Annotated in this window: 54 protein-coding genes; 34 read left to right on the top strand and 20 right to left on the bottom strand. The window is 64.9% G+C overall.

Features of this window, described 5'->3' with window-relative positions:
- Positions 1-12 precede the first annotated feature (12 nt).
- The 12 genes from FHP89_RS12015 to FHP89_RS12070 form a co-directional block, all read right to left on the bottom strand.
- On the bottom strand, positions 13-522 hold the full coding sequence (locus FHP89_RS12015) for a DUF3158 family protein (protein WP_144178815.1): 510 nt from the start codon (positions 520-522) through the stop codon (positions 13-15).
- Positions 519-1,289, bottom strand: a complete 771-nt coding sequence (locus tag FHP89_RS12020) for a PFL_4669 family integrating conjugative element protein (RefSeq protein WP_144178814.1) — start codon at positions 1,287-1,289, stop codon at positions 519-521. The genes FHP89_RS12015 and FHP89_RS12020 overlap by 4 nt, the downstream gene beginning before the upstream one ends.
- 149 nt (positions 1,290-1,438) lie before the next feature.
- Positions 1,439-1,759, bottom strand: a complete 321-nt coding sequence (locus FHP89_RS12025; RefSeq protein ID WP_144178813.1) for a type II toxin-antitoxin system RelE/ParE family toxin — start codon at positions 1,757-1,759, stop codon at positions 1,439-1,441.
- 4 nt (positions 1,760-1,763) lie between these two features.
- The gene (locus FHP89_RS12030) at positions 1,764-2,021 is read right to left on the bottom strand and encodes a ribbon-helix-helix domain-containing protein (RefSeq protein WP_144178812.1); all 258 of its coding nucleotides are present in this window, start codon (positions 2,019-2,021) and stop codon (positions 1,764-1,766) included.
- A 198-nt stretch (positions 2,022-2,219) separates the two neighbouring features.
- The gene (locus FHP89_RS12035) at positions 2,220-3,419 is read right to left on the bottom strand and encodes an STY4528 family pathogenicity island replication protein (protein ID WP_144178811.1); all 1,200 of its coding nucleotides are present in this window, start codon (positions 3,417-3,419) and stop codon (positions 2,220-2,222) included.
- 3 nt (positions 3,420-3,422) lie between these two features.
- Complete coding sequence (locus tag FHP89_RS12040) at positions 3,423-3,983, bottom strand: DUF2857 domain-containing protein (protein ID WP_144178810.1); 561 nt, start codon at positions 3,981-3,983, stop codon at positions 3,423-3,425.
- 15 nt (positions 3,984-3,998) lie between these two features.
- Positions 3,999-5,693 (bottom strand): ParB family protein, encoded by a 1,695-nt coding sequence (locus FHP89_RS12045; RefSeq protein WP_144178809.1) that lies wholly within the window; start codon positions 5,691-5,693, stop codon positions 3,999-4,001.
- The gene (locus FHP89_RS12050) at positions 5,686-5,949 is read right to left on the bottom strand and encodes a hypothetical protein (protein ID WP_144178808.1); all 264 of its coding nucleotides are present in this window, start codon (positions 5,947-5,949) and stop codon (positions 5,686-5,688) included. The genes FHP89_RS12045 and FHP89_RS12050 overlap by 8 nt, the downstream gene beginning before the upstream one ends.
- Positions 5,933-6,811: a ParA family protein gene (locus FHP89_RS12055; protein ID WP_144178807.1), complete on the bottom strand. Its 879-nt coding sequence runs from the start codon at positions 6,809-6,811 to the stop codon at positions 5,933-5,935. Before FHP89_RS12055 ends, FHP89_RS12050 begins: the two co-directional genes overlap by 17 nt.
- 39 nt (positions 6,812-6,850) lie before the next feature.
- Positions 6,851-7,066 carry an AlpA family transcriptional regulator gene (locus FHP89_RS12060; protein ID WP_144178806.1) on the bottom strand — a complete coding sequence of 72 codons (216 nt, stop codon included), beginning with the start codon at positions 7,064-7,066 and terminating at the stop codon, positions 6,851-6,853.
- Positions 7,067-7,190: 124 nt separating this feature from the next.
- Positions 7,191-7,949 carry an ATP-binding protein gene (locus FHP89_RS12065; protein ID WP_144178805.1) on the bottom strand — a complete coding sequence of 253 codons (759 nt, stop codon included), beginning with the start codon at positions 7,947-7,949 and terminating at the stop codon, positions 7,191-7,193.
- 546 nt (positions 7,950-8,495) lie between these two features.
- Positions 8,496-9,407 carry a LysR family transcriptional regulator gene (locus tag FHP89_RS12070; protein WP_144178804.1) on the bottom strand — a complete coding sequence of 304 codons (912 nt, stop codon included), beginning with the start codon at positions 9,405-9,407 and terminating at the stop codon, positions 8,496-8,498.
- 534 nt (positions 9,408-9,941) lie between these two features.
- Between FHP89_RS12070 and FHP89_RS12075 the strand changes: the two genes are divergently transcribed.
- The 8 genes from FHP89_RS12075 to FHP89_RS12110 all read left to right on the top strand — a co-directional run bounded on the left by FHP89_RS12075 (position 9,942) and on the right by FHP89_RS12110 (position 19,948).
- On the top strand, positions 9,942-10,838 hold the full coding sequence (locus FHP89_RS12075; protein WP_144178803.1) for a LysR family transcriptional regulator: 897 nt from the start codon (positions 9,942-9,944) through the stop codon (positions 10,836-10,838).
- Between the two features lie 591 nt (positions 10,839-11,429).
- Positions 11,430-11,999, top strand: coding sequence for an anthranilate synthase component II (locus tag FHP89_RS12080; protein ID WP_144178802.1), 570 nt, complete (start codon positions 11,430-11,432; stop codon positions 11,997-11,999).
- 278 nt (positions 12,000-12,277) lie between these two features.
- Positions 12,278-13,309 (top strand): anthranilate phosphoribosyltransferase, encoded by a 1,032-nt coding sequence (gene trpD / locus FHP89_RS12085; protein ID WP_144178801.1) that lies wholly within the window; start codon positions 12,278-12,280, stop codon positions 13,307-13,309.
- Between the two features lie 7 nt (positions 13,310-13,316).
- Positions 13,317-14,105, top strand: a complete 789-nt coding sequence (gene trpC / locus FHP89_RS12090; protein ID WP_144178800.1) for an indole-3-glycerol phosphate synthase TrpC — start codon at positions 13,317-13,319, stop codon at positions 14,103-14,105.
- Positions 14,106-14,114: 9 nt separating this feature from the next.
- Positions 14,115-18,050: a translocation/assembly module TamB domain-containing protein gene (locus FHP89_RS12095; protein ID WP_144178799.1), complete on the top strand. Its 3,936-nt coding sequence runs from the start codon at positions 14,115-14,117 to the stop codon at positions 18,048-18,050.
- Between the two features lie 173 nt (positions 18,051-18,223).
- Positions 18,224-18,985: a DUF2189 domain-containing protein gene (locus FHP89_RS12100; protein WP_186300343.1), complete on the top strand. Its 762-nt coding sequence runs from the start codon at positions 18,224-18,226 to the stop codon at positions 18,983-18,985.
- 38 nt (positions 18,986-19,023) lie between these two features.
- Positions 19,024-19,563: a peptide-methionine (S)-S-oxide reductase MsrA gene (msrA, locus tag FHP89_RS12105; protein WP_144178797.1), complete on the top strand. Its 540-nt coding sequence runs from the start codon at positions 19,024-19,026 to the stop codon at positions 19,561-19,563.
- A gap of 37 nt (positions 19,564-19,600) precedes the next feature.
- Positions 19,601-19,948 (top strand): FKBP-type peptidyl-prolyl cis-trans isomerase, encoded by a 348-nt coding sequence (locus tag FHP89_RS12110; protein WP_144178796.1) that lies wholly within the window; start codon positions 19,601-19,603, stop codon positions 19,946-19,948.
- Positions 19,949-19,995: 47 nt separating this feature from the next.
- On the opposite strand, the gene FHP89_RS12115 is transcribed toward FHP89_RS12110, so the two are convergent.
- The gene (locus FHP89_RS12115; protein ID WP_144178795.1) at positions 19,996-20,844 is read right to left on the bottom strand and encodes a spherulation-specific family 4 protein; all 849 of its coding nucleotides are present in this window, start codon (positions 20,842-20,844) and stop codon (positions 19,996-19,998) included.
- Between the two features lie 119 nt (positions 20,845-20,963).
- Complete coding sequence (gene recQ, locus FHP89_RS12120) at positions 20,964-22,757, bottom strand: DNA helicase RecQ (protein ID WP_144178794.1); 1,794 nt, start codon at positions 22,755-22,757, stop codon at positions 20,964-20,966.
- 191 nt (positions 22,758-22,948) lie between these two features.
- Between recQ and FHP89_RS12125 the strand changes: the two genes are divergently transcribed.
- On the top strand, positions 22,949-23,707 hold the full coding sequence (locus FHP89_RS12125) for a DUF1194 domain-containing protein (RefSeq protein WP_144178869.1): 759 nt from the start codon (positions 22,949-22,951) through the stop codon (positions 23,705-23,707).
- A 65-nt stretch (positions 23,708-23,772) separates the two neighbouring features.
- Here FHP89_RS12125 and cysK read toward each other — a convergent pair whose 3' ends face one another.
- From cysK to FHP89_RS12145, 4 genes are all read right to left on the bottom strand, one after another.
- A complete protein-coding gene (gene cysK / locus FHP89_RS12130) occupies positions 23,773-24,705 on the bottom strand; it encodes a cysteine synthase A (protein WP_144178793.1) in 933 nt (310 codons plus the stop codon).
- Between the two features lie 98 nt (positions 24,706-24,803).
- Complete coding sequence (locus FHP89_RS12135) at positions 24,804-27,137, bottom strand: putative bifunctional diguanylate cyclase/phosphodiesterase (RefSeq protein WP_186300341.1); 2,334 nt, start codon at positions 27,135-27,137, stop codon at positions 24,804-24,806.
- 114 nt (positions 27,138-27,251) lie between these two features.
- A complete protein-coding gene (locus FHP89_RS12140) occupies positions 27,252-27,764 on the bottom strand; it encodes an adenylyltransferase/cytidyltransferase family protein (RefSeq protein WP_144178791.1) in 513 nt (170 codons plus the stop codon).
- Between the two features lie 46 nt (positions 27,765-27,810).
- On the bottom strand, positions 27,811-28,701 hold the full coding sequence (locus FHP89_RS12145) for a MerR family transcriptional regulator (RefSeq protein WP_144178790.1): 891 nt from the start codon (positions 28,699-28,701) through the stop codon (positions 27,811-27,813).
- 83 nt (positions 28,702-28,784) lie between these two features.
- Here FHP89_RS12145 and FHP89_RS12150 point away from each other — a divergent pair, with 83 nt between their 5' ends.
- The 15 genes from FHP89_RS12150 (at position 28,785) to FHP89_RS12220 (ending at position 41,257) form a co-directional block, all read left to right on the top strand.
- Positions 28,785-28,988, top strand: coding sequence for a hypothetical protein (locus tag FHP89_RS12150; RefSeq protein ID WP_144178789.1), 204 nt, complete (start codon positions 28,785-28,787; stop codon positions 28,986-28,988).
- Between the two features lie 2 nt (positions 28,989-28,990).
- Complete coding sequence (locus FHP89_RS12155; protein WP_144178788.1) at positions 28,991-29,572, top strand: glutathione peroxidase; 582 nt, start codon at positions 28,991-28,993, stop codon at positions 29,570-29,572.
- A gap of 27 nt (positions 29,573-29,599) precedes the next feature.
- Positions 29,600-30,937 (top strand): NAD(P)/FAD-dependent oxidoreductase, encoded by a 1,338-nt coding sequence (locus FHP89_RS12160; RefSeq protein ID WP_144178787.1) that lies wholly within the window; start codon positions 29,600-29,602, stop codon positions 30,935-30,937.
- On the top strand, positions 30,937-31,710 hold the full coding sequence (locus FHP89_RS12165; RefSeq protein WP_186300340.1) for a DUF1365 domain-containing protein: 774 nt from the start codon (positions 30,937-30,939) through the stop codon (positions 31,708-31,710). Before FHP89_RS12160 ends, FHP89_RS12165 begins: the two co-directional genes overlap by 1 nt.
- Positions 31,707-32,945 (top strand): SAM-dependent methyltransferase, encoded by a 1,239-nt coding sequence (locus tag FHP89_RS12170; protein ID WP_144178786.1) that lies wholly within the window; start codon positions 31,707-31,709, stop codon positions 32,943-32,945. The genes FHP89_RS12165 and FHP89_RS12170 overlap by 4 nt, the downstream gene beginning before the upstream one ends.
- Positions 32,942-33,439: a chalcone isomerase family protein gene (locus FHP89_RS12175; RefSeq protein WP_144178785.1), complete on the top strand. Its 498-nt coding sequence runs from the start codon at positions 32,942-32,944 to the stop codon at positions 33,437-33,439. The genes FHP89_RS12170 and FHP89_RS12175 overlap by 4 nt, the downstream gene beginning before the upstream one ends.
- On the top strand, positions 33,436-34,686 hold the full coding sequence (locus FHP89_RS12180) for an MFS transporter (RefSeq protein WP_144178784.1): 1,251 nt from the start codon (positions 33,436-33,438) through the stop codon (positions 34,684-34,686). Before FHP89_RS12175 ends, FHP89_RS12180 begins: the two co-directional genes overlap by 4 nt.
- Positions 34,683-35,219 (top strand): DUF3833 domain-containing protein, encoded by a 537-nt coding sequence (locus FHP89_RS12185; protein ID WP_144178783.1) that lies wholly within the window; start codon positions 34,683-34,685, stop codon positions 35,217-35,219. Before FHP89_RS12180 ends, FHP89_RS12185 begins: the two co-directional genes overlap by 4 nt.
- Entirely contained in the window at positions 35,216-35,998 is a 783-nt protein-coding gene (locus FHP89_RS12190) for an SDR family NAD(P)-dependent oxidoreductase (protein WP_144178782.1), read from the top strand. The genes FHP89_RS12185 and FHP89_RS12190 overlap by 4 nt, the downstream gene beginning before the upstream one ends.
- Positions 35,998-36,429: a nuclear transport factor 2 family protein gene (locus FHP89_RS12195; protein ID WP_144178781.1), complete on the top strand. Its 432-nt coding sequence runs from the start codon at positions 35,998-36,000 to the stop codon at positions 36,427-36,429. Before FHP89_RS12190 ends, FHP89_RS12195 begins: the two co-directional genes overlap by 1 nt.
- 323 nt (positions 36,430-36,752) lie before the next feature.
- Entirely contained in the window at positions 36,753-37,880 is a 1,128-nt protein-coding gene (gene coxB / locus FHP89_RS12200; RefSeq protein WP_144178780.1) for a cytochrome c oxidase subunit II, read from the top strand.
- Positions 37,881-37,900: 20 nt separating this feature from the next.
- Positions 37,901-39,487 (top strand): cytochrome c oxidase subunit I, encoded by a 1,587-nt coding sequence (ctaD, locus tag FHP89_RS12205; protein ID WP_144178779.1) that lies wholly within the window; start codon positions 37,901-37,903, stop codon positions 39,485-39,487.
- 109 nt (positions 39,488-39,596) lie between these two features.
- A complete protein-coding gene (locus FHP89_RS12210) occupies positions 39,597-40,151 on the top strand; it encodes a cytochrome c oxidase assembly protein (protein WP_144178778.1) in 555 nt (184 codons plus the stop codon).
- Complete coding sequence (locus tag FHP89_RS12215; protein ID WP_144178777.1) at positions 40,151-40,351, top strand: DUF2970 domain-containing protein; 201 nt, start codon at positions 40,151-40,153, stop codon at positions 40,349-40,351. The genes FHP89_RS12210 and FHP89_RS12215 overlap by 1 nt, the downstream gene beginning before the upstream one ends.
- Before the next feature lie 54 nt (positions 40,352-40,405).
- Positions 40,406-41,257 carry a cytochrome c oxidase subunit 3 gene (locus tag FHP89_RS12220; RefSeq protein ID WP_144178776.1) on the top strand — a complete coding sequence of 284 codons (852 nt, stop codon included), beginning with the start codon at positions 40,406-40,408 and terminating at the stop codon, positions 41,255-41,257.
- A 15-nt stretch (positions 41,258-41,272) separates the two neighbouring features.
- Here FHP89_RS12220 and FHP89_RS12225 read toward each other — a convergent pair whose 3' ends face one another.
- Positions 41,273-41,467 (bottom strand): twin transmembrane helix small protein, encoded by a 195-nt coding sequence (locus tag FHP89_RS12225; protein WP_144178775.1) that lies wholly within the window; start codon positions 41,465-41,467, stop codon positions 41,273-41,275.
- A 60-nt stretch (positions 41,468-41,527) separates the two neighbouring features.
- Here FHP89_RS12225 and FHP89_RS12230 point away from each other — a divergent pair, with 60 nt between their 5' ends.
- The 6 genes from FHP89_RS12230 to ipdC all read left to right on the top strand — a co-directional run bounded on the left by FHP89_RS12230 (position 41,528) and on the right by ipdC (position 46,988).
- Positions 41,528-42,229 carry an SURF1 family protein gene (locus FHP89_RS12230; protein WP_144178774.1) on the top strand — a complete coding sequence of 234 codons (702 nt, stop codon included), beginning with the start codon at positions 41,528-41,530 and terminating at the stop codon, positions 42,227-42,229.
- Positions 42,219-42,773 (top strand): hypothetical protein, encoded by a 555-nt coding sequence (locus FHP89_RS12235; protein WP_144178867.1) that lies wholly within the window; start codon positions 42,219-42,221, stop codon positions 42,771-42,773. The genes FHP89_RS12230 and FHP89_RS12235 overlap by 11 nt, the downstream gene beginning before the upstream one ends.
- Positions 42,774-42,775: 2 nt before the next feature.
- Entirely contained in the window at positions 42,776-43,789 is a 1,014-nt protein-coding gene (locus FHP89_RS12240; RefSeq protein ID WP_222105378.1) for a COX15/CtaA family protein, read from the top strand.
- Complete coding sequence (gene cyoE / locus FHP89_RS12245) at positions 43,770-44,669, top strand: heme o synthase (protein ID WP_144178773.1); 900 nt, start codon at positions 43,770-43,772, stop codon at positions 44,667-44,669. Before FHP89_RS12240 ends, cyoE begins: the two co-directional genes overlap by 20 nt.
- A gap of 10 nt (positions 44,670-44,679) precedes the next feature.
- Positions 44,680-45,264 carry an SCO family protein gene (locus FHP89_RS12250; protein ID WP_144178772.1) on the top strand — a complete coding sequence of 195 codons (585 nt, stop codon included), beginning with the start codon at positions 44,680-44,682 and terminating at the stop codon, positions 45,262-45,264.
- A 95-nt stretch (positions 45,265-45,359) separates the two neighbouring features.
- Positions 45,360-46,988, top strand: a complete 1,629-nt coding sequence (gene ipdC, locus FHP89_RS12255) for an indolepyruvate/phenylpyruvate decarboxylase (protein ID WP_144178771.1) — start codon at positions 45,360-45,362, stop codon at positions 46,986-46,988.
- 59 nt (positions 46,989-47,047) lie between these two features.
- Here ipdC and rpoH read toward each other — a convergent pair whose 3' ends face one another.
- Entirely contained in the window at positions 47,048-47,908 is an 861-nt protein-coding gene (gene rpoH / locus FHP89_RS12260) for an RNA polymerase sigma factor RpoH (RefSeq protein WP_144178770.1), read from the bottom strand.
- 249 nt (positions 47,909-48,157) lie between these two features.
- Here rpoH and FHP89_RS12265 point away from each other — a divergent pair, with 249 nt between their 5' ends.
- The 4 genes from FHP89_RS12265 to FHP89_RS12280 form a co-directional block, all read left to right on the top strand.
- Positions 48,158-50,362 carry a type I secretion system permease/ATPase gene (locus tag FHP89_RS12265; RefSeq protein ID WP_144178769.1) on the top strand — a complete coding sequence of 735 codons (2,205 nt, stop codon included), beginning with the start codon at positions 48,158-48,160 and terminating at the stop codon, positions 50,360-50,362.
- Positions 50,359-51,774 (top strand): HlyD family type I secretion periplasmic adaptor subunit, encoded by a 1,416-nt coding sequence (locus FHP89_RS12270; RefSeq protein WP_144178768.1) that lies wholly within the window; start codon positions 50,359-50,361, stop codon positions 51,772-51,774. Before FHP89_RS12265 ends, FHP89_RS12270 begins: the two co-directional genes overlap by 4 nt.
- The gene (locus FHP89_RS12275; protein ID WP_144178767.1) at positions 51,771-52,388 is read left to right on the top strand and encodes a response regulator transcription factor; all 618 of its coding nucleotides are present in this window, start codon (positions 51,771-51,773) and stop codon (positions 52,386-52,388) included. The genes FHP89_RS12270 and FHP89_RS12275 overlap by 4 nt, the downstream gene beginning before the upstream one ends.
- A gap of 133 nt (positions 52,389-52,521) precedes the next feature.
- The coding region (locus FHP89_RS12280) for a retention module-containing protein (RefSeq protein ID WP_144224971.1) at positions 52,522-53,381 on the top strand (860 nt) is incomplete at its 3' end.

The following is a 53,381-nucleotide window of genomic DNA, read 5'->3' on the forward strand; positions in this document are numbered from 1 at the left end:
ACGGACCGCGGCTTACCCGCGGACACGCCGCAGGTAAGCCGCTTCGGCCTGGGCGGCCTTGCTGGCGCATTCCAGGGCTTGGTGGGCGATGCTGTGGGTCAGGCTGACCTGCATGTTCAGCACGATGCGCTGCAGTTCGATCGCGTACAGCTCGTCGATTAGCGAGGCCGGCGTCGCGGGGCTGGCAAGCAAGGCCTCCCACAACGCTACGCCCATTGCTGAGCGGTCGAGGTTGCGCCAGCGCAGGAAGGCCGTCCCTGCGCCAGTCGTCTGCTGGGCCAGTTGCACATCGAGCAGGCTGAACGGATAGGCCCGCGCCTGGGGCAACACCTGGCGCTGTGCCAGAGCGATCAACCCGTCGCGCAGTGCACTGCACTGGTTGGTCCAGATCTCCAGACTCCCCTTACCTTTAAAGGGCTGTAAAAGGCCTTTTAGGTAGCCTGCGTGTTCCAGCCGCTGGAAGTCCGCCTGTACCAGCGGAATGAAGCGCGCCGGACGGCCGGAAGAAGCGGTCGCCGTCATGCTTTGGCGTCCTCGTTGTCTTGCGCCGCGGCGTCGACTGGTCCATCGCTGGGGCCTGCCTCCGATGTGTCAGCGTCCGGTACCTTGGGCCGGTTCTCCCGCCGCGCGATGGGTGGTGCAAAGCGCGAGCGGCGCGTGCCTTCGAGCACGTCCTGCGGCAGGTCGCCGAGCTTCTCCTGCGCCGCCCGCGCCGCAGCGTTCTTTGCCGCGAAGTCGTCGCGCGTCGTGCCGGAGTAGCGGTACTGCTGGGCCAGGGAGAACAGGCTGCGCAGCGCATGCGCCCCGTCGTTGAGCCAGCGTTCCAGCGTGCTGCGGTCGATCAGCGCCGTGTGATGCGCCAGGATCAGGCTGCGCGCGAGGTCGTCGTAGTCGGCCAGCAGGTACACCGCCATGAACCCGAGCTGTGCGTTCACGAACAGCGGCAGCTTGACCGGCTGTACGTTCATGTTTTCGCCCAGAGACAGCGCGGGCGGCACGTCGGACAGGGCCTGGTCGACCTGTTCGCGCAAGGTCTGCAGGCGGGTCTTGGTATCGGCCAGCTTGTCCTCGATGCGCAGCATCCACCAGTCCGAGTAGGGATCGTCCTGCTCGGCGCCGCGCTTCATCTTGTTCATCACGCTGAGGTAGCCGTTGAGGCCGATGATGCCGGGGCGCCCCTCGGCCGGCGCGCGGCCGTGCCAGATGCGCGAGGCGTGGTGGGTGTGCAGCGTCAGCGACATCGCGCTGCGCAGCGATCCGAGGTTGAGCTGCAGGGGTTCGTTGGCCATGGAAGCGACTCGCGGTGAAGGAACGAGTCGCCAGCATCGGGATGGGCCGGAAGGCCGTCAGTCAACAAACTGCACTCGGCGCTTGCCCGGTTCGTTGGCGCTGGAAGGCGGTCTGTCCAAGCTATCCCCAGGGGATAGCTGCCCGCGGCTCACAAGCCGAAATCGTCCCGGAAGCGATCGATCTGGTGCATCCGCTCGTGCAGAATCGTCACGATGCCGATGTCGCCGTTCGAGAGCCACCGCCAATAGACGAAGTGCCGTTCGTAGCGGAAGAAGTAGCCTTCGATGCCGAACTCGGCAGGAATCGGCCGCGATGACGTCCGGTGAGTCGCGATGCCGTCGAAGGCCTCGAACAGACCGGTGATGTAGCGGTCGGCCTGCTGGGGGCCCCAGCGATCCCGCGTGTAGCGATAGATCTCGTCGAGCCGCCAGGACGCCGCCTCCTGGACGCAGACCTGGACCTTGGACACGCCCTCAGGTCCGGTTGCGCGCGATCACATCGGCTGCCGTCAGCGGCTTGTACGCCGATTCCGGCGCGGCAAAGGCGTGGGCAAGCTCGGTCTTGAGTCGCTCGAACGCCTCCTTCTCCGTGCGCTCCTTGTCGCGGCGAATCAGGTCCCGCACGTATTCGCTGACGTTCTCGTAGGCCCCGTGCTCGCTCACGTTGGCGGCGACGAAGTCGCTGAGAGGGCCGCTGAGGCGAACCGTCATCGTCGTTGTCGTTCGGGTCATGGCTCAGTCCTCTTGCTGCTTGGTGTATTCAATATAACCAACAACGAAGACACGTACAAGCTCCAACCCCGTGCTCCAAACTGGTGCTTCGGCGATCCTGAGAGGGGTGGGCATGCTGCTGGTCACAGGTCGGCATGAGCGTCGGCATGCGCCGGAAGGCTGCCTGTACCAGCGATCCCCAGGGGATAGCCCGGCCGCTCAGGGATCGCGCAACATCGAGCGCAACCGTTCCAGGTAGGCACGCGCGACCTCGGGGTCAGCGGCACGGGAAGCAGGGGGCGAGGGCGCCGACGCAGCGGGTCGAGGTGGTGGCGGTGACGGTCCAGTCTCGCCAGCCCAAGCCTTGAACTCCCCGCGGATCGCCTTCTGGATGATGCCGAACAGGTAGCCGGCCGGGTTGCGCACCGTGCTGCTACGGCAGCGTGCCGCCCACTCGTCGAGCACCGCCTGCCGCAGGGATTCGTCCACCTGTTGCAAAGCGATCATCGCGCCGGCCTGTTGTTCCTCCTGCAGACGCAGGAAGCGCTCGGGCAGGCGCAGGTTCTGCAAGGCCTTCGTGCGCGGTACTGTACGTACTTCATTTATACAATCCTTACGTACGGTACGGTCTTCCTTCGGATTCCGAAGAGAGCCGTCCGGCGGGGGGGTCGGCCCTGCTTCGGATTCCGAAGACGGATGTTCTGCATTCCGAAGTAAGCCACCTTGCCCTTCTTCGGAATCGTGACCGGTGCCATCCTGTGGATAACCCTCTGGCAACCAGCTGTGCCCGACCATGCGCTGCGCGAGCACCTGCAGGCGTGTCGGCAGCATTCGCCCGCTGAGCAGCGGGTCTTCGGCGACCTCCTTGAGCGAATGCATGCCGACGATCTGCACCGCCTTGGCGGCATGGGTGAGGGCCTGGCTCACCAGGCCCAGGTAGTCGGGGTCGAGTTGCATCGTCTCGAAGGGCGTCAGGGGTTCGTCGTGCAGGACATAGAGGTTGCCCAAAATGCGGCCGTTCTTCGGATCGCGCCGTCGCCGCACCAGACTCAACCAGCGCGTCAGCCGCAGCAGCGTCAGCGCGCGCGCGACGGTCTCGTGCGAGGCCTGCGCCGCACACGGCATCGAGGCCAGGTAGGGCCGAAGCTGGTCGTAGGTCGGGAAAGCCGTCACGCCGTCGTCGTTGAGCTGCAGGCGGAACACCTGCCAGGCGTTGCGCTCCAGCGGTGTCAGGCGCCGATCGAGGAACAGCGCGCGCGGCACGCTCTCATGGCGATTGCCGCTGAAGAGAAAACCGTCACTGGCCGGTGCCGACCCTTGGATCGGTACTTGGCCCGGGGCCAGTTCTCGCAGCGCATCGTCGAACAGCGCCGACAGCGCCATGGGACCATCACGCCGTGGTGCGCCGCCGGTTGCCATGGTCTACACGGTTCCCTGGTCGATCCAGTTCCGTATCGCCGCCCAGATGACCGACATCGGCAGCTTCAGGGTCTTGGCGAGATCCATGGTCAGCGCCAGCATCGCCATGTCGTCGTCCAGCGCGATGCGGCGCTCGGTGATACCGGCCTTCCAGTGCTCCCACAAGGCAGCGTCCTGCGCCTCGTCCAGTACCGGATAGCGCCCCTTGCGCTTGGGCAGCCCGAGGATGTCCCGGCGTAGGGCGACCTCCTGATGCGTGAGGCCGTAGAAGCGGCTCACCATCTCCGTGCTCGCACCCAGGCGCAGCATGCGATCGACCGTGGCGATTTCCTGCTCCACGTCGTGCACCTGGCTCAGCAGCCGTTTCAGTACCTCGCGGTTGACCGAGACCGAGCACCACGACACCGTGGCGTTGACCAGCACGCTGACCAGTGCCGGATGCTTGAGCGCATCCAATTCCTCGTCGCCGAAGCCCATCGCCTTGCAGCGGCGCAGTTGGCCGTTGCGCAGATCGTGCAGCGCCTGAGCGATGACGGCTTGATTGAGCGGATGGGGTGACGACATGGTGATCTCCCGCGCTCAGGGTTCGTGGCACGGGGCGACGGATGCCGCACCGGTCTCCAGGTCCAGCAGGCGACGCGCCAGACGCAGCAGCCGGAACAGCTTCACCAGGCCGGCGTCGCTCAGGCGCACGGAGGTTCCGCCGCCGCGCAGCAGCGGCGCCAGGTCGTTGGCCAGTCGCTCACGATCCAGCCCCGGCGCAGCTGCCCGCGGCGCGCTCAGCGCATGCAGCAGCGTCAGCACGGCACGACCGAGGGCCGGGAGGTCCTTTGTCTGGAATATGGCGGTAGTCACACAGAGAAAGCCGATGCTGCTCTCACTGGGCTCGATGTGCTCGGCGACCGCCGCCTCGTCGGCGATCTCGCGAGCGAACTGTGCGATATGCACCCGGAGCCGGTCCGGCATGTCCAGTCCGGGCTCGATGTACCAGACATCCGAGATGGGGTAGAGCCCGCCGACCTGCACGGGAATCGCGCACAGCGCGTTAACCTCGAAGTCGGGCAGCTTGTCGCCCATCTGGTCGGCCACCAGGCGCTGGATGGATTGCAGCCGTTCAGTGGTCGACGCCGGAGACACGATGTGCCCCTGCAGGCGCTCCGCATCGCGGTCGGCCGGTACTGGTTGGGCGCCGACTCCCTCTGTTTGCGCATTGCCAAGCGGGAGCGCCGTAGCAGTCTGTGTCGGGGAAAGCTCGGCAACGGGTCCAGCCGGTGCGCCCGCCTCCTGTGCCGGTGTCGCCGCCGGCGGTGGCGATGAAGGCCTCGGCGTCGCCGGCACGTCAGGTGCCGCTGGGCTCGCCGGCGATGGCTCGCGGGTCAACGCCCGCTGTCGGTTTTCGCTGTCGTCGATTTCCAGGCTCAGCGTGTCATAGTCCGCCTCCAGGAATTCGGCCATCTGGCCCACCAGTTCGTCCTGCACCCGCTGGAGCGAGAAGCCATCCGGCTGGGTGTCGAACAGCGCCAGCACGTCCTGGAACAGCGTGGCGAAGTCCACCGACACGTCGCGGCCCGGCGCACGCCGCTCCCAGGTGCGCTCGCACGCCTTGCGCAGCACCGCGAGACGTTCCACCTGGTGCCTGCCCAGGCCGCCGTACAGCACTGTCGGTATCGCCGGCAACAGGTAGCGCACCGCGTCCTGCATGCGGCTGATGTGGGACTGCTGCACCGGGTAGCCATCGGCCGTCAGGCGTCGTGCAAGCTCGGACTGCGACAGGGCCTGGTCGCCGCTCTCCTGCTCGTAGAGATTGCGAGCCTTCTCGATGCCCAGGGCCCGCTCGATGAAAGTCAGCCCGCCACGCACTTCGTTCTCGGCCAGGTGGCCGGTCAGCGCCACGATCTCACCACGCTGAGGCCAGGGACGGAACAGGCACACGATGCGGAAGAAGCGTTCTTCCTTGGTCTCGCTCCACAGCTCGCGCAAGATCGCCAGGCGCGTGTTGCCGCCGTTGCGGATGATGTAGTGGGCTTCGCCCGGACGGCGCGTGATCGCCGGTGGCGCATCCAGCCCTCGCTGGCGGATCGAGTCCTTGATCTCCTCGTAGGCCGGGTTGCGCGTCACGCGCGGGTCGTGGTCGTAGGGGCGTAGCTGATCGAGCGTCACTACCGTCGGCGTGTCGGCGATGGGGTCGCTGAGGGTCGCGGCCGTGGGGCCGCTGCGCTCGAACCCGGACGCCATCAGCTTGGCGGCCATGTCCTGGGGGGTCAGATCACTCACGGCGGCTCTCCTGCGGCGGCATCCCGCCCCGGGTGGTCTGGGCCTGCCGGTCGGCGCGGCGAAGCTGCGCGCGGGCGTTGAGGCCGGCGCGGTGGTCGCTTGCCGTCGAACTGGTGTAGATCGACGCGCAACCCGGCTTGGTGAATTTCAGATGACCGCCATGGGTGCGCACCACACGCCAGCCTTCATCCAGCGCAAAGTCGATCAGCGCGCGCAGCCGCTTGTGGCCGCGCGCCAGGTCATGCGCGTTTGCCATGGCCATCGCTCCCCGCCATGCCTCGCGCGTCGGGGCGGCCGGTCACCTGCGCGAACAGCGCCCGCCACTGCGGAAACAACTCGCCAGCCAGCGCCCGCATCGTATCCAGCGCCGCGGGCGCGTTGCGGCCCACCGGTTGTCGGTACTCCACCCGATGCACCGGCAATCCTCGCGTCGCGGCACGTGGATAGGCCTCGATGGCCGGAACGCCGGTCGCCAGCACCCGCACACCGGTTTGCCCCTGAAACATCTGTCGCAGCGTCTGCTGGATCAGGCGCGCATTCGATGACACCGGATGCACCCGGTTGATGAGCAGATGCAGCGGAGGAGGATCGATGCCCAGGTGCCGGTACGGCCTGATGTCTTCGAACAACTGCAGAGTGCCACGCCGCAGTTCGCGTGCCGCCAGGATCTCCGGGGTGACCGGGGAGATGGTGAGGTTGGAAGCCAGCACGGCCATCTCCAGCAGCACGCTACGCGCGCCTTGCGTGTCGATCAGCACCAGGTCATAGAACGGCGCCAGGGCCGGCAGCAGGTGGCGCAGCCGCAGGCGGCCGTCCGGCGCATGCAGCAGCAAGGTGTTCAGCTGGCCCTTGTCGTCGTTGGAGAGCACCAGGTCGAGGCCGGCGATACCCGTGCTGGAAACCAGTTGCGCATCGCGTTGCTCGTTGAATGCCAGCAGCTCGTAAATGCCTCCCGGCGCCCGTCTGTCGAGGGTGAAATAACTCGACAACGTTGGCTGGACGTCCAGATCCACCAGCAGCACGCGCAACCCGGCGTCGGCGACGAAGCCGCCTAGATTGGCCGCGGTCGTGGTCTTGCCGACGCCGCCCTTGGTCGAAATGATGGAGACTACCTGCATGGCGTCGCTCCTTGATGGCAATGACGGGAGGAGCGGGGCTCAGGCGCGCTCTTTGAGGCGGTCGGCGATCCACTGGTCGATCTCGGCCGAGTCCCAGCCGACGGCGCGCACGCCCAGTCGCAAGGCCTTGGGGAACTTGCCTTCCTTCATCAGGTTGTAGATGTGCGCGCGCTTGAAGCCGGTCTTGGTCTCGACTTGCGCGCGGCGCAGGATGCGGCGTTCGACGGAAAGGTCGAGAACAGTCTGCGAAGACATGAGAGGCACTCCTTGACGCTCGTTGGCGTTGTCCAGAACGAGCCTCGCATTCAATCCATCGTCGCTGCTGAAAGCACTGCAATGGCAGATCGGGCCACTGCAATTGCAGTGTGCGGCGTTGCGGTCAGCGCGATGTCTCCAGGTGGCGCCGCGCCTGGGCTAGCTTGGCCCACAGTGTCCGTTCGCTGAGGCCGGGTCGCCCTTGGTGATGGGCCAGCAGTGCGCTCACCACGGCGTCCATGTTATGGAACGACGAGTACGCCGCGCCCGACGGCGACTTGCCCAGCAGCAGCGAGAGCAACCCGCCGATGATGTTCAGGTAGGTCGATTCGCTGCGAAGGCCGGGCTCGCGCGCCTGGTCGCCCTTGGCCACCCGTTTCGCGTGGTCCGTCACCAAGGCATCGTGTTCCGCGCGCAGCGTGTCGTGCATCTGGGCCAGCTCGGCCAACTGCACCTTGGCGGCTTCCCGTTCGACCAGCAGTACGCTGAGCGTCTTGAGGTCGACGGCCGGATGCAGGGCGCGTTCGATGTCGTCGAAGAGAAAGGGTGGCTTTTCGCCAGGGTAGTAGCGGGCCACCCATGCCTTCAGGTCGACATGCCTTACGGTCAGTTCCGGGTCGTCGAGCGATGGGCGCTGCGTCGTGAGCACGATGCCCGCTTTGCCATAGGGAAGCTCCCCATGCATCAGCGCGTCGAAGATGCGTTCGGCGTACAGGTGCAGCAGCGGCCAGCGTGGAAAGTCCTCTAGTTCGGGCACGGGGCGCTGGCCCAGCTTTTGCTGAATACGCTGCTCGAAACGGATCAGGCCGCACCAGCGGATCGCGGCCTCGATCGGTCGATAGTACGTTTTTGCGCCAAAGGCAAAACAGCTCGATTTCGGCATGTTGCGTCCTTTCCATCGTCGGATCGAACCCGGCAACACGCCGTCCGCACGGCGGACGCGAGTGCCCAGAAAATCCGGATGAAGCGCGGCGCCGGATGGCATCGTGGGGCCGGCCGCGCATCGGCGAAGCCGCCGATGCCGCAGGGCGTGACGGGCTGTTTGCAACTTGTGATGCCCTATACACATCCACCATAATGCGCACGCAAGCCCTTGTTACCGGCGCAATGTTTTGATGGCCGCGCACCCGCCCGCATCAGGTAGGGATGCCGGACTTTTACCCGAAAATCAGGCCACAGTTTTGGTATCTATTCATAGTGGGTAAAGACCCAATCAGTCAGCCGGATGAGCCGCTTTGCATCTAGCCAGCGATCATGCGTTGCGCATCACAGCACTGACCTCGTCCGCTAATACCGCATGCCATGCCCTAGTTGTGCCAATTGCAGCGTCTGACTACGCGGCGGCAAATGGTCCTCGCCAACGCGATTGCGATGCAATTCGGGTCCATCGCGAGACCGAAAATGAATCGACCAGGCCGACTGATGGTCCTCACAGCGACGGATGGCCGCTCGCACGCAAGCGCCCGACGCGCTCGGCACGCTCGATGAATTGCATCAACGGTCCGGTCGGTTCCCCCGCAGGCCGCAGCAGGTAAGTGGTCAACGTAGCACTCTGGTCGGCCAGCGGACGGACCACCACTTCTGTCTGTCGGCAACTCGTCAGGTGTGCCGTGCTCGAAAAACCCACCCCGTAGCCCGCAGCCACCAAGGCCAGCATCACGTCATGGGTGGTGACGTACTCCGCCACCTTCGGCTCGGCTGCAACTGAGCGCAGCAGGCGCTCGCACTGCCGGCTGCTGCCCTCGCAGGCCTCCGGATGGCACAGCACCAACGGATAGCTGACCACTTCCTCCAGCGGCACCTCCTTGAAGGCCAACAGGGGATGCCGCACCGGCACGGCCACGACAAAGGGGTCTAGCCAGACCGGCGCGGCAACGATCTCTTCGCTCACCTCGTCGGTCAGCGCCAGCCCCGCATCGAACAGATCCGTGCTCAGGCCACTCAGCAGTTGGCCCAGCGGCATCTCGAACAGGCGGACGCTCACATTCGGCGCTTCCTCGCGGCACAGGGCGAGCAGCGCCGACAGGCGCGCAGGCCCGATGCCATCCGACAAGGCAATGCGCAGCGTTCCGTGATACCCCGCTGCGGCGGCACGTGCCCTGGCTTGCGCCTGCTCGAACGCGAGCGCGATGCGATTGGCATCCTTCAGGAAGATCCGCCCGGCCCGGGTCAGGTGGGCACCGCGTGGCGTACGCTTCAACAGCGTCACGCCCAGGTCCGACTCCAGCTGGCGGATCGTGCGCGACAGCGGCGACTGCTCGATGTGCAGGCGCTTCGCTGCCCGGCCGAAGTGCAATTCCTCGGCCACTGCGATGAAAGCACGAATATGTCGCAGGTCCATGACCTTTTCCTTCCATTATTCATTCCATATAGCAAGCTAAGGCTCATGACCCATGGGTCAGCACAAGCGCATAGCCGCGGTACCGTCCGTCTCATGCCCTCGGCGATGATGTTGCGCCCTGTCCGGGGTGCGCTGCCTCGAAGTCGATCACTGTCCAGGAAAATCCGCTTCGATCCGTAGATTGTTGCGTGATAGTGCATATTCAAGAACAATTTATGGTATTTCGCATTAACGATATCGTCATGTCTTTGCCGTGCGGCGGTACAGGTACGTCGTCGTACGGCGTGATGATCTGGTCATGGGCGCTTCGGACTACTCGATTCCTCCACCGAGGCGATCCTCTACTGCGACCACTATGGTTGGTTGCAGGGGTGGTTACGTCTTCGCCTGAGGAGCGCAGCGGGGCGACGGTCGAATCGCTGCGGAGCCGCTTGAGGCGCACGCGCGCGTGATCGAAGGAAGCACCGTGAACATGCCGATTGAATTTTGAGGGTCCGACCAACCAAACCAGAAGAACGCAAACAGGAGGCCGCGATGGAACTCAGATTGCTGCGCTACTTCCTCGCGGTGGCGGAAGAGCTGCACTTGTCGAGGGCAGCTGAGAGGCTGGGCATTGAGCAATCGCCGGTGTCGCGTGCCATGCGTGATCTTGAACGATTGCTGGACGTGCAGTTGTTCGACCGGAGTTCCCGACAGACGAAGCTGACCTGGGCCGGTCAGGTACTGCTTGTCGAATGTCGGCGCGTGCTGGACACGGTGGAGCAGGCGATCAAGGCCACCAAGGCGGCCGCGCAGGGCTACCAAGGGACGCTGCGCATCGCCATCTGCGACAGCTTGGCGCAGCCGCACATCGCCACGCTGCTGGCACGTAGCCGGGAGGACGAACCTGAACTGCAAATCCGCGTCGTCGAGTTGCCGTTCTCGCAGCAACTCAAAGCCCTGCACAGCGATCTGCTCGATATCGGCTTTGCGCTCTCGGATGCGGTCAACAACGGCCTCGTCGCCGAGGCGGTCTGGACCGATCCGCTGTCGGTGATCGTGCCGGCGCGCCACCCATTGCTCGCCCACGGCCACGTCAAGCTGGACGACGCGCTGAAGTTCCCGGTGGTGCTGTGCCACCCGGAGGCGGACTCCGGCTGCCACCACCAGATCCAGACGGTGCTGGAAACGTCAGCCGTCGCCCCCAAGGTGGTCGACTACGTGACAAGCTTGGGCGTAATGCTGACTCTGGTGGGCGCCGGCTACGGCATCGGCTTCGCGATCGCCTCACAGGTGCAGACGCTGCAGCGCCCCGACATCTCCATTCGTCCCCTGGCCGGCACGCCACCAAAGTTGTCCACCTATCTCCTGCGCCGGCGGGGCGAGCTCTCGGAGCCGATGAAGCGGTTCATGGAGCGGTTGAGGGCCGTGACCGCGCGGGCAGACGAGTGAGCCCTTCCAGGGTAATCAAGCGCCCACCGTTTGTGTGAGGTAGACGGCCAGCAAGGGATGCATGGTAAAATCAACGAGATAAGAAGCTGCTATTGGAACGTCCATTTCCGCATGCACCTTCCGGTTAACTGACTCAGGTCTGCCATGGCCCGTACCGCTTCGATCAACGTTGCTCAGTGGTGGCGCTTCCAATAGGAAGCGGCACGTCGTTGCGGGCTTGAACCGCACCTTGCCGCCGTATCGGTGGGTAGGTGAGGCAGATGGCTCCCCGGCACGGCGGCTCCAAGATCAAAGGAGATTGCCCGATGCTGTTAGAACCCTCCATAGATTGCGCCCTGTGCGCCACTCGGTGGCATTCGGCAACGTGCGTCTTCAACCGGCGCTCAGCCGCCTCGTGGTCTCGTCAGCGACGCCACGCACGCGCGTTGCATCGAAGCGGCGCGGCATGGCTTCCTGCACGTGCAGCTGCTGGTCAGCTCGGCTTTTCGGCGCTTGTTCTGCTGGAATCCAGTGCCAATGTGTATAAGAATGTGAGTAATTGGCGACGTGTAAACGACCGTACTGATTATAAATCAATATGTTAGGATCGATATGCTGCTGATGATCGACAACTACGACAGCTTTACCTACAACCTGGTCCAGTACTTCGGTGAGTTGGGCGCCAAGGTGAAAACCTTCCGCAACGACGAAATCTCCGTCGAGCAGATCGGCCACATGGCACCCACGCATCTGGTGATTTCACCGGGGCCGTGCACGCCCAACGAGGCCGGCATCTCGGTCGAGGCGATCAAGCGCTACGCCGGCACGCTGCCGATTCTCGGCGTGTGTCTGGGCCACCAGAGCATTGGCGCGGCCTATGGCGGTAAGGTCGTGCACGCCAAGCGGCTGATGCACGGCAAAACCTCGCCGGTGCATCACCTCGACCAGGGCGTGTTCAAGGGCTTGCCCAACCCGTTGGTGAGCACCCGCTACCATTCGCTGGCGGTGGAACGCGAGAGCCTGCCCGACTGTCTGGAGGTGACTGCCTGGACGGAAGACGGCGAGATCATGGGCCTGCGCCACAAGACGCTGGACGTCGAGGGCGTGCAGTTTCACCCCGAATCCATCCTCACGCAGCACGGCCACGACCTGCTGCGCAATTTCCTGAATCGTACGGCGTAGGGTCTGTTTATGGTCATTCGGGGGATCGCGTTGTGTCCAAATGGCTTCGCAACAAGGCGCAGGAGGCAGCCAAGGGTGGGCCCCCTTGGCAACGAGTGCAACGCGGTGGCGATGCTATTTGGACACAACCCGGAGGGCGCGGGCCTGTTTGGCCGCATGGCGGTGTTGCGCCTCCTTGCTTGGGGCTCACCCAAGCGGCGTCGGCGCGTCTTGCCCTGCGGCCAAACAGGCCCGCGCGCGACTCCCGAATGACCATAAACAGACCCTAAGGAGGCGTCATGTCCATCACCCCCCAGGAAGCGCTCCAGCGCACCATCGAACACCGCGAAATCTTCTTTGACGAGATGGTCTCGCTGATGCGCCAGATCATGGCCGGCGAGGTGTCGCCGGTGATGATGTCGGCCATTCTGGCCGGCTTGCGTACCAAGAAGGAAACCATCGGCGAGATCGCCGCCGCCGCCACGGTGATGCGCGAGCTGTCCACCAAGGTGGTGGTGCCGCCGCCCAACGACAACTTCCTCGATGTGGTCGGTACCGGCGGTGATGGCACGCACACCTTCAACATCTCGACGGCCACCATTTTCGTCGCCGCAGCGGCGGGTGCGCGCGTGGCCAAGCATGGCGGGCGCAGCGTGTCGAGCAAGTCGGGCAGCGCCGACGTGCTCGAAGCCTTGGGCGTCAATATTGCGCTCAATGCCGAGCAGGTGGCTGAGTGCATTTCCGAGGTGGGCATCGGCTTCATGTTTGCGCCCAACCATCACAGCGCGATGAAAAATGTCGGGCCGGTACGCAAGGAAATGGGCGTGCGCACGATTTTCAACATCCTCGGCCCGCTGACCAACCCGGCCAGCGCGCCGCACACCCTGATGGGCGTGTTCCACCCCGACCTGGTCGGCATTCAGGTGCGCGTCATGCAGCGGCTCGGTGCCGATCATGTGCTGGTGGTGCACGGCCGGGACGGCATGGATGAAGTGTCGCTGGGCGCGGCGACGATGGTTGCCGAACTCAAGGACGGCGCGGTGCGCGAGTACGAGCTTCACCCCGAAGACTTCGGCCTGCAGATGCAGTCGGCCCGTCAGTTGCGGGTGCACGATGCGGCTGAATCCAAGGGCGTGCTGCTCGGCGCGCTCGACAACGTGCCGGGCGCGGCGCGCGATATCGTGGTGCTCAACGCCGGTGTCGCTTTGTATACCGCCAAGCTCGCTGAGAACATCGCCGATGGCATCGGCAAGGCGCGCGAGGCGATCGAGAGCGGCGCGGCGCGGGCCAAGGTGGATGCTTTTGCGCGCTTTACGCAGCGCTTCGCCTGAGGTCGATATGAGCGACGTTCTCAAGAAAATTCTCGCCGTGAAGGCCGATGAAGTCACCGCCGGCAAAGCGCTGAAATCACTGGCCGAGGTGACCGCCGCCGCGCACGCGCAGGCGCCACCGCGCGATTTCGCCGGCGCGCTGCGCGCCAGGATCGCGGCCGGTCAGTCGGCGGTGATCGCCGAGGTCAAGAAGGCCAGTCCGTCCAAGGGCGTGATCCGCGCCGACTTCCGGCCGGCCGAGATTGCCCGCGCCTATGAAGCCGGCGGCGCGGCCTGCCTGTCGGTGCTGACCGACGAGCAATTTTTCAAAGGTCATGCCGACTACCTGCGCGAGGCGCGCGTCGCCTGCGCGCTGCCGGTGCTGCGCAAGGACTTCATGATCGATCCGTGGCAGGTCTTCGAAGCCCGCGCCATGGGCGCCGACGCCATCCTGCTCATCGTTGCCGCGCTGTCGCTGGCGCAGATGCAGGAGATGGAAGCGGTGGCCGAGTCGCTCGGCATGGCGGTGCTGGTCGAAAGCCACGACGCCGGCGAGCTCGACGTGGCGCTGCAGTTGCGCACGCCGCTGATCGGTATCAACAACCGTAATCTGCGCAGCTTCGAGGTGTCGCTGGACACCACGCTCGCCCAGCTCGACCGTATTCCGGCCGACCGGCTGGTGATCACCGAGTCGGGCATTCTTGCGCCCGCCGACGTGCAGCGCATGCGCGAACATCAGGTCAATGCCTTCCTCGTCGGCGAAGCCTTCATGCGCGCAGACGATCCGGGCGCGGCCTTGCAGAGCCTGTTTGGCTAAGGTCTGAGCATGGCCGCCGACGTGCAGCCGACCCCAAAACGTCGCCGCTGGCCGTGGGTGGTGCTTGGCAGCGTTGTGCTGTTGGTCGGGGCGTTGCTGGCCGCGCTCGGCTGGCTGCTGAGCACGTCGTCCGGCCTCGATCGCCTGGCGCGCACGGCGGTGGATTACAGCGACGGGCAGCTGCTTATCGAGGGTGCCGAGGGGCGCCTGACCGGCCCGCTGCAGATTCGCCGCCTGTCGCTCACGACCCCGACGCTTCAGTTGCAGCTCGACGCGCTGGCGCTGGACTGGTCGCCGGCCGCCTTGCTTGAGCGTCGCGTGCATATCCGCGCCGTGTCGCTCGACAGTGTGCGCTTCGCCACCGCGCCCTCCGACGCGCCGAGCGCACCGCCTGCGCTGCCGGATTCGCTGGCCTTGCCGGTTGCCGTTCAGATCGATCGACTGACGCTCGGCAAACTGGCACAGGAAGCCTTCCCGTTCGACCCCGCCACGCCGGCCGCCACACCGCTGATCGACACCCTGGCCTTGAGCCTCACCACCGGCGCCGAGGTGCATCGCCTGGTGCTCGACTCGGTGGGCACGCCGGTCGGCCCGGCGAAGGGCGAGTTGTCGCTCGGTGTCGAGGCGCCGCATCAGACCCAACTGGACGCCACGCTGGCCGGCCAGTTTGGCGAGTACGCGATGGATGTGGCGCTCGCGGCCCACGGCCCGCTGGCAGCGCTGGACACCACGGCAACCGTCACGCGCGAGGCGACCGAGGTCGTCGTCGCGACACAGATCAATCCCTTCGAGCCCATGCCGGTCGAACGCATCGCTCTGACCGGTGAGCGTATCAACCCGGCGCAGTGGGCGCCCGGCGCGCCGGCGGCGCTGATGCGTGTCGAGAGCACGCTGACGGTGACTGGCGACATGACGGCCCCGCAGTTGAGCGGCCCGCTGAGCGTGAGCAATGCTGACAGCGGCGCCTGGGATGGCGGCAAACTGCCGCTGCAGCAACTCGACGCGCAGCTGCAGCTGAGCGCTGCGCAAGTCACGGTGAGCGACCTGCGCGCGCGGCTCGCTGGCAAGGGCAGTATCGCCGGGGCGATCGACTGGGCGCCTTCGGATGACCCGGCCGGCCAGCTCAACGCTAAGCTCACGCTGGCCGACATCAATCTGCGCGCGCTGGACGCGCGCTTGCCCGACTCGCGCATGAAGGGGCAGCTCGACGCTGCCGCAACCGCTGGCAAACAGACGGTGTCCGGCACGCTCAGCGACCCGCGCCTGCAGGCGACGCTGGCGGTGAGTCACGCCGATGACCGTGTCACCATCGAGACGCTGGCGCTCAAGCGCGACAAGAGCCGGGTGGTGGCGACCGGGCATCTGAACACCACTGGCATGCAGCGCTTCGAGGTCGACCTCAAACTCACCGCACTCGACCCGAAACCGCTGTGGGCGGATGCGCCGTCGGCCAGCATCAACGGCGATCTGACAGTCGCCGGCCAACTCGATGACCTTCAGGGGCGGGTGAGCTACCGGCTTGTCGACAGCGCGCTCGATGGCAAGCCGCTGGCTGGCGAGGGCGCGCTGCGCTGGCGGGGCGAACGGCTGTCGGAGGTGGCGGCGTGGTTGCGTCTGGCGGGCAACCGGGTCGACGCCACGGGCGCCTGGGGGGCCAAGGCCGATGTGCTGGATGTGCGCGTGAATGCGCCAGAGCTGGCCGCGCTGGGGCTGGACGTGTCGGGCGTGGCGCGGCTCGAAGGGCAGATCAGTGGCGGGCTGAAAACACCGGCCGGGCGCTTTACCGCCTTGGCCGAAAAGCTGCGCCTGCCGGGCGAACTGCGATTGCAAAGCCTGACGGCCGATGTGTCGCTGGGCGAAGGGCTGGACGGGCCGATCTCGCTGGCCATTGGCGGGCAGGACTTGCGCACCCAAGCCAAGGGGCCGGCCCTGCTGGAGCGTTTTGCGCTGACCGCCGACGGCCGCCGTCAGCAGCATGTGATCGAATTGTCGGTGGCCGCCGGCAGTGGCGAAGCCATCGATGCCCGCCTGCGCGGCGGCCTGAGCGAGGCTATGGCCTGGCGCGGCACGGTCGAGGCGCTCGCCTTGGCGGGGCGCCTGCCGCTGAAGCTGACGGCCCCGACGGCGCTGGAGGCGAGCGACAAACGCGTTCACCTGGCGCGTGCGACGCTGCGCACCGACGATGGCGGCCAGCTGATTCTCGAGCAGACTGACTGGACGCCGGGCAGCGTCGTGGCCAAGGGCCGCATGACGGGCCTGCTGCTGGGCCTGGAGACCCGCCCCGATCAACGCCCCAAGCGCGGCCAGGGCGAGCTGCAGCTGGGGGGTGAATGGGATGTTCAACTCGGCGAGACCGCGCGCGGCACGGTGCATGTGTTCCGCGAATCGGGCGATCTGGTGCTCACCGGCGACACGGTGTTGCGCTTTGGCCTGACCGAACTCGATGTGCTGGCCAATATCGACAACACGCAGCTGGCGCTCAGTCTCAATGCCAAGGGCGACACCCTCGGCACGCTCGCCGGCTCGGCGACCGCGCGGCTCAAGAAGGCCGCAGCCGGTTGGCAACTGGATGGGCAAGGCCCCCTGCTGGGCTCGGCCGTGCTCGACATTCCGGCGATTGGCTGGTTCGGCGCGCTGGTGAGCCCGGCGGTGCGCACCGATGGCAAGCTGCGCACCGAGTTCTCGCTCAGCGGCACGCCCGACGCGCTGGTGGGCGTGGGCCGGGTCTCGGGCGATGATCTAGCGATCGAGATTGCTGATGAGGGTTTGCGCCTGACCGGTGGCAAGCTGATCGCCGATTTTGATGCGAACCAGTTACGCATCGACACCCTGAGCTTCGCCTCGCCCAGCCGGGTGGCGCCGCGCGACCGGCGCGTCAATTACGCCGCGCTCACCAAGACGCCCGGCCAGCTGACCGCCAGCGGCGCCATGAGCCTGAAGGATGGTGACGGTCAGATCCGTTTCGAGGCCGACCGCCTGCCGATCTTCCAGCGCGCCGACCGCTGGCTGGCGGTCAGTGGCAAGGGCAAGATCGAGACGCGCTGGGATGCGCCCTCGCTGGAGGCCAGCTTCCGCGCCGACGGCGGCTATCTCGAATTCGCCAAGACACCGGCGCCGAGCCTGTCGGACGATGTGGTGATTCTCGGTGACGAGCCCTCGGTGTCGAGTCGTGCGCTCAAGGCGCGGGTCGAGGTGGATCTGGGCGAGCGGCTGTATCTGTCGGCGCTGGGGCTGGACACCCGGCTGGCGGGCAAGTTGCAGTTGCAGGCGAAGGCCGGCGATGCGCTGCGCGCGACCGGCACGGTCAACACCGCGGGCGGCAGCTTTGAAGGCTACGGGCAGAAACTGGACATCACCCGCGGCCAGGTGAATTTCATTGGTCCGCTGGATAATCCGGGGCTGGATGTGCTGGCGGTGCGTTCGGGCCTGGAGGTCGAGGCCGGGGTGTCGATCACCGGCACGGTGCGCCGGCCGCGTATTACGCTGGTGTCGACGCCCGATGTGCCGGACGCCGAGAAGCTCGGCTGGATCGTGCTCGGTCGCAAGCCGGACGAGTCGGGTGGCGCTGATCTGGCCTTGCTGCTGCCGGCGGCGCAGGCCTTGCTTGGCGGACCGGGCGGCGGCGTGACGCAGGAGCTGGCGAGCGGGCTTGGCCTGGACGAGATCTCGCTCGGGCAGGGGGAGTTGAACAGCGTCAGCCGCGGGGCAACGAGCTCGGTGGTCGGCGGTGGAAGCCGTATCGATAGCGGCGCGACCACCAGCGGCCGGGTGCTCACGCTCGGCAAACGGCTCTCGGCGACCACCACCATTTCCTTCGAGCAAAGCCTCTCGGGTGTGGCGCAGATCGTCAAACTCACCCATCAACTGACCCGCAGTCTGTCCGTGGTCGGCCGCGCCGGCACGGATAACGCGGTCGATCTGCAGTGGAGCATGAGCTTCCGCTGAGGCGGTGCAGGCTCAGTGTCGGTTCGCGCCACCGAGCGTGTGCTGTCGCGCCCGGCATTCTCCCCGCATGGGGCCCACGCGGCCTCGTCTGCCAATGGCTTGATATTTGTCGTGTTTGGCTTCGCCATCGGCGCGGCAAAATGGTGAACTGTCTGTCTTGCGACGAGGTTTGCATGTCTGTTCATGGTGTACCAGAGAAAGTATCGATTCGTCTGATTGCTCAGTCGCTGCGTCAAGGCTGGCACGATTTTCTCGACATGGCCTTGGTCAGCATGGGCTTTGCGGCGTGCTTTGTGGTGATCGGCATTGTGCTGATGACCGGCTTTGTCACGATCGGCATGGGGCCGATGGTGCCGCCGCTGATTGGCGGCTTCATGCTCTTCGGGCCGGTGTCGATGGCCGGCTATCACGCCTTGCTCGCGGCCCGGAAGGCAGGCCAGTCGCCCCGGCTGGGGGTGGCCTATGGCGCGATGAGGCACACCCCAAGGCCGGTGTGGGTAATGGGCTTGTTTTGCTGCTTCATGGTGTTGTTGTGGCTGACCGATGCGGGCACCTTGTACAGCTTCATGGTGGGCGAATGGCGCCACGACTGGATGTCGGTGTTGCCGCATTCGTCGCAGCTGCTGCGCTTCCACTTTGGCGCGGCGATCATGGGCGGCGCGTTGTCCCTGATTGTGTATACCGTGACGGTGCATGCGGTGCCTTTGCTGGTGCGCGGTCAGGGCACGCTGGTGACGGCGGTGACGGCCAGTGTGCGGGCGGTCGGACGCTCGCTGTTTGCGCACCTGTTGTGGGCGGTGCTGCTGGCGCTGACGGTGATGGCCAGCATCTTCCTGTTGCCGGCCTTGCTGGTGGTGTTGCCGGTGGTGGCCTATGCCAGCATCCACTGGAACAAGACGGTTTTCCCCGAGGGCGCGAACGACACGTCCGCCTGAGGGTCGAAGCCTGTCACGACACAACAAAGGAGACAGCCATGGCGGCGACTGAAACAGCGGTGCTCGGCGGGGGGTGCTTCTGGTGCCTGGAGGCGGTGTACCGCGAGATTCGCGGTGTGAGCCGGGTGGTCTCGGGTTACAGCGGCGGTGCGGTCGACGCGCCGGACTATCACGCGGTGTGCGAGGGCGGTACGGGCCACGCCGAAGTGGTGCAGATCGAATTCGACCCGGCGGTGGTGAGCTTTCGCCAGTTGCTCGAGGTGTTCTTCGTCATTCATGACCCGACCACGCTGAACCGGCAGGGCAATGATGTGGGTACGCAGTACCGGTCGGTGATTTTTGCGCAGAGCCCGGCCCAGCGGGCCGAGGCGGAAGCGGTGATGGATGAACTGCGTGCGGCCGGTGCCTTCGCCGACCCGATCATGACCGAACTGGTCGCCGCCGAGCACTTCTGGCCGGCCGAGGACTACCACCAGGACTACCTCGCCCGCAATGGTCACCAACCCTATTGCCAGGCCGTGGTGTCGCCCAAGCTGGCCAAGTTCCGTGCGCGCTTCGCGGCGCTGCGTTCGGCCTGAGACGGTACAATCGGCGTTCAATTTCCAAGGAGGCAACATGACTGAGCAAACCACCACGGCCAGCGGCCTGATCATCGAAGAGCTGGTTGTTGGCGAAGGCGCAACCGCCGAAGCCGGTCAGCACGTGAAGGTGCACTACACCGGCTGGCTGACCGACGGGCGCAAGTTTGATTCGAGCAAGGATCGCAACGATCCCTTCGTGTTTCCGCTCGGCCAGCGCCATGTCATCTCCGGGTGGGATGAGGGCGTTCAGGGCATGAAGGTGGGTGGCACGCGCAAGCTGACCATTCCGCCCGAGCTGGGCTACGGCGCGCGCGGCGCGGGCGGTGTGATTCCGCCGAATGCCACGCTGGTGTTCGAAGTGGAGCTGCTGGACGTCGCGTAAGAAGACGTGATCTGCCAATAAAAACGGCCGCTGCGAGCGGCCGTTTTTTATGCGCGTTTGCGGCGGAGAAATGCCCCGAGCACGGCGAGACCGCCGAGCAGCATCGCCGCCGGCGCAGGCTCCGGCACAGGGGCGGTCACCGCCGGCAGGGCGGCCAGGGTTTGGGCGTCCCAGTAGCTCGGCAGGCCCTGCCACAGGTTGTCGTTATGCACACCGTCGGTGACAAAGGCGTAGCCAAAGTTGGCGGCCGGGGCGCCGCCAATCACCGACATCATGGTGGCCGCATCGGCGCCGTGCAAAAGCATGCCGAAGCGTGAGGCGTCGAACTGCTGTTGATAGGCCGGGGCGACGAATTGGCCGAGGTTGTGGGCGTACTCCTCGAACAACACCAGGGTGTCGAAGATGTCGAGGTAGCCGACGTCGGCCGGGGTGCCCGGGTTGCCAATCAGGCCGAGCGCCGGGTTGGACTCGCGCACGTGATTGCCGAGGTCGGTGAAATAGGGGAGATCTTTGGCGTATTCGGAGACTTCGTCGACAAAGAAGCCGTCGATGGCGTACCAGTCGAGGTAGCGGTCGATTTCCTGGGTGACCTCGGAGAAGCTGCGCGTCGCCCAGTCGGTGCCGACATACGCGTAGACCTTGCCGCCGGCGGCGCGCAGGGCATTGATGGCGCTGCTGTGGCTGGCGTCGATGGCGCTGCCCGCGCCGTTGTCGGGGTTGATGATGACGCTGAGTGGCTGGCGGGCGGCGGTGTCGGTGAGTTGTGCCCACTCGGCGGTGTGGGTGCCCGGGTAGAAGTAGGCGGGGACAAGCAGTTCAACGCCGGTGGCGTTTGCGGTGCCGGTGGCCAGCCATGCGCTGGCGCCGAGCATGAGTGTTTTTATCAATGGAGACATGGCAGCCTTTTTTTGGGGGGCGAGGCCGGCACGCGCGCCAGCCTTCAGGCGGTAATGATGTCGGCATCGGGGCGCGGCCGCTACCCCCTGAACTGAAACAAATTGCAGCGGGCGCAGGCTCAGGCGGTGAGCAGTTCGAGCAGGGCCGGGCCGTAGGCGTCGAGCTTGCGGTCGCCAATGCCGGAGACCGCGCCGAGTTCTTCGAGCGAGCCGGGCTTGCGGTTGGCAATTTCGAGCAAGGTGGCGTCGTGGAAGATGACATAGGCCGGCACGTTGCGCTCGCGGGCGGTGTCGGCACGCCACTCGCGCAGGCGCTCGTAGAGCTCGGCTTCGGCGCCGGTGGGCACGATGCGGCCGCGGCCGGCTTTGAGACGCTTAGGTTTCTTGACCGGCTGGCGAATTTCAAAGGCCGCCTCGCCTTTGAGCAGGGGGCGGGCCGTTTCGGTGAGCATCAGCGCGCCGAAGCGGTCGTGATCGACAGCCAAAAACCCGCGTGCGACCAACTGCCTGAACACGCTGCGCCACAGCTTGTCGTCCAGGTCGGCGCCAATGCCGAAGGTGGTGAGCGATGCGTGGCCGCGCTCGCGCACCTTGTCGGTGGTTTCGCCGCGCAGCACGTCGACGAGATAGGCCGCGCCATAGCGCTGGTCGGTGCGATAGACGCAGGACAGCGCCTTGCGCGCGGCGTCGGTCACGTCGAGCGTTTTGGGTGGGTCGATGCAATTGTCGCAGTTGCCGCAGGGCTGGGCCGCCTCGCCAAAATAGCTCAGCAGGTGCTGGCGCCGGCAGTCGGTCGCTTCGACCAGCCCGACCAGGGTGTCGAGCCGGTTGCTGGCCAGGCGCTTGAACGTGTCGTTGCCTTCGGATTCGTCGATCATCCTGCGCTGCTGCACCACATCGGCGGCGCCCCAGGCCATCCACGCCTCGGCGGCCAGGCCATCGCGCCCGGCGCGGCCGGTTTCCTGGTAATAGCCTTCGATCGAACGCGGTAAGTCGAGGTGGGCAACGAAGCGCACATCGGGCTTGTCGATACCCATGCCGAAGGCGATGGTGGCGACCATCACCACGCCGTCTTCGCGCAGGAAGCGGCGCTGGTGCTCGGCGCGTTGTTCTTGCGGCAGACCGGCGTGATAGGGCAGGGCCTTGACGCCTTGCTCGGCGAGCCAGGCGGCGGTCTCCTCGACCTTGCGCCGCGACAGGCAATACACAATGCCGGCTTCGCCCGGGTGTTCCTGCACGAAGTCGAACAGCTGCTTGCGCGGTCCGTCCTTCTCGACCATGCGATAGCGGATGTTCGGTCGGTCGAAGCTGGCCACAAAACGGCGCGCCTCGGTGAGATTCAGGCGAAGGGCGATTTCTTCGCGGGTCTGATGGTCGGCGGTGGCGGTCAGCGCGATGCGCGGCACATCCGGGAAGCGCTCGGAGAGCACCGACAACTGCAAATATTCGGGCCGGAAATCGTGGCCCCATTGTGAGACGCAGTGGGCTTCGTCGATGGCGAACAGCGCGATGCCGCCGGTCTCGTGCGTGTGATTAAGTTGCGCCAGGGTGCGCGCATTGAGCAGGCGCTCGGGGGCGACATAGAGCAGGTCGAGCCCGCCCGACATCCAGCGCCGCTCGACCGCGTCGGCCGCCTCGTAAGACAGGCTGGAGTTCAGATACGCCGCCGCGACGCCGGCCTCCTGCAAGGCGCTGACCTGGTCCTGCATCAGGGCGATCAGGGGGGAAATGACGATCGCGGTGCCACTGCGCATCAGGGCCGGGATCTGGTAGCACAAGGACTTGCCGCCGCCGGTGGGCATCAGCACCAGGGCGTCATCGCCCCCCGCGACATGCTCGACAATGGCGCCTTGCTCACCGCGGAACTCCGGGTAACCAAAGACGTGTTGAAGAATTTCGTGGGCACGGGACATGGGGCGACATTCTACCGGGGTGCGTGTTCGGCGGGGACAGTGGGCCGCGTCGAAAAAATTGACACTTCCGTCTGAGACGGGTCGCTTTTCATTGATGCGCGTGCCTATCATATTGTTTTAATGCTAGAAAATTATTCAGGCATGATGTGTGCTCCACGGCTTTCGTGAGTTCAAACGAAAGGAGTTTTCCCATGAAAAGCATCAAGAAAATTTTTGCTGCGCTGGCGTTCAGCGCAGTGGCATCCACCGCTTCCGCCGTGCCGGTCGACCTCGGCCTGTCGCTGGTGATCGATGTCTCCGGCAGTGTGAGCACCAGCGAATACAATCTGCAGATGGACGGCTATGCCAATGCCTTCCGTAGCGCCGCCGTGCAGTCGAATATCCTCGGCGGCACGAACGGTCAGATTGGCGTCAACGTGGTGTTTTTTGATTCCAACTTCTACTCCACCAGCCTCGACGCGTTTACGATTCTGGACTCCACTTCGGCGATCAATGCCTTTGCAGACATCCTGGATGTGTTTACGCGTCCGGGCAGCGGCGGCACCTCCATCTATACCGGCACAAACCGTGCGGTTGCGTTGCTGACCGCGGCGACGAGCGGTATCGAAACCACCAATATGGTGATTGACGTGTCGGGTGACGGAACCAGCTCGGCGGGCAATGACCAGGCAGCGCGTAACGCTGCGGCGGCCTTGAATATCACGATCAATGGCCTGGCGATTGAGGCGAATGCGACGAGCACCACGATCACCAACTACTACACCAACAACGTGGTCACCGGTGACGGCTTTGTCGAGACGGCGGCTGACTTCTCGGACTTCCAGCGCGCAGTTGAGAACAAGCTGCGTATCGAAACCGCGCCTCCGGGTAACCAGATCCCGCTGCCCGGTACGCTGGCCCTGCTCGGCCTCGGCATGGCCGGTCTGGCTGCGGTTCGCAAGCGCAGCTGAGATTCCAGCGAGTAAAAAAACGGCAGCCTTCTGGCTGCCGTTTTTATTTGTGGGTTGAGCAATGCTCAGACTTCCAGATCCTGGAACAGGGCGGTCGACAGGTAGCGCTCACCAAATGACGGGATCACCACGACGACCAGCTTGCCTTTGTTTTCGGGGCGGCGGGCGACTTCGAGTGCGGCGCTGACGGCTGCGCCGGAGGAGATGCCGACCAGCAGACCCTCTTCGGCGGCCATGCGGCGGGCGATGCTGAAGGCGTCTTCATTCTTGACGCGCACGACTTCGTCGTAGATCTCGGTGTTGAGCACTTCGGGCACGAAGCCGGCGCCGATGCCCTGGATGGGGTGCGGGCCTTTCTGGCCGCCGGAGAGCACCGGGCTGGCGTCGGGTTCGACGGCGATGATCTGCACGTCACTCTTGCGGGCCTTGAGCACTTCGCCGACGCCGGTGATGGTGCCGCCGGTGCCGATGCCCGACACCACGATATCGACCTTGCCGTCGGTGTCGTTCCAGATTTCTTCGGCGGTGGTCTTGCGGTGGACTTCCGGGTTGGCCGGGTTGGCGAATTGCTGCGGGATCAGGTAGCGCGAATCGGCGGCGGCCAGTTCTTCGGCCTTGCGGATGGCGCCGCCCATGCCGTCGGGGCCGGGGGTGAGGATCAGCTCGGCGCCGTAGGCCTTGAGCAGCAGACGGCGCTCACGGCTCATGGTTTCGGGCATGACGAAGGCGCATTTGTAGCCGCGCGCGGCGCAAACCATGGCCAGACCGATGCCGGTGTTGCCGGAGGTCGGCTCGAGGATGATGGTGTCGGCCTTGATTTTGCCGTCGGCCTCGGCGGCGTTGATCATGGACACCGCGATGCGGTCCTTGACGCTGTGAGCCGGATTGTAGAACTCGAGTTTGCACGCGATGGTTGCGTCGATGCCCGCATTGACGCGGTTGAGACGAACGAGCGGCGTGTTGCCGATCAGATCGGTGACGGAGTTGGCGATTTTCATGGAAGTGTCCTGACTGGTTTGACTTATTCATTCTAGGCGATGCGGGTGGCGAATCGCATGGCAAATTTGGAATAAGCACATAACGCTAAGGCGTGTTGTCAGGCGCAGGCGAGGCGGTCCCGGTGGGTGTCTGCGAGGGCCGGCCGGCCGAAGTGGTAGCCCTGGGCCGTGCAGCAGCCCATCAGGCGCAGCGCGGCGACTTGCGCAGGGTTTTCGACGCCCTCGGCCAGCACCTGGATGCCCAGGCTGCGCCCCATGGCGAGAATGGCCTGCACGATGGCGCGGTCATTGGCGTCGCCGGGCAGGCCGTCGATGAAGCTGCGGTCGATCTTGAGGGTGTTGATGGGCAGTCGCTTGAGGTAGGAGAGCGACGAAAAGCCGGTGCCGAAATCGTCGAGCGACAGGGCGATGCCCATTTCGCGAATGCCGTGCAAGGTGGCGATGGCGGGTTCGGCATCCTTGAGAATGTCCGACTCGGTGACCTCGATCTCGATCCACTCCGGGCGGCATTGTTCCTGCTCGAGGATAGTGCACAGCGCGCCGAGGAAGTCGAGTCGTCGCAGTTGGCGGCCCGAGACGTTGATGGCCACCCGCGGCGGAATGAAGCCGGCCTCGCGCCAGTGCCGGATCTGGGCGCAGGACTTGCGGAGCACCAACTCGCCGAGCGGTACGATCATGCCGTTGTTTTCGGCCAGGGGGATGAAGACGTCGGGCGGGATGGTGCCGTGATCGGGGTCGGTCCAGCGGCACAGGGCCTCGAAGCCGATCAGTTCGCCCGACTGGAGGTCGACCTGGGGCTGGAACCAGACATCCAGCGCTTCATTGCTGATGGCGTGGCGGAGCGCGTTTTCCAGCTTGACGCGCTGGCGGGTGGTTTCGGTCTGGGTGGCGCAGTAGCGCTGGGCGTTGTTTCGGCCGAGTTGCTTGGCCTGGTACATGGCGGTGTCGGCGTTGCGCAGCAGGGCTTCGACGGAGTCGCCATCGCGGGGGTAGAGGCTGACGCCGATGCTCGCGCCAATAAAGAACTCCTGATCGTTATGGCCGATCGGCGGAATGAGGCTGGCCAGAATGCGCTCGGCGGCCTGGTCGGCCTGCCCGGCATCTTCGATGTCTTCCATCAACACCACGAATTCGTCGCCGCCAATGCGGGCCACGGTGTCTTCGTCCCGCACGCATTCGTGCAGGCGCATGGCGACGTGTTTGAGCACCAGGTCACCGGTTTCGTGACCGTAGGAGTCGTTGATGTCCTTGAAGTGGTCAAGGTCGAGGAACATCACCGCGACCGCTCGTTTGTCGCGGCTTGCACGGCGAATGGCGGTGGCGATGCGATCGTTGAGCAGGTTGCGGTTGGGCAGATCGGTGAGCGAGTCGTGTTGCGCCATGTGCTCGAGTTGGGCCTCGGAGGTCTTGGCGGCGGAAATGTCGGTAAAGATGCCCAGATAGTGAATGAGCTGGCCTTCCTCATTGCGTACGGGCGAGATGTCCAGCCATTCGGGGTAGATCTCGCCCGATTTGCGCCGGTTCCAGATCTCGCCTTGCCAGCGGCCATGCTGGGCCAGGCTGTCCCACATGCGTTGGTAGAAGGCTTCGCTGTGCCGGCCCGAGTGCAGCAGCTTCGGCGTTTGGCCAACGGCTTCTTCGGCGCTGTAGCCGGTGATGCGGGTAAAGGCCGGGTTGACCATCTCGATCACGCCGTCGGGGCGGGTGATGGTGATGCCTTCGGCGGCGTTGTCGAAAAACTGTGCGGCGAGTCTCAAGCGGTCATTGGCCTGGCGCTCCTGGGTGAGTCGTCGTCCGACGCCAAGCAGGCCCAGAACGGTCCCGTCGGACAGGGTGACTGGCGATTTGAGCGTTTCGTAGCGCTCGTAGTGTCCGTCGGGGTGTCGGACGCGTTCCTCGAATCGTTGTGTTGATCCACTGCTGAGGACGCGTTGATCGGCGGCGTGAAAGGCGCCGGCTTCTTCGTCGGGGAAAAAGTCGTCGTCGTTGTGGCCGAGAATGTCTTCAGGGGGGCGTCCGATGACTTGCGCGGCGGCCCGGTTGATCAGCCGAAAGCGGCTGTCGCGATCCTTGAAAAAAATCAAATCGTCGCTGGCGTCAATCAGTGCTTCGAGCAGTGCGCGTTGTTCTTCGGCGCTCTTCAGGGCCCGGGCGCGTTTCCGGTTGATGCAGAGCAAACCAAAGGCCAGCGCGGCAAACAAGGCGATGGCGGCTGCGCTGAGACCCGGGCTAAACCCGTGTTGATGGTCGTGTGGTGGCGTGGGTTCTGTGTTGAATGCTGTGGTCGCAGCGGCCTGGGCGCCCGGCGTGGGTGATTGTGCGGTGGCGTCGGCGCAGAGGGGTAGTACGACCACCAGCGCACACAGCCGCGCAACGCGGCGAAGGGTATCGCCGAGTTCCTGCGTGCGCTGTTTGCCTGAGTGAATCCGCATAGGGTTGATAGCCGAGAGTCGATTGCACATTAATCGCTTCTAGTGCTATCGGCGGATGCGGCTTCATCTTGAGTGCAACGGCTTGGCGGCGTGAGCTGTGTCACGCCGCGGGGGTCAGGCGGACCTTGGCGGGGCGCCGAGGCTTTGCCGGATGGTGTCGAGCAGTCGGGTGGTGGAGCGTTCATGCTCGAAGGCGATGGCGTGCACCTGGCCGCCCCAGGCGGTCACTTCGGCCGCACCGACGATGGCGTCGGTCGGCCAGTCGCCACCTTTGACGAGCACGTCCGGACGGCAGGTGAGGATGGTGTCGAGCGGGGTGTCGTCGTCGAACCAGGTCACCAGATCGACACTGCCGAGCGCGGCCATGACCGCCAGCCGGTCGGCCAGCGGATTGATGGGTCGGTCGGCGCCTTTGCCGAGACGGCGCACCGAGGCGTCGGTGTTGAGCGCAACGATGAGCGATGCACCCAGCGCGCGGGCGCGGGCCAGGCAGGTGACGTGGCCGCGATGCAGGATGTCGAAGCAGCCGTTGGTAAACACGAGCGGCCGCGGCACGCTCGCGACGCGCTCGGCGAGCGCCTCGGGGGGGTAGATCTTGGTTTCGAAATCAGGAGGCAAAAGGGCCATGACGGTGTCCGGCGGGCAAAGGCGCAGGATACCGCAGCTGCGCTGATCAGTTCGCCTTGCGCCAGTCGGTGAGCGCGTCGAGCAAGTCGTCGAGCTGCGCAATCTGCTGCACCTTGTCGATGCGTTTGCGTTTGCCATGCAGCGCCGCGCCGCCGGCCCACAGCGCGATGCTGGCGGGGAGCGCATCGCGAAGCTGCTCAATGCCGCGAAAGGCCTGGCGCGCCGGAAACGCGGCGCTGAAGGACACGGCGACGATGTCGAACTGGCCGTCGCGGGCCGCCTGCGCGATGTCGGCCAGCGGCGTTTGCGCCCCCAGCGAAATGCATTGCACCCCCTCGGGCGCGAGCATGGCCTCGACCATGAGCAGGCCGAGGATGTGTTCCTCGCCGGGCAGGGTGGTCATCAGGATGCGCGGTGAGCGGCTGCCCGTGCCCAGGCTGCTGATGCTGCTGCGGAGCAGGTTCTGGACGTGCTCGGTAAACAGGTGTTCCTCGGCCACGCCAATCTCGCCGTGCAACCACGCCTCACCGATGGCCCGGCTCAAGGGCGCGACAAGTTCGCTCACAAAGCGCTGCAAGCCGAGTTTGACCAGGTGTTGCTGGAGCGTGGCGCGAAGCTCCGCGCTGCGGTGCAGGCGCACCAGGTCGATCAGCGCGGCAATGCCGGGGTCCGCGGGTTCTCGACCGCGCTCGCCGGCGGGTTCGAGTAGTGCGGCGAGCGCCTCGGTGGGGGCCGCGACGATGCTGCCGGGGCGGTGGCCCTGGTCGAGCAGACGCCGCAACAGGCGCAGTTTTTCGACCTGCTCGGCCGGGTAGAGGCGTTCGCCCTTGTCGTCTCGCACGGGTTGCGGGAAGGCGTAGCGACGTTCCCAGACGCGCAAGGTGTCTTTGGGGATTCCGGTGTCGCGCTCGACGGCGGCGATGGGGAGTGCGCTCATTGTTTGTCCTGGACAAAGTGTTGACGTTTCTTTTGGCTAGCTCTATCTTAGGGGTGTGATTCACTTTTGTCTAGGACAGACCCATGAATAAGAAAAGCGTGTTCAGTGTCAGCGGGGTCGCCGCCTTGAGCGTCGGCTTTGCTGCGGTTCTGCTGGTCTCCGGGCTTCGTGTCGAGGCCTCGCCGGGCGCTGCCGGGGCGGAAGCGATCGATACACCTGTCGTAGACAAATCGGCATCATCCCCGACGCCGCTCGAGCACCTGATCGTGCTTCACCGGGGGTGGTGATCATGCGCCGCTTCGCGATCAGCTCGATCGGCTCCCTGACGATCACTGCCTTTGCGCTGTGGGCCTTGACCTCGCCGGTGTGGGCGCAGAAAGCCTGCCCCGCGCTGCTCGACCACGACTTCACCCCGCTGACCGACACGCAGCCCGAGCGCTTGTGTCAGTTCGCCGGGCAGGTCGTGCTGGTGGTCAATACGGCCAGCCGGTGCGCATTTACCCCGCAGTACGACGGGCTGGAGCGCTTGCATGCGCAGTATCGCGAGCGCGGTCTGGTGGTGGTGGGCTTTCCGTCCAATGACTTTGGCGGACAGGAGCCGGGCTCGGGAAAACAGATTGCCGACTTCTGCCAGACGACCTACGGCGTGACGTTTCCGCTGCACGCGAAATCCTCGGTGCGTGGCGCGCAGGCCCATCCCTTCTATCGGCAACTCGCCGCGCAGACCGGTCAGGCGCCGCGCTGGAACTTTCACAAGTATGTGATCGACCGCAGCGGCACCGAGGTGCGCAGCTTCGCCAGCGATGTGCAACCGGACGATCCGGCGCTGGTGGCGCACATCGAAAAACTGCTTTCCGACGGCCAGCCCTGAGTGGCCACCAATCATTAGGAGTCGATCATGGACATGACCGAACAAAACCGCTTTACGCCGCCGCCGGGCCAGAAGATTGCCGTGATCGGCGGTGGAATCTCCGGCCTGGCGACGGCCTGGCTGTTGCGCAAGACGCATCAGGTGACGCTCTTCGAAGCGGCCGACTATATGGGCGGACATACGAATACGGTCGACGTCGAGCTCGACGGCCAGGTGGCGGCGGTGGATACCGGTTTTCTGGTGTTCAACCAGCGTACCTATCCGAACCTGTGTGCGCTGTTTGCGCAGCTGGGGGTCGAGTCGGTGGCCTCGGAAATGTCGTTTTCGGTGAGCCTCTCGGACCCGGACATGGAGTGGTCGGGCACCTCGCTGGCGACGCTTTTCGGCCAGCCGCGCAATGCAGTGCGACCCGCGTTCTGGCGGATGGTGGCCGACATCGTCCGCTTCAACCGTGAGGCGAGCGCGATGGCGGTGTCGGCGCAGGCATCGTCTGACTCGTTGGGGCATTACCTCGATACGCACGGCTACGGGCAAGCCTTTCGCGACTGGTATCTGTTGCCGATGGCGGCTGCCATCTGGTCGTGCCCGACGCGCACCATGCTCGCCTATCCAGTGAGCACTTTTGTGCGCTTTTGCCTCAATCATGGCTTGCTGCAGATACAGAATCGCCCGCAATGGCTGACGGTCGCCGGCGGCGCCAAGCGCTATGTGGCCCGCATGGTGGCCGATCTCGACGATGTGCGGCTGGCCTCGCCGGTTGGGCGGGTGGTTCGCTCGCTGCGGGGTGTGCGGGTGCACACGCCGCAGGGTGTCGAAGATTTTGACGGTGTCGTGCTCGCCTGCCATAGCGATCAGGCGCTGGCCATGCTCGGGCGGCAGGTGACGCGGGCAGAAGCGTCGGTGCTGGGCGCGGTGCGCTACCAGCCCAATGTGGCATGGCTGCATACCGACCGTGCGCTGTTGCCGCGTCGCGAGGCGCTGTGGTCGGCCTGGAACTATATGGCCGGGGCGGTGCCGAGCGATGGCGACGCGCCGGTGTCGGTGTCCTACCTCATCAACAAGCTCCAGCCGCTGCCGTTTGCCCGGCCGGTGGTGGTGTCGCTCAACCCGTACCGCGCCCCGCGCGATGAACACGTGATCAAGCGCATCGAGTACGCGCACCCGGTGTTCGACCAGCTAGCCATCGAGGCTCAGGGCTGGTTGCCGGCGGTGCAGGGGCAGCACCGCACCTGGTTTGCCGGCGCGTGGCAGGGCTATGGGTTTCATGAAGACGGCCTGCGCTCGGCCATGGACGTCGCGCGCCGTCTCGGCGCCGAGATCCCGTGGGGTGCGCCCGCCGACGCCCCAGTGGCGCTGAGCGCCTGATGAGCATGCCGCTGACCGCCAGCGTCGGGACCGGCTCCGTGGTACATGTGCGCCACACGCCGGTCACGCATCGCTTTGTCTATCCCATCGCCTTCCTGCGGGTGCCGCTGTCGGCGTGGGACTCGTTGCGCGTGCCGCTGCTGGGTGTCGACCGGCCGAATGTCTTCAGCCTGCGCCGGGCCGATCACGGCGCGCGCGACGGCGGCGATCCGGCGGTGTGGCTGGCCAGGATGCTGCGCGACAAGGGCCTGGCCGAAGTGGCCGATGGCGAAGTCATTCTGCAGACCTTTCCGCGCCTGCTCGGCTACGTGTTCAACCCGGTCAGTTTCTGGTTTTGCCATGACGCCAACGGTGCCCTGCGGGCCGTGCTGGCCGAGGTGAACAACACCTTTGGCGAGCGTCACACCTATGTGGTGGCCCACCCGGACCACCGCCCGATCGCCTCGACCGACGTCTTCACCGTGGCCAAGGTCTTCCATGTGTCGCCGTTCTTCCCGGTGTCCGGTGTGTATCGATTCCGCTTCGACCTATCGGCCTATCGCAGCGCGGTGAGCATCGACTACTTCGAAGACGGCAAGCCGCAATTGTCGACGCGTCTGGTCGGCACGCTCGCGCCGCTGGGCGGCCGGGCACTGGCCGGCTGGGCGATGCGCTTCCCGTTCATGACGCTGGGCGTCATGTGGCGCATCCATGTGCAGGCGCTCAAGTTGTGGCGCAAGCGCGTGCCGTTTTTCCGCAAACCCGAACCCCCGCTCGAGAGGATCAGCTCATGAACACCAATGAACACTCTTTGTCATTTCGTCCGGCCAGCCGTGAGGTGCGTTTGCCCCGGCGGGTGCGTGCGGTGTTGCGCTTGCTCGAAGGCTTGCGCGGCGGCGCGGTCGCGCTGCAGTTGCCCGGCATGTCGCCTTTGCGCCTGGGCGAGGGCGAGGTGGTGGCGAGCTGGACGGTCACCGATCTGGCCATGTTCGATCAGGTCATTGCCAGCGGTGACATTGGCCTGGGCGAGAGCTGGATGGACGGCCAGTGGCATTGCGACAACCTGAGCGCGCTGCTCGGCCTGCTGGCGGCCAACCGTGAATCGCTGGGGCGCGCGGTGCGCGGCAGTGGCTGGTCGCTGCTGCTGCATCGGCTGGCGCATCTGGCGCGCAAAAACACGCGACGCGGTTCGCGTCGCAATATCGCCGCCCACTACGATCTGGGCAACGAGTTTTACCGTTTGTGGCTCGATCCGTCGATGACCTACTCGTCAGCGGTGTTTGCGCATGCCGACGAGCCACTGATCGACGCGCAGACCCGCAAGTACCGCCGTATTCTCGACCAGCTCGGCGCACAGCCCGGCCAGCGGATTCTCGAGGTGGGCTGCGGCTGGGGCGGCTTTGCCGAGATCGCCGCGCGCGACTATGGCTGCGAGGTGCACGGCATCACGCTGTCGCCGCGCCAGCGCGATCTGGCGCAGGCGCGCGCCGACGCGGGCGGCTGGGCGGATCGGGTGTACTTCGAGCTACGCGACTATCGCGATGTGCAGGGCACCTACGACCATATCGTGTCGATCGAGATGATCGAAGCGGTCGGTGAGGCCTTTTGGCCGACTTACTACGCCCAGCTCAAAAACTGTCTCGCGCCGGGCGGGCGGGTGGTGATTCAGGCCATCACCATCAATGAAACCTTGTTCGACGGCTATCGCCGCGGCACCGACTTCATTCAGCGCTACATCTTTCCGGGCGGCATGTTGCCCACGCCGACGCGGGTGTCGGCCGACGCCGGTCGCGCGGGGCTCGAGACGGTGGATCGCTTCGATTTCGGACTCGACTACGCCCGTACCCTGCAGCGCTGGGCAGTGGCGTTCAACAGCCAGCAATCGGCGGTGCGGGTGCAGGGTTTCGACGATCGTTTCGTGCGCATGTGGCAGTTCTACCTGGCTTACTGCGAGGCGGGTTTCGTTGCTGGCGACCTCGGTGTGCATCACTTTTGCCTGGCGCATGCCGAGCCGGAGCGCGCCCAATGAAACGCCGGGTGCTGATCGCACTGATGCTGGCCTGGAGCGCAGTCGCACGGGCCGAAGTGCCCTTGCCCGGCGCCCTGGATCGCGGGGCATGGCAGCGTGTCGGCAGTGGCAGCCTCGATTGGTTCGTGCTGCGGGTCTACGACGCCACCTTGTGGCGCGGCACGCCCGGCGAGGCCTTGGCGATTCGATACGCGCGGGACATCCCCGCCACGGCGCTGATCGACACCACCTTTGAAGAAATGGCGCGCCTGGGTGTGAGCGACGCCGAGCGCTGGCGTGCGCCCCTGTCGGCGATTTTTCCCGACGTACAAGAAGGCGAGGTGCTGGTGGCCCTGCGCGAGGCGGGTAAGGGCGTGCAGTTTTTTCATCAGGGGCGACCGGTGGGCCGCATCGCCGAGGCGGCGTTCGGCGAGGCCTTCTTCGGCATCTGGCTTGACCCGCGTACGCGGGAGCCGGCGCTGCGCGCGCAGCTGCTCGGCGAGTCGCGGCCATGACCACCGCCGTGCTGCCGCGCCGAGAGGTGCTGGCCTATGGCGTGCTCGGCTTGCCACTCGCGTTCGCGGCGCTGCCGATCTATGTGCACGTGCCCAAGCTGTATGCCGATTCGCTCGGCATGCCGCTGGCGCTGGTGGGTGGCGTGTTGCTCGGGGCGCGCATTCTGGATGCCGTTGCCGACCCCCTGATCGGTCAATTCAGCGACCGCGCGCGGGGGCGCAGGGCGTTGATCGCATGGGGTCTGATACCGCTGGGCCTGGGCGTGCTGGCCTTGCTGCGCCCGCCCGACTCGGCCGGCGCGCTGTGGCTGATCATGGCGCTCACGGTGGCCTACGCGGGCTACTCGGTGGCCAATATCAACTACCAGGCCTGGGGCGCGCGCTTGGCGCCGACATCGCTGGACCGGACCCGGGTGGTGGCCTCGCGGGAGGGCTTCGGTTTGCTGGGCGTGGTGCTGGCCGCGACCTTGCCGGGGCTGTTGGCAACGGACTCGGCCGAGGGGCTGGCGGCTTTGGCGTTGGTCTTCGTACCCGTGCTGATGCTGGCGGCGTGGCTGACGCTCGGTCGCGTGGGGCGGGATTCGGCCCACGGTGCCAGTCATGCCCCGGCCTTCGCCATGCTCGCCGCGGTGTTTGGCCGGCCGGCCTTTCGGCGTCTGCTCGTGGTGTTTGCCGTGGGCGGTATCGCGGCCGCCGTGCCGGCGACGACCGTGCTGTTTTTTGTGGATGACGTGATCGGTCAGGGCGACCGAGCGGGCCTGTTTCTGGCCGCCTATTTTGTCGCAGGCGCGGCGAGTTTGCCGCTGTGGGTGGCGGTGGCGCGCCGCGTGGGCAAGGTGCGCGCCTGGCTGCTGGGCATGTTGGTCAGCATCGCCGCCTTTGCGTGGGCCGCCGGCTTGTCGGCCGGCGACGGCACTACCTTTCTGGTGATCTGCCTGGCATCAGGTTTGGCGCTGGGCGCGGACCTGACCTTGCCGCCGGCCATTCTGGCCGATCAGCTCGCCGAATCGACGTCGGGTGACGGGGCGTGTTTCGGCTGGTGGAATTTTGTGACCAAGGCCAATCTGGCGTTGGCCGCCGGGCTGGCCTTGCCCTTGCTCGCGCTGCTGGGCTATGTGCCCGGCGGGCAGGATGAGGCGGCGCTGCGCGCGCTGGCCGTGGTGTATGCCGGTGTGCCGGTGGTGCTCAAGCTGATCGCTGCGTTGTTGCTGTGGCGCTGGCGCAATCACATGGGAGAGTTGCGATGAAAAAATGGTTATGTGCGCTGCTGGGTGCGATTGGCCTGAGCGGCTGTGCGGGCACCGATGTGTCGCGCTACGCCGCCGAGACGCCGCGCTTGACCCTGGAGTCCTACTTCAACGGAACGCTCGATGCGTGGGGCATGTTTCAGGACCGCAGTGGTGAGGTGATCAAGCGCTTCCATGTGGTGATCGATGCGTCGTGGGAGGGGCCGGTCGGGACACTGGACGAGCGTTTTACCTACGCTGATGGCACGACCCAGCGCCGGGTGTGGACGATCCGCGCCGAGGGCGACGGACGTTACACCGGCACGGCCGACGATGTGGTCGGTATGGCCGAGGGGCAGGCACGCGGCAATGCGCTGCGCTGGCGCTATGTGTTGGCCTTGCCGGTGGACGGCAAGGTGTATGAGGTGGATTTCGACGACTGGATGATTCTGATCGATGAGCGCGTCATGCTCAATCGCTCGGCAATGCGCAAGTTCGGCATTCACTTGGGCGAGGTGACGCTGAGCTTTACCAAGCGCGAGGCGGGCCAATGAGCCTCAACCCGCCGATTCGTGACTGGCGCGGCCAGCGGGTCTGGCTGGTGGGGGCGTCCACTGGGATTGGCGAGGCGCTGGCGCACGCCTTGTCGGCGCGGGGCGCGCGGCTGGCCTTGAGCGGGCGCCGGGCGGAGGCGCTCGAGACGGTGGCGGAGGCGGTCGGCGGTGCCGAGGTGTTGCCGCTAGATATCACGGCGGCAGGGGCGGTGGCCGATGCCTGGGCGGCATTGCTGGACCGTTGGGGCGGCTGCGATGTGGTGATCTTTCTGGCCGGTGCGTATCAACCCACGCCGGCGGACGAGCTGAGCGCCGAGGCAATTCATGCGACCGTGGCGGTCAATCTGTCGGCCACCATGGCCGGGGTGGCGGCGGTCTTGCCGGCCATGCTGGCGCGGGGGCAGGGCCATGTGGCGGTGGTGTCAAGTGTGGCGGGTTACTCCGGGCTGCCGCGAGCCTGTGTGTATGGCGCGACCAAGGCGGGGCTGATCAACTTTGCGGAGAGCCTGTTTCTGGAGCTGCGGCCACGCGGCATCGGTGTGCATGTGATCAACCCCGGTTTTGTGGCGACGCGCCTGACCGCCGGCAATGATTTCCCCATGCCGGCACTGATCGATCCGCCGACGGCGGCCGAGGCGGTGGTCGAGGGCTTTCGCCGGGGCGAGTTCGATATTCATTTTCCGAAGCGCTTTTCGCGGGTACTCAAGCTCTTGCGCTTGCTGCCTTACAGGCTCTACTTTGCGTTGGTGCGCCGGCTGACCGGCGGGGGAGGGCGGTGATGGTGACGCTCGATTCGCTGGTGCGCTTCTACGAAACGCTGACGCCAACCAAGGTCGATGGCTTCGCGGCGTTTTATGCGGAGGATGCGCATTTTGTTGATCCGTTCAATGATGTGCACGGCATCGACGCGATCAAAAGCATCTTCAGCCACATGTTCGAGCAACTCGGCACGCCGCGTTTTGTGGTGACCGAGCGGTTCGAGCGGGGCGACCAGGCCATGCTGATTTGGGCGCTGCACTGTCGCCTTGCCGGCCGGGACGTTGAGATCATCGGCGCCAGCCATCTGCGCTTCGATGCGTCGGGGCGCGTCACCGAGCACCGGGACTTCTGGGATGCCGCCGGCGGGGTGTACGAAGAGCTTCCGCTGATGGGCGCGCTGATGCGATGGCTCCGGCGACGTCTGGCCGCACCGCAAACGACGATGGAATAAGCGGCGGCTCGCGACGTGGCGGCGCAAGCCTGCGGCGCCCGAAGCGCGGACGTGTTGCAGCGCACTAGCTCATAGTGCACTGCAGCACGTTGATCCATATCAAAAATCTCCTTGCGACGTTTAAAACGCATGTGGCACTATGCCGCGCAGAGACCGATTCCGCGCAAAACAAATCACACAGCGGATTTCGGGGGAGAGAGACCGCAACCGGCGCAAGGCGGGTTCCGGATGGCCTGAGCCCCGCAGAGATTTGACGGCGCCGTTTTGGCTGACCGGGAACGCTAGTTTTTTGCGCCCCACATAGACTTGGATGGGGGTTGCACATGAGCGTGTTGGCTCGTTTCGCAGTAACCGCACTGTCCGCCGTGCCCGCAACCGGGGCGTGGGCGGAACAGTCCAGCGTCAATCTACAGACGCCGGTGACCTCCGTGGCCACCGAAATTTATGACATGCACACTCTGATGATGATCATCTGTCTGGTGATCTTCGTGGCGGTGTTTGGTGTCATGTTCTGGTCGGTGTTTCACCACCGCAAGTCCAAAGGGGCCGTGGCGGCGCATTTCCACGAGAACACCATGGTGGAAATCGCGTGGACGGTGATCCCGGTGCTGATCCTGCTTGGCATGGCCTGGCCGGCGACCAAGACGGTGATCTCCATGAAGGACACCTCCAACCCCGATATCACCATCAAGGCCACCGGTTATCAGTGGAAGTGGGGTTACGACTACATCAAGGGCGAGGGCGAGGGCATCAAGTTCGTCTCGAACATGTCGACCCCGCAGGACCAGATTCAGAACCGGGCCGCCAAGGGCGAGAACTATCTGCTTGAGGTGGATAACCCGATGGTGGTGCCAGTGGGCAAGAAAGTGCGTATTTTGCTGACCGCCAATGACGTGATTCACGCGTGGTGGGTGCCGGCGCTGGGGGTGAAGCAGGACGCCATTCCGGGCTTCATTCGCGACACCTGGTTCCGTGCCGATCAGGAAGGCATCTTCCGCGGCAACTGCGCCGAGCTGTGCGGCAAGGACCACGGCTTCATGCCGATCGAGGTGCATGTGCTGTCGGCCGAAAAATACGCCGCCTGGGTTGCTGATCAGCAAGGCAAACTGGCTGCGACGAAGGAAGACCCGACCAAGGAGTGGGCGCTGGCCGACCTCGTGGCCAAGGGCGAGCAGGTGTTTGCCGCCAACTGTGCCGCCTGTCACCAAGCCAATGGTCAGGGCATGCCGCCGGCCTTCCCGCCGCTCGATGGCGCGGCCATCGCGACGGGCGACAAGGCCGAGCAGATCAAGGTGGTGACGCAGGGGCGCGATGGCACTGCCATGGCCGCGTTCGGCAAGCAGTTGTCGGCCACGGACCTCGCGGCGGTCATTACCTACACCCGCAATGCCTGGAGTAACCAGACGGGCGAAGCCATCCAGCCGGCCGACATCACGGCCGTGCTTAACTGAGTTCAGGTAGAGGAGGCTGCATGTCTGCTGTCACCCCCGATCAAGTGCACGACGATCATCACCATCACGGCCCGACCGGCCTGATGCGCTGGATCACCACGACGAATCACAAGGACATCGGCACGATGTACCTGATTTTCAGTTTCATCATGTTCCTCTCAGGGGGTGTGATGGCGCTGACAATTCGGGCCGAGTTGTTCCAGCCGGGCATGCAGATCGTGCAGCCCGAGTTCTTCAATCAGCTCACCACCATGCACGGTCTGGTGATGGTGTTCGGTGCGATCATGCCGGCCTTTGTGGGCTTTGCGAACTGGATGCTGCCGCTGATGATCGGCGCCTCCGACATGGCCTTCGCGCGCATGAACAACTGGAGCTTCTGGCTGCTGCCGGTGGCGGCGATCCTGCTGATCGGCTCCTTCTTTGTACCGGGCGGCGCCACCGCCGCGGGCTGGACGCTGTATGCGCCACTGTCGGTGCAGATGGGCATGGGCATGGATCTGACGATCTTTGCGGTGCACATCATGGGTATCAGCTCGATCATGGGCGCCATCAATATCGTGGTGACCGTGCTCAACATGCGCGCCCCCGGCATGACGATGATGAAGATGCCGCTGTTCTGCTGGACCTGGCTGATCACGGCTTACCTGCTGATCGCGGTGATGCCGGTGCTCGCTGGTGCGGTGACCATGATTCTCACCGACCGTCATTTCGGCACCAGCTTCTTCAATGCGGCTGGCGGCGGTGACCCGGTGCTGTATCAGCACGTGTTCTGGTTCTTCGGGCACCCCGAGGTGTACATCATGATTTTGCCGGCCTTCGGCATTGTCAGTGAAATCATCCCGACCTTTGCCCGCAAGCCGCTGTTTGGCTATGCCTCGATGGTGTATGCCACGGCCTCGATCGCCGTGCTGTCCTTCGTCGTTTGGGCGCACCACATGTTCACCACCGGCATGCCGGCGGCGACACAGCTGTTCTTCATGTACGCGACCATGCTGATCGCGGTGCCCACCGGGGTGAAAGTGTTCAACTGGGTGGCCACCATGTGGCGCGGCTCGATGACCTTCGAGACGCCCATGCTGTGGGCGACCGGCTTCATCTTCGTGTTCACCATGGGTGGCTTTACCGGCCTGATCTGCGCGATTGCGCCGATCGACATCCAGGTGCAGGACACCTATTACGTGGTGGCGCACTTCCACTATGTGCTGGTGGCCGGCTCGCTGTTTGCCCTGTTTGCCGGTGCCTACTACTGGCTGCCGAAATGGACCGGGGTCATGTACTCCGAGTTCATCGGCAAGCTGCACTTCTGGTGCTCGATCATCTTCTTCAACATCACCTTCTTCCCGATGCACTTCCTGGGTCTGGCCGGCATGCCGCGCCGGATTCCTGACTACGCGCTGCAGTTCGCTGACTTCAACGCGCTGGCCAGTATCGGTGCCTTCGGCTTTGGTCTGTCGCAGCTGATCTTCATCGTCGCCGTGGTCAAGTGCGTGCGCGGTGAGGGCAAGAAAGCGGCGGCCAGTCCGTGGGAAGACGCGCAGGGCCTCGAGTGGACAGTGCCGTCGCCGGCACCGCACCACACCTTCGAGATCCCGCCGGTCGTCAAGTGATCGCCGCTGCCATGACCAAAGGGAAGAACATCCGCTCTGCACTGTTGTTGCTGGTGATGGCGCTGGTGTTCTTCTTCGCCATCATGGTCAAGATCGGGTGGTTGGGCCAATGAACGCGCAGGCGAAAGACAACCGCCGTCTGCTGGTGCGCCTCGGTATTGCTGCGGTGGCCATGTTCGGTTTCGGCTTTGCCTTGGTGCCGTTTTATGAGGCCATCTGCCAGGTCACCGGCTTGCGCAACATCCTGCAGCCGGATGTGGTGGAGAACACGCAAGTCGATCCGACACGCCAGCTGACCATCGAGCTGGATGCCAATACGCATGATCTGGCCTGGCGTTTCCGCCCGACGCAGAACACGGTCGATGTTCACCCGGGGCAGTTGGTCGAGATTACCTACGAGGTGACCAACACGCGCGACGTGCCCATCACCGGGCAGGCGGTGCCGAGCTATGGGCCGCAGCTGGCGGGGGACTACTTCAAGAAGCTCAACTGCTTCTGTTTCGAGAAGCAGACCCTGGCCGCAGGCGAGACGCGGGTCATGCCGGTGTTGTTCGTGGTCGACCCCAAGCTGCCGAATGATGTGCATACGATCACCTTGTCCTACACCTTCTTCGAGGTGGAGGGCACGCAGGCGCAGCAAACGGCGCCGGGCGGGCGCAGCTGATGGCCGACACGCCACGCGCCAGCTTCTGGGCCACCTTGCGTGCGGTGCTGTGGTCTTTTGTGGGGATTCGCAAGCGACGTCACTACAACGATGACGCCACCTCGCTGAACCCCAAGGCGGTCATCGTTGCCGGCCTGCTGGCCGGCCTGGTGTTCGTGCTGAGTATCGTCGCCTTCGTACGCTTCGTCGTGGGCGCATGAGTTGAGGGTTGCGCGCATGCGCGACCGCAGAATTAACTGACCGGAGACTTCAACATGAGTCCGACTTTCGAGAAGTACTTCGTACCAGAGCCGTCGAAGTTTCCCATCTTCGGTTCCTTCGCCCTGCTGTGCATCGGCGCGGGTTCGGTGATGTGGCTGAACCATACCGGGCCGGGGCCGCTGGTGTTCTTCGTGGGCCTGGCGACGCTGATCTACATGTTGTTTGGCTGGTTTGGTCAGGTGATTCGCGAATCCGAAAGCGGGCAATACGGCAAGAACGTCGACGCCTCCTTCCGCTGGAGCATGGGCTGGTTCATCTTCTCCGAGGTGATGTTCTTCTTCGCCTTCTTTGGCGTGCTGTTCTACGTGCGCGTCATTGCGGTGCCGTCGCTCGGCAGCGAAGAGAGCGTGAGCGTGCTGTGGCAAGGCTTCGAGGCCGCGTGGCCGACCGCGGGTCCGCGCGCCGAAGAGGCGTTCTCGCCGATGGGCGCCTGGGGCATCCCGGCCATCAACACCCTGATTCTGCTGACCTCTGGCGCCACGCTGACCTGGGCCCACTGGGGCATGATGAAAGACAACCGGACGCAGCTCAAACTCGGTTTGTTGCTCACCGTGCTGCTCGGCGCCTTGTTCATGGGCTTTCAGATTTACGAATACATGCACGCCTACGGCGAGATGAACCTGAAGATGACCTCAGGCATCTACGGCTCGACCTTCTACATGATGACCGGCTTCCACGGCCTGCATGTGACAATTGGCGCGATCATGTTGCTGGTGATGCTGTTCCGCGTGATGGCGGGCCACTTCACCAAAGACAATCACTTTGCCTTTGAAGCGGCGGCCTGGTACTGGCACTTTGTCGACGTGGTCTGGCTGGTGTTGTTCGTGGTGGTCTATTGGCTGTGATGGCCGGGGTGTGTGTTACAGGCGGCCGGGAATGATGCCGGTCGCAAAGCCCGCCATCAGCAACAGAAACAAGCCGATCGACAGCCCGACCCGCAGCGTCAGCGCACGGATGACCCGTGGCCCTTTGCCATCATCGCGCAGCATGAACAACAGGGCGGAGCCCAGGCTGACCAGAATGGCGATCAGAAAGAGAACGACGATGATGCGCATGCGAGGCTCCACGGAGGTGTTATTTCAGTTTAGCCCAGTGGCTCCGTCGCAGGGGTGAGCATGCGGTTGAAGGGCGTTGTGCCCTACGTGGTGGGGGTGCTGGTCTGCGTGCTGACGATCAAGCTCGGGCTGTGGCAAACCGACCGGGCGGAAGAAAAGCGGGCGCTGGGCGCGCGCATCGAAGCCGCGGCGACCGCGCCTTCGACCACCGCGGCGGCGAACCTGACCGAGTGGCAAGTGCTGCGGCTGACGGGGCAGTGGCGTAGTGAAGCAACGATCTACCTCGACAACCGGGTGCAGTATGGTCAGCCGGGTTATCACGTGCTCACGCCCTTGCAGATGGTCGATGGCACGGTGGTGCTGGTCAAGCGAGGCTGGACGGGCATTGGGCTGAATCGCAGCGCCTTGCCGGTCGTGAATACGCCGACGGGCGAGGTGACGATCAACGGGCGAGTCCGCTTGCCCGAGGCCAAGCCCTACACCTTGGCGGATGCGCCGGGCGAGGGCGCGCGTTGGCAATATGTGGACCTGGCGGCCTATCGCGCCTGGTCGAAACTGGCAGTCATTGACGAGGTGCTTGAGCAAACCGACCCCTCGACTGACGGCCTCATCCGCGACTGGCCCCGCCCCGATCTTGGGGTGGATCGTCACCGCGGCTATGCGGTGCAATGGTTTGGTCTGGCGGCTTTGTCCGCCGGCTTGTGTGGATGGTTTGGATGGCGGCGCTGGAGGCGTCATGGCAGTGGCTCAAATGACTCGTAAAGCCCGGCTCACGCTGGTGGCCCTGATTGTGGTGTGTGTGTTGCCGGTGGCGGCATCGTATTTTGCGTTCTACGTCTGGCAACCGAGCGGGCGAAGCAACTACGGCGATCTGGTGACGCCGACCCTGCTGCCCGATGGCGCGCTTGCCACCGCCGACGGCGGTCAGTTCGCGCGCGAGGACATCAAAGGTTTCTGGACCTATGTCGTCGTCTCGCCCGCCGCATGTGACGAAAGCTGCCGGCAGGCCTTGTATTTCACGCGCCAGGTGCGCACCGCACAGGCCAAGGAATCGCCTCGGGTCGCACGGGTCTGGCTGCTGTCGGATGACGGCGCGCCCGACGCGTCGCTGCTGGCCGAGCATCCTGAGTTGGTCGTCGCGCGGGCTGACCGCCAATGGCTGGATCAACTCGACGGCACCACCGTCGCGCAGGTCTGGCTCGCCGATCCGCGTGGCAACGTGATGATGCGCTATCCCACCGAGCTGGATCCGAAAGGCATGGTCAAGGACCTCGCGCGGCTCCTCAAATACTCGCAGGTCGGCTGAGCATGTATCGTCGGCTGGTCTTCCTGGCGTTGTCACTCACCCTCGCGGTGGTGGTGTTTGGCGCCTATGTGCGGCTGTCGGATGCCGGCCTCGGCTGCCCCGACTGGCCAGGGTGTTATGGGCAGGTGACGCCTGCACATGCAGCCGAGCACATCGCCGAGGCCGAGTCTGCCGCGCCGGGCGGGCCGGTGTCGCTGCCCAAGGCGTGGAAGGAAATGATCCACCGCTATCTGGCGGCCACGCTGGGCTTCATCATTCTGGTGATTGCCGCACTGGCCTGGCGGCAGCGGCGCGACCCGGACGTACGGCCCGGCATTGCGGTGTTGCTCGTTGGGGTGGTCATTTTTCAGGGGCTGTTGGGCAAGTGGACGGTCACGCTGTTGCTCAAGCCCGCCATCGTGACCGGGCATCTGCTTGGCGGGCTGGCCACGCTTTCCTTGCTCGCGCTGCTGGCAATTCGCGCCGGCGGGCTGAGGCGACGCTTTGCCTCGCCGGCTCTGGTGCGTTTTGCGCGCCTCGGTTTGTTGCTGGTGCTCGTCCAGATTGTGCTCGGCGGCTGGACCAGTACCAACTACGCGGCGCTGGCGTGCACCGATTTCCCGACCTGCCACGGCAGCTGGTGGCCAGCCATGGACACGGCCAATGCCTTTCATGTGGTGCGCGAACTGGGCATGACCGCGACCGGCGATCTGCTCTCACATGAGGCGCTGACCGCCATTCACTGGGCGCACCGGATTGGCGCCCTCGTTGTGACGGTGTGCTTGCTCGGGTTGATGATGGGTTTGACGAAGCAGGGTTTTGGCCGGATGGCCGCGCTGCTGGCGTTGTTGCTGGTCGGGCAGGTCGGCCTCGGCATTGCCAACGTGGTGATGAGTCTGCCGCTGCCGCTGGCCGTGGCCCACAACGCCGGTGCAGCGCTTCTGTTGTTGATGATGGTGATGATTAATACACGGCTGATGCCCGGGCGGGCATGGGGCGTTGCAGGGAGTAAAAAACATGAAAACGCTTACGCTTGATAGCGCCGATGCCTTGCGTCGCCTGCGGCACTTTTATGTGCTGACCAAGCCGCGGGTCAATACGCTGATCGTCTTCTGCGCCATGATCGGCATGTTCCTCGCGGTGCCGGAAGGCTTGCCCTCGGCGCAGATCGTGCTGTTCGCCACGCTCGGTATCGCGTGTGTTGCGGGGGCCGCGGCGGCGATGAACTGCCTGATCGAACAACAGATCGATGCGCGCATGGCGCGTACCCGGGCGCGCCCTCTGCCGCGCGGTGAGTTGTCCTCGGCCGAGACGCTGGCGTTTTCGCTGGTGCTCGGCGGCGCGGGTCTGCTGTTGCTCTACAACGCGGTGAACCCGCTCACCATGTGGCTGACGCTGGCCACCTTTGTGGGTTATGCCGTGGTCTACACGGTGTTTCTCAAGCCGCGCACGCCGCAGAACATCGTGATCGGCGGCGCGTCCGGCGCCATGCCGCCGGTGCTTGGCTGGGCCGCCGTGACCGGCGAAGTGGGCAGCGATGCCTTGCTGCTGTTTCTCATCATCTTTGCCTGGACGCCGCCGCACTTCTGGGCGCTGGCCTTGTATCGCAGCGCCGATTACGCCCGCGCCGGCCTGCCCATGCTGCCGGTCACGCACGGCTCGCGTTACACCCGGCTGTCGGTGCTGCTCTACACCATCATTTTGTTTGCGGTCACGCTGCTGCCGTTCGCCACACGCATGAGCGGTGTGGCCTATCTGGCGGCGGCGGTGGTGCTGGGTCTGGCCTTCCTGCGTTACGCATGGCGTTTGTATGTGGATTACAGCGACAAATTGTCGCAACAGACTTTCCGCTTCTCCATCGTGTACCTATCATCGCTGTTTGCCGCCTTGCTGGTGGATCACTACTTGCCCTATTGATGAGGCCACGATGCTTCGAATCCTCCTGGTGGTCGCCGCGCTTGCGCTGACCGCCTGCAGTCCTGCTGAACCGCCCAAGAGTTTCAAGAACACCGACATCACCGGCGCCGACTACGGCAAAGGCTTCTCGCTCACCGACCACACCGGCGCGCCGCGTACGCTCACCGATTTCAAAGGCAAGGTGGTGACGCTGTTCTTTGGCTTTACCCAGTGCCCGGACGTGTGCCCGACCAACTTGCTGACCATGACCGAAGTCATGCGTCTGCTCGGACCCAATGCCGAGCGCACCCAGGTGTTGTTCATGACGGTCGACCCCGAGCGCGATACGCAGGAGTTGCTGTCGCAGTATGTGCCGGCCTTCGATACGCGCTTCCTCGGGCTGTTTGGCGACATGGCGACCACCGAAGCGGTGGCCAAGGACTTCAAGGTTTTCTACCGCAAGAGCGGTGACACCGAGGGGCCGAACTACACCATCGACCACTCGGCCGGCACCTATGTGTTCGACACCCAGGGTCGGCTGCGGCTCTACGTCAAGCACGGCACATCGGCACAGGATATTGCCGAGGACATCCAGGCCTTGTTCTCCGAGACCTGACGCGAGGCAGAATCTGCCAAATGCAGGCCGTATTACGCAATAACGGAATCGGGCGAATCGGTAATCTGGGCGCTTTCCTGTCCCGGAGATTCGTCATGAATCTGTCTCAAGTTCTGCTGTCGGCGCTCAAGGCACATGGCGCGCGCGAAGTGTTCGGCATTCCCGGCGATTTCGCCCTCCCGTTTTTTCGGGAAATCGAAAACTCCGGCATCCTCCCGCTTTACACCCTAAGCCACGAGCCCGGCGTCGGCTTCGCCGCCGACGCCTCGGCGCGCATTCGCAGCACGCTGTCGGTGGCTGCCGTGACCTATGGCGCGGGCGCGCTCAACATGGTCAACCCGGTGGCCGGCGCCTACGCCGAGAAATCGCCCGTGGTGGTCATCTCCGGCGCGCCGGGCAAGGGCGAGTCGAGCACCGGCCTGCTGCTGCATCACCAGGCCAAAACCCTGGATTCGCAGTTCGCCATCTACCAGGAAATCACTTGCGACCAGGCGCGCCTGACCGACGCGCGTACTGCACCGGCCGAGATTGCGCGTGTGCTCGCCAGTTGTCTGCGTGAGTCGCGCCCGGTGTATATCGAACTTCCGCGCGACATGGTGGCTGAGCCTTGTGAACCCGTCGTGGCCTTAGGCGAGCCGGTGGTGGACGACGCGGCCCTCGACGCCTGCGCCGATGAAATCCTCGCGCGTCTTGCCGCGGCCGAACGGCCGGTGCTGATGGCCGGCGTCGAGGTCCGACGCTTCGATCTGGAGGTGCAGGTGGCGGCCCTGGCGCGCCAGTTGGGCATTCCGGTGGTGACCAGTATTCTCGGTCGCGGCCTGCTCGCCGGGCATGATGCACCGCTGGCGGGCACCTATCTGGGCGTGGCGGGGGCCGAGTCGGTGACTTCCCTGGTGGAGGATTCGGACGCGCTGCTGATGCTCGGCGTGCTGGTGTCGGACACCAATTTTGGTGTGTCGGCGCGGCAGATTGATCTGCGCAAGGCGATCGTGGCCTGCGACAGCGAAGTCACGCTCGGTTATCACACCTACACGCACCTGCCACTCGGGCGGGTCGTGCGACGGCTGTTGGAGCGTGCGCCCGCCGCCCGGCAAGTGCCGACCCTGCCGCCGCCGAGCTATCCGCACGGGATGGTGGCCGACGATGCGCCCATCGTGCCCGGTGACATCGCCCGCGGCATCAACGACCTGATGGCCCGCCACGGCGTGATGCCGATCGCCGCCGACATGGGCGACTGCATGTTCACCGCCATGGATATTGCGCACCAGGCGCTGGTGGCGCCGGGTTACTACGCCACCATGGGCTTCGGCGTGCCGGCGGGGCTGGGGCTGCAAGCGGCCACCGGCGAGCGGCCCTTGATTCTGGTCGGCGATGGCGCGTTTCAGATGACGGGCTGGGAGCTCGGCAACTGCAGCCGCTTTGGCTGGGACCCGATCGTGCTGGTGTTCAACAACCGCTCGTGGGAGATGCTGCGCACCTTCCAGCCGGAGTCGTCCTTCAATGACCTGAGCCACTGGGACTTCGCCGGGATGGCCAAGGGGCTGGGCGGCGATGGCATGCGGGTTGAGACCCGAGCCGAGCTGGCCGCGGCGCTGGCGCATGCGGTGGCCACGCGCGGGCGCTTCCAGTTGATCGATGTGAGCATTCCGCGCGGCGAGTTGTCGCCGACGCTCAAGCGCTTTGTCGAGGGCGTCAAACGCCTGTCGGCCCCCGGCGCGCGCTGAGCGCATGAAAAAGGGCGACCTGCGGGTCGCCCTTGTTTTTTTGCCGTCGCCGTCGGGGCTCAGGCCAGTGCGGCCAGTTCGCCGCGCATCTGCTTGAGCGCCTTGGCTTCGATCTGGCGAATCCGCTCGGCGGAGACGCCGTACTCGTCGGCCAGCTCGTGCAGCGTGGCGGCCTTGCCATCGTCGCCGGTGAGCCAGCGGGCCGAGATGATGTGGCGGCTGCGCTCGTCCAGTGCGGCCATGGCATTGACCAGACCGTCGCTTTGCAATTGTGCCTGCTCGGCGTTGGCCAGCAACTCGCTCGGTTCGGCAGCGGGGTCGCGCAGGTAGGCGATGGGGGCGAAGTGCTCGTCATCGTCGTCGCGGCCGCCGTCGAGGGGCACGTCCTGCCCGCCGAGACGGGTTTCCATCTCGACGACTTCTTCGGGCTTGACGCCAAGCTGCGCGGCAACCGCCGACACATCGTCGGGGCTCAGCGCGTTGCGATCTTTCTTCAGGCTGCGCAGGTTGAAGAACAGCTTGCGCTGGGCCTTGGTGGTGGCCACTTTGACCAGGCGCGCGTTCTTCAGGATGTACTCGTGGATCTCGGCCTTGATCCAGTGAATGGCGAAGGACACCAGGCGTACGCCGCGGCGCGGGTCGAAGCGCTTGACCGCCTTCATGAGGCCGAGATTGCCTTCCTGGATCAGGTCGGCATGCGGCAGGCCGTAGCCCAGATAGCCGCGGGCAATCGCCACCACCAGGCGCAGGTGTGACAACACCAGGGCGCGGGCCGCCTCGACATCGCCTTCGTCATGCAGGCGGTGGGCGTAGGTCTTTTCCTCCTGCTCGGTGAGCAAGGGGATGCGGTTGGCGAACTGGATGTACTGGTCGATACTGCCGACGGAGGTCGGGATCGGTAGCGACAAAGTGTGCGTCATCGACGATGTCCTCCCAAAAAGTTGCGGCTATTTTAGCACTCGCGTACTGGGAGTGCTAACAACGGAGTGAGTTCCGTGATCTTGAGGAAAAAATGCGTGTCCTGGGCTGCCCGGCAGGGTGACGTCGCCTAAATTGCGCCGAGCCTGTGCCAATATTGGCGTTTCGCATAAAGTCGGCGCGCGTGTTGCCGTTACTGACCTGCGAGACTCGCCTTCTTTCCCGACGAACGGGAGCTGCGACAGGATCACATGACTGACAACGACATTTCTCAGGTCGATACGGCGCCACCGGCCGCCCCCGCTGCTGAAGCGGTGGCGGCGCCAGCCGCCGATGTGCATCGGCCCGACGCCTTGCTTGAAAGTTTGCTGGTGATTGCGCGTGCGCACGGCTGCACCCTCACGCGCGATGCGGCCACGGCCGGCTTGCCGCTGGTCAATCATCGCCTGACCCCGTCCTTGTTTGATCGCGCCGCGCGCCGCGCCGGACTGACCTCCAATCTGACCCGCCGACCGCTGGAGCGGCTCAATGCCGCACTCTTTCCGGTGGTGCTGGTTCTGGCCGATGAACAGGCTTGCGTTTTGCTGGGTTGGAGCGACGATGGTTCGATCGCGCGGGTGATCTTTCCTGAGCTCGGCGATGCCGAAGCCGAACTCCCGATCGAAGATCTGGCCGCCCGCTATGCCGGCTATGCGATTTTTGTGCGACCGCGTTTCCGTTTCGATGCGCGCACGCCGGAGGTGGGCGCCGTGCGCCATCGGCACTGGTTCTGGGGCGCGATCAACGATAACCGCCCGCTGTATCGCGATGTGCTGGTCGCGGCCTTGATGATCAATCTGTTCGCCATTGCGCTGCCCATGTTCACCATGAACGTGTATGACCGTGTGGTGCCGAACAACGCCGTCGATACCTTGTGGATGCTGGCCATCGGGGTGTCGATCGTGATGGTGGCGGACTTGGTGATGCGCACCATGCGCGGCTATTTCATTGATCTGGCCGGCAACCGGGTCGATGTCAAATTGTCGGCTTACATCATGGAGCGGGTGCTCGGCCTGCAAATGGAGCAGCGGCCGGTGTCGGCCGGCTCGTTTGCGGCCAACCTGCGCTCCTTCGAGACGGTGCGCGATTTCATCACCTCGGCCACCGTCAGCGCTTTTGTCGATCTGCCCTTTGCCTTGATCTTCCTGGTGGTGATTGGCTGGATTGCGTGGCCGATGATTATTCCCATCATTGTCGGCGTGCTGATCGTGCTGCTCTACGCGATGACGGTGCAGAGCCGGATGCATGAGCTGTCCGAAACCACCTATCGGGCCGGCGCGCAGCGCAATGCCACGCTGGTGGAAAGCCTGGTCGGGCTGGAGGCGGTCAAGGCGCTCGGTTGCGAGGGCTACATGCAGCGCAAGTGGGAGCAGAGCGCGGTGTTTCTGGCGCGCACCAGCGCCCAGCTGCGGCTGCTGTCGGCGTCGACCATGAACGGCGCGCTGTGGGTACAGCAGACCACCAATGTGGCGATCATCGTGCTCGGCGTGTATCTGATTTCCAAGGGCGAGCTGAGCATGGGCGGGCTGATCGCCTGCTCGATGCTGTCGTCGCGCGCGCTGGCACCGATCAGTCAGGTGGCCGGCTTGCTGACGCAGTATCACAACGCGGCGACGGCGCTGACCTCGCTGGACGAAATTCTGTCGCGGCCCATCGAGCGGCCGGAGGATTCCAGCTTTGTCAGCCGGCAGAATTTTATTGGCCGCATCGAATTCAAGGATGTGCATTTTGTGTACCCGGGCCAGGACGTCGAGGCGCTGCGCAATGTGTCGCTGCGCATCGAGCCGGGCGAGCGGGTGGCGATTCTGGGCCGTGTGGGCTCTGGCAAGACCACCCTGCACAAACTGATTCTCGGCCTGTACCGGCCCACCGAGGGCGCGGTGCTGATCGACGACATCGATCTGCGCCAGCTCGACCCGGCCGAACTGCGCCGTCATGTGGGCTATGTGCCGCAGGATGTGACGCTGTTCTACGGCAGCCTGCGCGACAACCTCACCATCGCCTCGCGCGACGCCGACGACGCCGACGTGGTGCGCGCCAGCGAGCAGGCGGGGATCGCGGAGTTTGTGAATAGCCATCCCAAGGGTTTTGACATGCTCGTGGGTGAGCGGGGTGAATCGCTCTCGGGTGGTCAGCGGCAAGGCGTGGCGATTGCCCGCGCGCTGATCAACGATCCGCCCATCCTGCTGATGGATGAGCCGACCGGCTCGATGGACCATTCGAGCGAGGAATACGTCAAGCAGCAATTGCGCAGTTGCTCCGCAGGCAAGACGATGATCGTCATCACCCATCGCACCTCGCTGCTCGAACTGGTCGACCGGATCATCGTGGTGGACGGCGGCAAGATCGTTGCTGACGGACCCAAGTCTCAAGTGGTCGAAGCCTTGCGCCAGGGGCGTATCGGGAGGGCCGCATGAGTAATCTGAATGCGGAACAGTTCAAGCGCATCGGCCAAGCGTCGAACGCCGTGGCGAGTCGCACCCGTCCGCTGCTCGACCGGCTGTTCGGGCGCATGGTGCCCGAGCAGCGTGAAACCGATGTCGATTGGGGCGGCGATGCCGATCGCGCCGTGATGGAGCAGGAGCCGCTGCGCGCGCGTGCGCTGTTGCGCGGCTCGCTGGTGGTGTTCTTGCTGCTGGTGGTGTGGGCGGGCTTTGCCGAAATCGACGAAGTCACCCGCGGCGAAGGGCGCGTCATCCCGTCCAGTCAGTTGCAGGTCTTGCAGTCCTTCGACGGCGGCGTGGTGGAGGAGATTCTGGTCAAGGAGGGCGACGTGGTCGATATCGGCCAGACCCTGGTGCGCATCGACCCCACCCGGTTTGTCTCCTCCCTGCGCGAAAACCGGGTGCAGTACTACGCCCTGGTGGCCAAGGCTGCGCGGCTGGTGGCCATGTCCGAAGGCGCGGCGTTCATCCCGCCGCCCGAGGTTGCCAAGGCGGCGCCGGAACTGGTTGATCAAGAGCGTGCGCTGTACGACGCGGGCCAGGCCAAGCTCGACGGCGAGCTGGCCATCGCACGCCAGCAGATGGCGCAGCGTAGTCAGGAACTGGTGGAGGTGCAGGCGCGACTGGCGCAAGCCACGCAGACCTTCAATCTGGTGTCGCAAGAACTTGATGTGACCAAACCCTTGCTCGCATCGGGCGCCGTGTCCGAAGTCGAGCTGCTGCGCCTCGAGCGCGACGTGGCGCGCTTGCGTGGCGAGCGCAATCAGGCGAGCGCGCAGATCGCGCGCATCCAGTCATCCATTGCCGAAGCCAATCGCAATATTCAAGACGTCGAGCTCAGCTATCGCAATGCGGCTCGCAACGAGCTGGCCGATACGCGGGCCAAACTCAACAGCCTGTCCGAAGGCAGTCTGGCGTTGGTGGATCGGGTCAAGCATGCCGAGGTGAAATCGCCCATGCGCGGCACGGTCAAGCGTTTGCTGATCAACACCGTCGGTGGCGTGGTGCAGCCCGGCAAGGAAGTGGCCGAAGTGGTGCCCCTGGACGAGGCGCTGCTGCTCGAAGCCAAGATCAATCCCAAGGATATTGGCTTCCTGCGTCCGGGGCAGCCGGCCGAGGTCAAATTCACGGCTTACGACTTCTCCATCTATGGCGGACTCAAGGCCACGGTGGAGCAAATTGGTGCCGATACGGTGATGGACGACCGCGGAAATGCCTTTTATATCGTGCGCGTGCGCACAACAGAGTCAAGTTTGGGGCAGAACCTGCCGATTATCCCTGGCATGGTCGCGCAAGTTGACGTGCTGACCGGCAAGAAAACCATTTTGTCGTATTTGCTCAAACCGGTTTTGCGGGCTAAGGCCAATGCGCTGACGGAACGATGACAAAGCACCTATTCATCTCCTCGAAAGGCCAACTCCAGCCGCGCTGGCGCAGCGCGTTTCCGGATGCCGTCGTGCGCACCGCATTGGGTGGCGGCCGTCCGGACGTGCTGTGGTGGGCCTGCGTGCCGCTCAATTCGGCCGAGCTGTCATCGGCCATTGCGGCCCTGCCTGGCGTGCCCGTTGTCGTGCTCTCACCCGAGCCGGTGCAGGAAGACGCCATGCACGCCATCGCACTTGGCGCGCGTGGCTACTGCCACAGTCACGCCACCCCCGCCATGCTGCAGCAGGTGGCCGTCGCCGTGACGCACGGCGGCCTGTGGCTGGGCCCCGAGTTGATGAGCCGGCTCATGGGCGCGGCCAGCGAGCGCCTGCTCGGCGAGCATCCCGCCGAGGTCGATCCGGGGCTGGACCTGCTGACGCCGCGTGAACGGGCCGTCGCGCTCGAAGTCGCCCGTGGCGCCACCAACAAAGAAGCCGCCCGCCGGCTCGACATCACCGAGCGCACCGTCAAGGCCCACCTCGGCGCCGCCTTCGAAAAGCTCGGCGTGCGCGACCGGCTCCAACTCGTGCTGGCACTCAAATATGTGCCGGTCGATGTCGATCACGCGGCCTGAGCCCCGGCTGCTGCGCCATCGCGCGCGGCCCACCCTGTCCACCGGTCCAATAGGCTTCGCCGCGCTGCGACCGTAGTCTTTCATTATCGAATCAGTGTAGGTCGGCGCTGTGCCGGCCCAGCGGAGAACTCAAATGGCGATCAACCAACCCGTAGCAACCGTCGTGGCAGTCATCGGCGAGGCCTATGCCCGCAACGCAAACGGCGAACTGCGCGTGCTCAAGGCCGGTGACGCCCTTTACGAAGGTGAGGTGGTCATCACCCGCAACGGCGGCCGCGTCGAACTGGCCACCAGTGACGGCCAGCTGCTCGAAGTGCAGCCCAACGAAACCATCGCCATCACCGCCGAGCTCTCCGACACCACCCGCCCGACACCGCAAGAATCCACCGTCGGCGACGCGACGATTGACCGCGTCATCCAGGCCATCAACGACGGCGGCGACATCGACGACGCCATCGACGCCCCGGCTGCCGGTCTGAACGGTGGCGCCGGTGGCGAAGGCAACAGCTTCGTCCGCCTGCTGCGCATCACCGAAGGCGTGGATCCGCTGGAGTTCGAGTTCGGCACCGCTCGCACCGCGCCAGAGTTTGTGTTTGATGGCGGCACGGGGGAAGAGACTGCCAGCGTTGTCGAAACGGCGGGTGTCACGGCCGTGATCTCGATCAGCGGCGAGTCCAGTGTGATCGAGGGCGAGTCAATCACCTACACTGTGTCGGTCGACAAAGCCCCGGCCTCGGCGCTGACCGTGAATGTGGTGACGGGTCATGTCACCACCGACAACGGCGACCTCGTTCCGGTCACGACGGCAGTCACGATTGCCGCCGGCGCGACCAGCGCCACCTTTACGGTGAATACGCTCGACGACGCCTACGCCGACAGCGGCGAGACCTTCACCGCCAGCATCGCCAGCACCACCGGTGGTGGCTACGAGAATCTGGTCGTTGGCACCAGCAGCGTGACCACGACCATCCTCGACCAGACCGGCAGCGATAA

The organism is Denitromonas ohlonensis (genome assembly GCF_007625205.1).
Lineage (GTDB): Bacteria > Pseudomonadota > Gammaproteobacteria > Burkholderiales > Rhodocyclaceae > Nitrogeniibacter > Nitrogeniibacter ohlonensis.

What these genes read in the sequence shown, in the direction of transcription:
- FHP89_RS12015 (WP_144178815.1), bottom strand. Translation starts at nt 522, where the DNA reads ATGACGGCGACCGCTTCTTCCGGCCGTCCGGCGCGCTTCATTCCGCTG.
- FHP89_RS12020 (WP_144178814.1), bottom strand. Translation starts at nt 1,289, where the DNA reads ATGGCCAACGAACCCCTGCAGCTCAACCTCGGATCGCTGCGCAGCGCG.
- FHP89_RS12030 (WP_144178812.1), bottom strand. Translation starts at nt 2,021, where the DNA reads ATGACCCGAACGACAACGACGATGACGGTTCGCCTCAGCGGCCCTCTC.
- FHP89_RS12035 (WP_144178811.1), bottom strand. Translation starts at nt 3,419, where the DNA reads ATGGCAACCGGCGGCGCACCACGGCGTGATGGTCCCATGGCGCTGTCG.
- FHP89_RS12040 (WP_144178810.1), bottom strand. Translation starts at nt 3,983, where the DNA reads ATGTCGTCACCCCATCCGCTCAATCAAGCCGTCATCGCTCAGGCGCTG.
- FHP89_RS12050 (WP_144178808.1), bottom strand. Translation starts at nt 5,949, where the DNA reads ATGGCAAACGCGCATGACCTGGCGCGCGGCCACAAGCGGCTGCGCGCG.
- FHP89_RS12055 (WP_144178807.1), bottom strand. Translation starts at nt 6,811, where the DNA reads ATGCAGGTAGTCTCCATCATTTCGACCAAGGGCGGCGTCGGCAAGACC.
- FHP89_RS12060 (WP_144178806.1), bottom strand. Translation starts at nt 7,066, where the DNA reads ATGTCTTCGCAGACTGTTCTCGACCTTTCCGTCGAACGCCGCATCCTG.
- FHP89_RS12065 (WP_144178805.1), bottom strand. Translation starts at nt 7,949, where the DNA reads ATGCCGAAATCGAGCTGTTTTGCCTTTGGCGCAAAAACGTACTATCGA.
- FHP89_RS12070 (WP_144178804.1), bottom strand. Translation starts at nt 9,407, where the DNA reads ATGGACCTGCGACATATTCGTGCTTTCATCGCAGTGGCCGAGGAATTG.
- FHP89_RS12075 (WP_144178803.1), top strand. Translation starts at nt 9,942, where the DNA reads ATGGAACTCAGATTGCTGCGCTACTTCCTCGCGGTGGCGGAAGAGCTG.
- FHP89_RS12080 (WP_144178802.1), top strand. Translation starts at nt 11,430, where the DNA reads ATGCTGCTGATGATCGACAACTACGACAGCTTTACCTACAACCTGGTC.
- trpD (WP_144178801.1), top strand. Translation starts at nt 12,278, where the DNA reads ATGTCCATCACCCCCCAGGAAGCGCTCCAGCGCACCATCGAACACCGC.
- trpC (WP_144178800.1), top strand. Translation starts at nt 13,317, where the DNA reads ATGAGCGACGTTCTCAAGAAAATTCTCGCCGTGAAGGCCGATGAAGTC.
- FHP89_RS12095 (WP_144178799.1), top strand. Translation starts at nt 14,115, where the DNA reads ATGGCCGCCGACGTGCAGCCGACCCCAAAACGTCGCCGCTGGCCGTGG.
- FHP89_RS12100 (WP_186300343.1), top strand. Translation starts at nt 18,224, where the DNA reads ATGTCTGTTCATGGTGTACCAGAGAAAGTATCGATTCGTCTGATTGCT.
- msrA (WP_144178797.1), top strand. Translation starts at nt 19,024, where the DNA reads ATGGCGGCGACTGAAACAGCGGTGCTCGGCGGGGGGTGCTTCTGGTGC.
- FHP89_RS12110 (WP_144178796.1), top strand. Translation starts at nt 19,601, where the DNA reads ATGACTGAGCAAACCACCACGGCCAGCGGCCTGATCATCGAAGAGCTG.
- FHP89_RS12115 (WP_144178795.1), bottom strand. Translation starts at nt 20,844, where the DNA reads ATGTCTCCATTGATAAAAACACTCATGCTCGGCGCCAGCGCATGGCTG.
- recQ (WP_144178794.1), bottom strand. Translation starts at nt 22,757, where the DNA reads ATGTCCCGTGCCCACGAAATTCTTCAACACGTCTTTGGTTACCCGGAG.
- FHP89_RS12125 (WP_144178869.1), top strand. Translation starts at nt 22,949, where the DNA reads ATGAAAAGCATCAAGAAAATTTTTGCTGCGCTGGCGTTCAGCGCAGTG.
- cysK (WP_144178793.1), bottom strand. Translation starts at nt 24,705, where the DNA reads ATGAAAATCGCCAACTCCGTCACCGATCTGATCGGCAACACGCCGCTC.
- FHP89_RS12135 (WP_186300341.1), bottom strand. Translation starts at nt 27,137, where the DNA reads ATGCGGATTCACTCAGGCAAACAGCGCACGCAGGAACTCGGCGATACC.
- FHP89_RS12140 (WP_144178791.1), bottom strand. Translation starts at nt 27,764, where the DNA reads ATGGCCCTTTTGCCTCCTGATTTCGAAACCAAGATCTACCCCCCCGAG.
- FHP89_RS12145 (WP_144178790.1), bottom strand. Translation starts at nt 28,701, where the DNA reads ATGAGCGCACTCCCCATCGCCGCCGTCGAGCGCGACACCGGAATCCCC.
- FHP89_RS12150 (WP_144178789.1), top strand. Translation starts at nt 28,785, where the DNA reads ATGAATAAGAAAAGCGTGTTCAGTGTCAGCGGGGTCGCCGCCTTGAGC.
- FHP89_RS12155 (WP_144178788.1), top strand. Translation starts at nt 28,991, where the DNA reads ATGCGCCGCTTCGCGATCAGCTCGATCGGCTCCCTGACGATCACTGCC.
- FHP89_RS12160 (WP_144178787.1), top strand. Translation starts at nt 29,600, where the DNA reads ATGGACATGACCGAACAAAACCGCTTTACGCCGCCGCCGGGCCAGAAG.
- FHP89_RS12165 (WP_186300340.1), top strand. Translation starts at nt 30,937, where the DNA reads ATGAGCATGCCGCTGACCGCCAGCGTCGGGACCGGCTCCGTGGTACAT.
- FHP89_RS12170 (WP_144178786.1), top strand. Translation starts at nt 31,707, where the DNA reads ATGAACACCAATGAACACTCTTTGTCATTTCGTCCGGCCAGCCGTGAG.
- FHP89_RS12175 (WP_144178785.1), top strand. Translation starts at nt 32,942, where the DNA reads ATGAAACGCCGGGTGCTGATCGCACTGATGCTGGCCTGGAGCGCAGTC.
- FHP89_RS12180 (WP_144178784.1), top strand. Translation starts at nt 33,436, where the DNA reads ATGACCACCGCCGTGCTGCCGCGCCGAGAGGTGCTGGCCTATGGCGTG.
- FHP89_RS12185 (WP_144178783.1), top strand. Translation starts at nt 34,683, where the DNA reads ATGAAAAAATGGTTATGTGCGCTGCTGGGTGCGATTGGCCTGAGCGGC.
- FHP89_RS12190 (WP_144178782.1), top strand. Translation starts at nt 35,216, where the DNA reads ATGAGCCTCAACCCGCCGATTCGTGACTGGCGCGGCCAGCGGGTCTGG.
- FHP89_RS12195 (WP_144178781.1), top strand. Translation starts at nt 35,998, where the DNA reads ATGGTGACGCTCGATTCGCTGGTGCGCTTCTACGAAACGCTGACGCCA.
- coxB (WP_144178780.1), top strand. Translation starts at nt 36,753, where the DNA reads ATGAGCGTGTTGGCTCGTTTCGCAGTAACCGCACTGTCCGCCGTGCCC.
- ctaD (WP_144178779.1), top strand. Translation starts at nt 37,901, where the DNA reads ATGTCTGCTGTCACCCCCGATCAAGTGCACGACGATCATCACCATCAC.
- FHP89_RS12210 (WP_144178778.1), top strand. Translation starts at nt 39,597, where the DNA reads ATGAACGCGCAGGCGAAAGACAACCGCCGTCTGCTGGTGCGCCTCGGT.
- FHP89_RS12215 (WP_144178777.1), top strand. Translation starts at nt 40,151, where the DNA reads ATGGCCGACACGCCACGCGCCAGCTTCTGGGCCACCTTGCGTGCGGTG.
- FHP89_RS12220 (WP_144178776.1), top strand. Translation starts at nt 40,406, where the DNA reads ATGAGTCCGACTTTCGAGAAGTACTTCGTACCAGAGCCGTCGAAGTTT.
- FHP89_RS12225 (WP_144178775.1), bottom strand. Translation starts at nt 41,467, where the DNA reads ATGCGCATCATCGTCGTTCTCTTTCTGATCGCCATTCTGGTCAGCCTG.
- FHP89_RS12230 (WP_144178774.1), top strand. Translation starts at nt 41,528, where the DNA reads ATGCGGTTGAAGGGCGTTGTGCCCTACGTGGTGGGGGTGCTGGTCTGC.
- FHP89_RS12235 (WP_144178867.1), top strand. Translation starts at nt 42,219, where the DNA reads ATGACTCGTAAAGCCCGGCTCACGCTGGTGGCCCTGATTGTGGTGTGT.
- FHP89_RS12240 (WP_222105378.1), top strand. Translation starts at nt 42,776, where the DNA reads ATGTATCGTCGGCTGGTCTTCCTGGCGTTGTCACTCACCCTCGCGGTG.
- cyoE (WP_144178773.1), top strand. Translation starts at nt 43,770, where the DNA reads ATGAAAACGCTTACGCTTGATAGCGCCGATGCCTTGCGTCGCCTGCGG.
- FHP89_RS12250 (WP_144178772.1), top strand. Translation starts at nt 44,680, where the DNA reads ATGCTTCGAATCCTCCTGGTGGTCGCCGCGCTTGCGCTGACCGCCTGC.
- ipdC (WP_144178771.1), top strand. Translation starts at nt 45,360, where the DNA reads ATGAATCTGTCTCAAGTTCTGCTGTCGGCGCTCAAGGCACATGGCGCG.
- rpoH (WP_144178770.1), bottom strand. Translation starts at nt 47,908, where the DNA reads ATGACGCACACTTTGTCGCTACCGATCCCGACCTCCGTCGGCAGTATC.
- FHP89_RS12265 (WP_144178769.1), top strand. Translation starts at nt 48,158, where the DNA reads ATGACTGACAACGACATTTCTCAGGTCGATACGGCGCCACCGGCCGCC.
- FHP89_RS12270 (WP_144178768.1), top strand. Translation starts at nt 50,359, where the DNA reads ATGAGTAATCTGAATGCGGAACAGTTCAAGCGCATCGGCCAAGCGTCG.
- FHP89_RS12275 (WP_144178767.1), top strand. Translation starts at nt 51,771, where the DNA reads ATGACAAAGCACCTATTCATCTCCTCGAAAGGCCAACTCCAGCCGCGC.